This window comes from Klebsiella sp. JB_Kp004, assembly GCF_040065795.1.
In the GTDB taxonomy this organism is placed as follows: domain Bacteria; phylum Pseudomonadota; class Gammaproteobacteria; order Enterobacterales; family Enterobacteriaceae; genus Klebsiella; species Klebsiella quasipneumoniae.
The window spans coordinates 55774-111387 of record NZ_JBEAKW010000042.1 but is presented as its reverse complement, the minus strand read 5'-3'; the positions used below and the strand labels follow the sequence as shown (position 1 = coordinate 111387).

Below are 55614 nucleotides of genomic sequence, written 5' to 3'. Positions count from 1 at the left end.
GCTGCTGGTTGAGCTATGTACAGGGGCGCTGGCTGGGCAATACGCAAACGGTGAAAGGCTGGCTGGCGCACCTGCCGCATAAGTACCATCAGCGTGCCACCTGCATGTTTGACCGCCACGGTCTGCTGGCGCTGCTCGCGGGCCGCTTTCTGGCATTTGTCCGTACCCTGCTGCCAACCATGGCGGGGATTTCCGGTCTGCCGAACCGCCGCTTCCAGTTCTTCAACTGGCTGAGCGCCCTGCTGTGGGTCGGCGTGGTCACGGGCCTCGGCTATGCGCTGAGCATGATCCCGTTCGTGAAGCGTCATGAAGATCAGGTGATGACCTGCCTGATGATCCTGCCGATTGCCCTGCTGCTGGCTGGCCTGCTCGGCACGCTGTTCGTGGTGATCAAAAAGAAATACTGCAGCGCCTGACGTCGACTGCCGGGGGGCTGCGCCCGCCCGGCCTGCTCCCTCCCCGGTATTACATTCCCTGCATCGTACGAATACGCGCGGCGTCTTCCCCGGGCGTCATCCCGAAGTAGCGCTTAAACTCGCGACTGAACTGGGAAGGGCTTTCATAGCCCACCTGTATCGCCGCCGCGCTGGCCTTCATCCCGTCATGGATCATCAGCATGCGCGCCTTGTGCAGACGGTAGGTTTTCAGATACTGCAGCGGCGAAGTGCTGGTCACCGATTTAAAATTATGGTGAAACGCCGATACGCTCATATTCGCTTCCGCCGCCAGCCGATCGACGCTGAGGTTTTCGGTGTATTGACTCTCGATATGCTTGAGTACGCGGCTAATCAGGCTGAAGTGGGTCTGCCGGCTGACCAGCGCCAGCAGCGCGCCGCCGCAGGGTCCCGTCAGCACATAGTAGAGGATTTCGCGGACGATCTGCTTGCCAAGGATCCGCGCGTCCAGCGGCCGCTCCATTACGTCGAGCAGCCGTTCAGCAGCGCACAAGATATCCTCCGAGAGCACTGCGGAGTTTATCCCGCTGGAGGCGACGGCGGGCTGAAACAGCGGATCCTCGCCAATATCCATCAGCAGCTCCTGCAGTTGCAGGATATCGACGTTCAGGCGCATGCCGGCCAGGGGCACCTCCGGGGTGGCAAAGGTTTCGCATTCGAAAGGCAGCGGTACGGTCAGCAGCAGATATTCGTTTGTATCGTAGCGAAACGTCCGCTCATTGATATAACCAATTTTATGGCCAGAAAAGAGAAAAACGATCCCCGGCTGGTACATCACCGGCATCCGCGGTCCCGGCTGCGTCCCGTACAGCAGGCGGACGTCGGGTAGCAGCGAACTTAACATTTCGTGCTTATCTTTCAGCTGGTTAACCTTCTCTGTCAGTGTCTGACATATCTCTGCGTGTTGCATTACCACCGTCTCTCCCGATGTTTCTTCACCCGTACATTGTGCGCAGGCCGCCGCGAATTCTCCAGCCATATAGAGAAATAGGCAAGACATAGGCAGAAATGTGCATTGAGGGGCAACGGCGCCAGGACCACAATAACCGTCATCGGGCAGCGGTATCGTCCCTGTCGGCGGTTTTACTCTTTTGAGGACTCAAGCAATGAATAATTTTGACCTGCATACCCCAACCCGCATTCTGTTTGGCAAAGGCGCGATTGAAAAACTGCGTGAACAGATCCCGGCGGAAGCTCGCGTACTGATCACCTACGGCGGCGGCAGCGTGAAAAAAACGGGCGTCCTGGATCAGGTACTGACCGCCCTGAATGGCCTGGACGTCCTTGAATTTGGCGGCATCGAGCCGAACCCGTCTTACGAAACCCTGATGAACGCGGTGAAGCTCACCCGCGAAGAGAAGGTCACCTTCCTGCTGGCGGTCGGGGGCGGTTCGGTGCTGGATGGCACCAAATTTATCGCGGCAGCAGCCCACTATGACGCCAACATCGATCCGTGGGAAATTCTGGAAACCTATGGCAGTAAGATCGCCAGCGCCATTCCAATGGGCTCGGTTCTCACTCTGCCGGCGACCGGTTCTGAATCAAACAAAGGGGCGGTGATTTCGCGGAAAACCACCGGCGACAAACGCGCGTTTATGTCTTCCCATGTTCAGCCGCAGTTCGCGATCCTCGATCCGGTCTACACCTATACCCTGCCGCCGCGCCAGGTCGCCAACGGCGTGGTTGACGCCTTCGTCCATACCGTCGAACAGTACGTCACCTACCCGGTTGACGGCAAAATTCAGGACCGCTTCGCCGAAGGCATTCTCCTGACCCTGATCGAGGATGGCCCGAAAGCGCTGCAGGAGCCGGAAAACTATAACGTGCGCGCCAACATTATGTGGGCCGCGACGCAGGCGCTGAACGGCCTGATCGGCGCTGGCGTGCCGCAGGACTGGGCAACGCATATGCTTGGTCACGAACTGACGGCGATGCATGGTCTCGATCACGCCCAGACGCTGGCTATCGTTCTGCCGGCGCTGTGGAATGAGAAGCGCGATACCAAGCGCGAGAAGCTGCTGCAATATGCGGAGCGCGTGTGGCATATCACCGAGGGCTCAGACGACCAGCGCATCGATGCCGCCATCGCCGCGACGCGCCAGTTCTTCGAGCAGATGGGCGTGCCGACCCGCCTCTCCGATTACGGTCTCGACGGTAGCTCCATCCCGGCGCTGCTGGCGAAACTGGAAGAGCACGGCATGACCAAACTGGGCGAGCACCAGGATATCACCCTGGACGTCAGCCGTCGTATCTACGAGGCTGCCCGCTAAGTTACCCCGCCTGATTCACCTCCCCTTACGTTAAACAAACGTCGGGGAGAGGTGTTTTTACTACCGTTTTTAGCTATTTCGTCCAGACTTAATGCTACCCCTCGGCGGATCCTGCTTCGCCGAGTTCATTAACAGGAGGAAGGCATGACACATCCAACCGTTATAAAACTACACGACGGCAACCTGATGCCGCAGCTGGGTCTCGGCGTGTGGAAAGCTGGCAACGAGGAAGTCGTCTCCGCCATTCATAAGGCGCTGGAAGTCGGTTATCGCTCTTTTGACACCGCCGCCGCGTACCAAAATGAGGCTGGCGTCGGCAACGCCCTGCAAAGCGCTGGCGTCAATCGCGATGAGCTATTCATCACCACCAAGCTGTGGAACGACGATCAAAAACGGCCGCACGAGGCGCTGAAAGAGAGTCTCAGCAAGCTGAAGCTGGACTATGTGGATCTCTATTTAATCCACTGGCCGGTGCCGGCTATCGGCCATTACGTCGAGGCCTGGCAGGCGCTGATTGAGCTGCAGCAGCAGGGGCTGGCGAAGAGCATCGGCGTGTGTAATTTCCAGGTGCCACATCTGCAGAAGCTGATTGATGAAACCGGCGTCGCGCCGGTGATCAACCAGATAGAGCTGCATCCGCTGCTGCAGCAGCGGCAGCTGCACGCCTGGAACGCCACCCACAAGATCCAGACCGAATCCTGGAGCCCGCTGGCCCAGGGCGGTAAGGGCGTCTTCGATCAGAAAGTTATCCATCAGCTGGCTGATAAATATGGCAAAACGCCGGCGCAGATTGTCATCCGCTGGCATCTCGACAGCGGTCTGGTAGTGATCCCCAAATCCGTCACGCCGTCGCGCATCGCCGAAAACTTTAACGTCTGGGATTTCCGCCTGGATAAAGAAGAATTGGGGGAGATTGCCAAACTGGATCAGGGCAAGCGTCTGGGGCCCGACCCGGATCAGTTCGGCGGATAACAGGTAAAAAAGCCGGGCAGCGCTGACGCGTGTCCGGCTTAAGAAACCGCCCGGCCAGCGAAACGCTGCCGGGCGCAAAGTCAGGCTTAACGCCCGGCGACTTTACCCCGTTTAACGGGCTTTTTCGCCGTTGCGCCACCGTTAGAACGCTGATGCACAATCGGCGTGTGCTTGGTCAGCGCCGGGCGGGTATGACGGTTCTGGCGACGCGCTTCGCGCATCTCATCGAGAGTCGGCGCCGGCACCAGGCAGTCGCGACGTGAGCCAATCAGGTGTTTCTTGCCCATCGCCTCCAGCGCCTGACGGATCAGCGGCCAGTTGGCCGGATCGTGATAGCGCAGCAGCGCTTTGTGCAGACGGCGCTGTTTATCGCCCTTCGGCACCACCACCTCTTCACTCTTATAGCCGATCTTGCCCAGCGGGTTTTTGCCGGTGTAATACATGGTGGTCGAGTTCGCCAGCGGCGACGGATAGAAGTTCTGCACCTGGTCGAGACGGAAGCGGTGCTTCTTCAGCCACAGCGCCAGGTTCACCATGTCTTCATCACGGGTCCCCGGGTGGGCGGAGATAAAGTACGGGATCAGATACTGCTCTTTACCCGCCTGCTTCGAATAGGTGTCGAACAGCTCTTTAAAGCGGTCGTAGCTGCCCATTCCCGGCTTCATCATCTTCGACAGCGGGCCCTCTTCGGTGTGCTCCGGCGCGATCTTCAGATAGCCGCCGACGTGGTGGGTCGCCAGCTCTTTGATATAGCGCGGATCTTCGACCGCGATGTCATAGCGTACCCCGGAGGCGATAAGGATCTTTTTGATGCCCTTCAGCTCGCGGGCGCGACGGTAAAGGTTGATCGTCGGCTCATGGTTGGTATCCATGTGCGGGCAGATATCCGGGTAGACGCAGGAGAGTCGGCGGCAGGTCTGCTCGGCGCGTGGCGATTTGCAGCGCAGCATATACATGTTGGCGGTGGGTCCGCCGAGATCGGAGATCACGCCGGTAAAGCCCGGCACCGTGTCACGAATGGCTTCGATCTCATTGATGATCGAATCCTCTGAACGGCTCTGGATAATGCGTCCTTCGTGCTCGGTGATCGAGCAGAACGAACACCCGCCGAAGCAGCCGCGCATGATGTTAATCGAGAAACGGATCATCTCATACGCCGGGATGCGCGCATCGCCATAGGAAGGATGCGGCACGCGCTTGTAAGGCAGGGCGAAGACGCTGTCCATTTCTTCAGTGGAGAGCGGGATTGCCGGCGGGTTGATCCAGATGTAGCGCTCGCCGTGCTTTTGCATCAGCGCCCGGGCGCAGCCGGGGTTGGTTTCATGGTGCAGAATGCGCGAGGCGTGAGCGTACAGGACCTTATCGCCTTTCACCTTCTCGAAAGAAGGCAGCAGCACATAGGTTTTTTCCCACGGTTTTGGCCGCGGCGGCTGCACAGTGATGCTTTTCGCTTCCTGTTTCTTCGGCGCGACCGGTTTGTTATCGGCGCACGGCAGATCTTCACCATACGGGTGCGGGATGGGGTCGATTTTGCCCGGGGTATCCAGACGGGTGGAGTCTACACCGCTCCAGCCCGGGAGAGCCTCTTTCACCATGATGGCGGTATTACGCACATCGCGGATCTGGTCGATGGTTTCGCCCATCGCCAGGCGATGGGCCACTTCCACCAGTGGACGCTCGCCGTTGCCGAACATCAGCATATCGGCCTTGGAGTCCACCAGCACCGAGCGGCGCACGGTATCGGACCAATAATCATAATGCGCGGTACGGCGCAGGCTGGCCTCGATGCCGCCGAGGATCACGGGCACATCTTTCCACGCCTCTTTACAGCGCTGGGTATACACCAGGGTGGCGCGGTCCGGGCGCTTGCCCGCCACGTTGCCGGCGGTGTAAGCGTCGTCATGGCGCAGCTTACGGTCGGCGGTGTAGCGGTTGATCATCGAGTCCATGTTGCCGGCGGTCACCCCGAAGAACAGGTTCGGTTTGCCCAGACGCATGAAGTCGTCTTTGGTGTTCCAGTCCGGTTGGGAGATGATCCCCACGCGGAACCCCTGCGCTTCCAGCATGCGGCCGCAGATAGCCATCCCGAAGCTCGGGTGGTCGACGTAGGCGTCGCCGGTGACCAGAATAATGTCGCAGCTATCCCAGCCAAGTTGATCCATCTCTTCACGCGACATCGGTAAAAATGGCGCAGGGCCAAAACAGGCAGCCCAGTATTGCGGCCAGGAAAAAAGGTCACGATCCGGTTGGATCAGGGATATTGCGCTCATATTGCTTCCGGGGAAATGATAAAAAAATAACCAAAAGGGCGTGGATTATAAGCCGGAATGATAGTGGAAATGAAGGAGGATTTTCTCAAACCCTGACCGTATGCCGGCCAGGGTCGAAGAGTTTACGGTGCGGGATTCACCAGCATCTGGCCAATCGAACCGCGGTCGGCCAGCTCCAGCGTCTGGCTCAGATACTGGAACGGGAAGTGCGGCCACGACGGCTGGGCGTAGTAGACCAGCAGTTCGACCTGCCCGTCGACCCACACGGTGTCCTTCCAGCCGCGGTCTTCCGGGAAAGGGGTCGAGCCGTTGACGTTACGGATCTGGAACATCACCCCTTCAATATGGAACGACTGCGGGCGATCGGCGCGCACCGTCCAGCGCTCCCAGGTCCCCTGCTGCGCCGTGATATCGATACGCTGCGGATCCCACAGCTGGCCGTTAATCCCCGGATCGTCGCCGAGCGTGATATCCCGGCTGCGGATCGGCGTGCCGGAGAGCAGCTCAGTCGGCAGCAGACGCGCCGGCAGGCTGTCGGTGACCAGCGGCAGCAGCCCGGTCGGGCGCAGGGTCAGCACCAGCGTGGAGACCAGAATGCTGGACGGTTCAAAAAAGCCGCGGATACGGTCGACGATGCTCGCCGCTTCACCGCAGGTAATGGACACTTCATCGCCGTTGGTCATATCGACCAGAATTTCACGCCGTTCCCCCGGCGCCAGCGACAGCTGCTTGAGCGAAACCGGCGCCGGCAGGAACCCCTGGTCGCCGGAAATGACATGCAGCAGTCGGCCATCGCTCATCTGTAGCTGATAGCGCCGGGAGTTGGAAGCGTTCAGCAGGCGCAGACGCACCCAGCCGCGGGACACTTCGACATAGGGGCTCTGCACGCCATTGACCAGCAGCGTATCGCCGACGAAGCCGCCGCTGCCCGGTTCGCTATATTCCGGCGTGCCGAAGTTATCCAGCCGTTTGTCCTGAATTATCACCGGGAAGTCATCGACGCCATAGTGGTTAGGGATCGGCAGGTTCTTGCTCACCTCATCCTCCACCAGCCACATGCCGGCCAGACCGTTATAGACCTGCTTCGCCATCCGGTTCGGCGTATTGGCCTGGTACCACAGCGTCGCCGCACTCTGACGGATCGGCAGCACCGGCGCCCAGTCGGCGTTCGGCGACATCATGCGCGCCGCGCCGCCGATCAGCGGGCCAGGCACCTGCAGGCCGCGGATGGTCATCGCGACGTTCTCCGTCAGACGGTTGCTGTAGATAAGCTTGACGTCGTCCCCGCTCCAGACGCGGATCGTCGGCCCCATATAGCGGCCATTGATCCCCCAGACGGGGGCGCGGGTGCCTGGCGTAAACGACCAGTGCGAACGCTGCAGCGTCAGAAACAGCGGCTGACCGCGACGGGACTCCAGCAGCGGCGGAACCGGCAGCGCAGGCTGCTGGCCGGCGGCATGGGCCTTCAGCGGCGCGGCGCCAGCGCACAGCGCTACGCCGGAAGCCTTAATAAACTGACGCCGACTGAGTGACATATTAACTCCATGACATACTGACAAATGAAAAAGGGAATTCGTTTCCCGCCAGCAATACGCGCGCGTTGGCGGCGTTTCCTGTCTTATTGCTTACCGGCCGCTTCGCGCTCGGCCACTTCGTTGTCCAGCTCAGCGATTTTGGCGGCCATCAGCTCGCGGCAATGCGTCGCCAGCGCGCGCACGTTGTCTTTACCGAACTGGCTGGTATCCACCGGCGGCAGCATTTCCACTATCACCAGACCGTTGTTCCAGCGATTGAGCTTTATTTTATTCGATGTATTCGAGACACACACCGGAATAATCGGCACGCCGGCGGCAATAGCCGCGTGGAAGGCGCCGGTTTTAAACGGCAGCAGACCGCGACCGCGGCTGCGGGTCCCTTCCGGGAACATCCAGAACGAAATTTTACGCTTTTTAAAGGCGTTGACGACCTCGGCAATGGTGCCGTGCGCTTTGGTTCGGTTATTGCGGTCAATCAGCAGATTACCGGTCAGCCAGTACAGCTGGCCAAAGAACGGGATCCACAACAGGCTCTTTTTCCCCACGGTGACCGTCGGGGCCTGCACGATGTTAGATGCCGTCACCATATCATAGTTGTTTTGGTGGTTAGCGATGTAGATCGCGTTGCCATAGCTTTCCGCATCGGCAGGTTTGCGCAGCTCCACCTTCAGACCAAACACCGGGGATAAGCGGCCAAACAGATGGCCGAAAGTGGCAACGTGTTTTGGATTACGCGGGCTGAACAAGCAGTACAGACAGCCAAGTATGCACACTACGATGCAGTAAATGACCACGAAAATTACTCGAAAAATGAATAGCATAGCTACCTCTAAAACCCAAACCGCTTAGAATTATTCGCTGCTGGCAGAAGGCAGGCTCACAAGTTCTGCGCAGGCCGGGACCGTTCTTCCTGGGCCCCTGATGATGGACATTGTTAATCGCAACGCCTGAATAAACAACGATTTTGCGGCTTTTTTTCGCCTCCTCCCGTCAAAGACGGGAGGAGAAGCGCTTACTCTTCGCTATCGCCTGCCGCGGCGCGGCGCGGCGAGTCAATTTCAACACGGTCAATCTTCTGCAGACCGCGCATCAGCGAACCGCGGCGGCCGCGCTCGCCGGTGACTTTTTGCAGCTCTTCCGGACGCAGTTTGATCTTCCGTTTGCCGACATGAATGGTTAGCGTACTCTGCGGCGGCAGGACAAACAGATGTGCGAGACCGTCCTGGCCGGCGGCGGCTTCCGCCGCAGGAATGTTGATGATTTTGTTGCCCTTGCCTTTCGACAGCTGCGGCAGATCGCTGACCGGGAACATCAGCATCCGCCCGGCGGCGGTGATGGCCAGCAGCATATCGGACTCGTCCTCAATGACCAGCGGCGGCATCACATGCGCGTTGTCAGGCAGGGTGATCAACGCTTTTCCGGCGCGGTTGCGCGCCACCAGATCGTTGAAGGTGCAGACAAAACCGTAGCCGGCGTCGGAGGCCATCAACAGTTTCTGATCGTCGCCTTCCATCAGCATATGTTCCACGGTCGCGCCCGGCGGCAGCGTCAGCTTGCCGGTCAGCGGCTCACCCTGGCCACGCGCCGAGGGCAGGGTAATCGGATCGATGGCATAGCTGCGCCCGGTGGTATCGATAAATACCACCGGCTGGTTGCTCTTGCCCTTCGCCGAAGCTTTCCAGCTGTCGCCCGCTTTATAGCTCAGCCCCTGGGCGTCGATGTCGTGCCCTTTGGCGCTGCGCACCCAGCCCATCTGCGACAGAACGATGGTGACCGGCTCCGACGGCAGCATATCATGCTCGCTCATCGCTTTCGCTTCTTCACGCTCGTGAAGCGGCGAGCGGCGATCGTCGCCGAAAGCATCGGCATCGGCCTGCAGCTCTTTCTTCAGCAGGTTGTTCATCTTACGTTCAGAGGCCAGAATCGCCTGCAGCTGATCGCGCTCTTTTTCCAGCTCGTTCTGCTCGCCGCGGATCTTCATCTCTTCCAGTTTGGCGAGATGGCGCAGTTTCAGTTCCAGAATCGCTTCCGCCTGGGTTTCGCTGATGGCAAAGCGCGACATCAGGGCTGGCTTCGGCTCATCTTCCGTGCGGATGATCTCGATGACTTCATCAATATTAAGGAACGCCACCAGCAAACCTTCAAGGATATGCAGGCGCTTAAGGACCTTCTCTAACCGGTGGTTCAGACGGCGACGTACGGTATCGCGACGGAACACCAGCCATTCGCTGAGGATCTCCAGCAGGTTTTTTACCGCCGGGCGGCCGTCGAGACCGATCATATTGAGGTTGATGCGGTAGCTCTTCTCCAGATCGGTGGTGGCGAACAGGTGGTTCATCACCTGCTCCATATCCACCCGGTTGGAGCGCGGGACGATCACCAGGCGGGTCGGATTTTCGTGGTCCGATTCGTCGCGCAGGTCGTCCACCATCGGCAGCTTTTTATTGCGCATCTGCGCGGCAATCTGCTCCAGTACTTTGGCGCCGGAGACCTGGTGCGGCAGCGCGCTGATCACTACCGCGCCGTCCTCTTTGCTCCATACCGCGCGCATGCGCACTGAGCCGCGTCCGTTCTGGTAGATTTTGCGAATTTCCGCCCGCGAAGTGATGATCTCCGCCTCGGTCGGGAAATCCGGTCCCTGCACGATATCCAGCAGTTCGTCGAGGGTCGTTTTCGGCTGCTCAATCAGCATAATCGCCGCTTTCGCCACTTCACGCAGGTTGTGAGGCGGAATATCGGTCGCCATGCCCACCGCGATGCCGGTGGTGCCGTTGAGCAGGATGTTTGGCAGGCGCGCCGGCAGCATTTTCGGCTCCTGCAGCGTGCCGTCAAAGTTTGGCACCCAGTCGACCGTCCCCTGCCCCAGCTCGCTGAGCAGCAGCTCGGCATACTTCGACAGGCGGGATTCGGTGTAACGCATGGCGGCGAAGGATTTCGGATCGTCCGGCGCCCCCCAGTTCCCCTGGCCATCCACCAGCGGATAGCGATAGGAGAAGGGTTGCGCCATCAGCACCATCGCTTCATAGCAGGCGCTGTCGCCGTGTGGGTGATATTTACCCAGCACGTCGCCGACGGTGCGGGCGGACTTTTTGAATTTGGCGCTGGCGTTCAGCCCCAGTTCGGACATCGCATAGACGATGCGACGCTGGACCGGTTTTAAGCCATCGCCAATAAACGGCAATGCCCTGTCCATGATCACGTACATGGAGTAGTTCAGGTAAGCATTTTCCGTAAATTCATGCAGCGCAAGGCGCTCTGCCATATCGCTCATTAATCGTGGATCCTCAATCTGGGTACCGACCGTTCGGACGGCAAAACTACCCGCGATAATACCCGATCTCACGCCCTGAGTCACAGGCCGTGAGATCGGTTGAGGATTCCGTCACCTTAATCAGGCCAGCGGCAGATAAATATCGGTTTGCAGCTCATGCTCAGCCACCTGGTGGACAAAATTGTGGTAACGGAAGTAGACCGGAAAATCCCGTAACGTCTCGCCTGAAGCGGGTAACCAGTCGCGATAGAGATACCAAACGCTGTTCGCCAGGGTGTCCAGCGAGCCGTGATGGCGCACGACGGCGCAGCGTCCGCCGGGGATTTCGCCGTTAATCACGCCAAAGGCGTTTTCACCAACCGACCGTTCGACCGTACCGCAGAGATCAAAACGAAATGCCTCCTGCGGGGTGGTCTGCGGATCGTCCCAGGCGATCCCCCAGGTTTCGCTGGTGGCAACGGGCGATAATCCGCTCGTCTTACGCCAGGCGATAAAACGCGCGGCGGTGGCGTTGACAAGGTCCGGGCTGCCACGATGTTGCAGGACGGCTACCCGGGTGGTGGGGAACGAAATGATATTGACGTCCATCGACGTTTGCTCCTGTAGCGTATGTTTCGGTACGCGTCGATGCCACTCGGCCCAGTCCGGTTGCTGACGGAACTGGGTCGGGCTTTGGTCAAACGCGGTACGGAAGGCACGACTGAACGACTCCGCATTCTGAAATCCGGCATCAAGGGCAATGTCGATGATTTTATCGCGGGGGTTGAACGCCAGGCGCCAACAGGCGCGTCGCAGACGCAACCACTGAATATACCGGTACAAGGGAATGCCGGTATACGCGCTAAATTGCCGGTGAAAATGGTAAGGCGAACTGTGCGCTATCGCGCTCAGCGCCTCCAGCGACAGCGGCTCATCAAGATGGCGCGCAATGTATCTACAGACGCGCTGGAAGCGCCCGACATACGCCGGGCTGGCCTTAATATCGTTCATCGTCTCTTCCTCGCGACATACTCTGACAGAGCGAGGATAGCGATTCCTGACCGATCTTGCGCTTATCCGCCGGAGACTTATGGCGTGATTTTACGGATCTGTTTAACGTCGATCTCCACCGAGTTCCAGTCCTTATCGACTTCCCCCTGAATTTCTACCGTGTCCTGCGGGCCGACGGTGACGCCGTTCCAGCGTTTGTGGTCGATATCGACATTGATCACCCCGGTAGCATCCTGGAACTTATACAGATCGTCGGACACGCGCTCGGTAATTTTGCCCCGCAGGGTCACCCAGGTATCGTCCCGCAGCGATTTGACATTGGTGACGGTGGTGACCGCGCCGCTCGGGCCGGTAAATCCGCCGCCCTGGGTGGTCGAACTTGCCGGCGTGGTCGCAGAAGGACCGGTATACCCGCCCTGTCCGGCAGCCAGCACCGGCATGGAAACCAGGGCAACGATCGCGGTCATCGCAGCAATTTTCTTCATGATGTGTTCTCCCTTCGTGTTGATATGGCTCCTATTACGCCCGACAAAACTTAACGACTTCTTAAGGGGAAAAAAGAAATTTTAATGCTGTACAACCCCGGTCGCAACGCGGTTTACTGCGCAGAGCAGCCGGGTTGGCAGGAGGGAAAATGCGCATATTATTGGTGGAAGATGACAAGTTAATCGGCGATGGCATCAAGGCCGGGCTGAGCAAAATGGGCTTCAGCATCGACTGGTTTACCGCCGGGCTGGAGGGCAAAAACGCCTTATACAGCGCCCCCTACGACGCGGCAATTCTTGATCTCACCCTTCCCGGCATCGATGGCCTCGATATTCTGCGCGAGTGGCGCGACAAAGGCCGCCATGAGCCGGTGCTGATCCTCACCGCCCGCGACGCCCTCAGCCAGCGGGTGGAGGGGCTGCGCCTGGGCGCCGATGATTATCTGTGCAAACCTTTCGCCCTGATTGAGGTAGCGGCCCGCCTGGAAGCATTGATCCGCCGCGCCCACGGCCAAAGCAGCAGCGAGCTGCGCCACGGCAAGGTGAGCCTTGACCCGAACCGCTTAACCGCCAGCCTCGGCGGCGAAAGCCTGACGCTGAAGCCGAAGGAGTTCGCCCTGCTGGAACTGCTGCTGCGTAACGCCGGGCGCGTGCTGCCGCGTAAGCTTATTGAAGAAAAGCTCTACACCTGGGACGACGAGGTCTCCAGCAATGCCGTGGAAGTTCACGTCCATCATTTGCGCCGCAAACTCGGCAGTGAATTTATCCGCACCGTCCACGGCATCGGCTATACCCTGGGTGACGCATGAAACGACTTGCCCGCCTGAGCCTGCGCCTGCGTCTGACGCTGCTGTTTGCCGTGCTGACCGCCGCCGCCTGGGGGGTGGCCAGCGTGATCGCCTGGCAGCAGACCAGTAAAAAGCTGGATAAGCTGTTTGATACCCAGCAGCTGCTGTTCGCCCGCCGCCTGAGCGTCATGAATTTCGAAGAGCTCCGCGCCCCGCCGACATCGCTCGGGGAAAAGAAAAAGGTGCGCCACGGGCATATCGACGACGATGCGCTGGCGTTCGCCATCTTTACCCGCGACGGCAAAATGGTGCTTAACGACGGCGAAAACGGGGAGGATATTCAATGGCACTCGCAGCGCGAGGGCTTCAGCGATGGCTACCTGCGCGGCGATGATGACGAGTGGCGCTTCCTGTGGTTAACCACCGCCGATGGCCGCCACCGTATCGCCGTCGGCCAGGAGTGGGATTATCGCCGCGAAATGGCGATGGACATTGTTACCTCGCAGCTAACGCCGTGGATGATCGCCCTGCCGCTGATGTTCGTGCTGCTCATCGTGCTGTTAAGCCGCGAACTGGCGCCGTTGAAACATCTGGCGCGCACGCTGCGCCTGCGCGCGCCGGACTCGGCGGAATCGCTCAGCGTGGAGAAGATCCCCACTGAAGTCCGCCCGCTGGTCGAGTCGCTGAATCAGCTGTTCAAGCGCACCCACGACGTCATGCTGCGCGAGCGTCGGTTTACCTCTGATGCCGCCCACGAGCTGCGCAGCCCGCTGGCGGCGCTGAAGGTGCAGACTGAAGTCGCCCAGCTCTCTCTGGACGATCCACAAGGGCGTGAGAAAGCCCTGGCTCAGCTCCATCAGGGGATCGATCGCGCCACCCGTCTGGTGGATCAGCTGCTGACGCTGTCGCGGCTGGACTCGCTCGCTCAGCTGGACGACGTGCAGCCGGTCGCCATCGACGATCTGCTGCAGTCGGCGGTAATGGAGATGTACCACCCGGCGCAGCAGGCCGGGATTGAGCTGCGCCTGCATCTTAATGCCTCTGGCATCTCCCGCACCGGCCAGCCGCTGCTCCTCAGCCTGCTGGTGCGCAATCTGCTGGATAACGCGGTGCGCTACAGCCCGCGCGGCAGTCAGGTCGATATCACCCTCAACGCCCGCGAGTTTCGGGTACGCGATAACGGCCACGGCATCAGCCCGCAGGCGCTGGCGCGCATCGGCGAGCGTTTCTACCGCCCGCCGGGTCAGGATGCTACGGGCAGCGGCCTGGGCTTGTCGATCGTCCGGCGCATCGCCTCGCTGCACGGCATGCGCGTCGAGTTTGCCAATGCCCGCGACGGCGGCTTCGAAGCCCGCGTTGACTGGTAGCGATATTATTGCTCATTTAGCAAAAGACTTTGCACATTTTGCTCATTTTACTGCCCCGCTTCGCGGGGTAAGATCGTCGGCAAATTTTCAAGATTGAGGACAAATGATGAGCAACATCCTGATTATCAATGGCGCAAAAAAATTCGCGCACTCGAATGGCCAGCTGAACGACACCCTGACCGAGGTCGCGGAGAGTTATCTGCGCGACGCCGGACACGATGTTAAAAGCGTTCGCGCCGACAGCGAGTATGACGTAAAAGCCGAAGTGCAGAATTTCCTCTGGGCCGATGTGGTGATCTGGCAGATGCCGGGCTGGTGGATGGGCGCCCCGTGGACGGTGAAAAAATATATGGATGACGTCTTTACCGAAGGCCACGGCTCGCTGTACGCCAGCGACGGCCGTACCCGCTCCGACGCCAGCAAAAAATATGGCTCCGGCGGCCTGGTGCAAGGGAAAAAATATATGCTCTCCCTGACCTGGAACGCGCCGATGGAAGCCTTCACCGACGAAGAACAGTTCTTCCACGGCGTCGGCGTTGACGGCGTTTACCTGCCGTTCCATAAAGCCAACCAGTTCCTGGGTATGGAGGCGCTGCCAACCTTTATCGCCAACGACGTGATTAAAATGCCTGATGTCCCACGCTATATCGCAGAATATCGCAAGCATCTGGCGGAAATTTTTGGTTAACTAGGGGTCTATGCTCTACATATTTCGAGTTATTCGAACCTGGAGTATGACAAGATCCACACAGAAGGAGTTGAGTTAACCATGTTAACAGTGATTGCAGAAATCCGTACCCGCCCGGGCCAGCACCACCGCCAGGCGGTTCTCGATCAGTTCGCGAAAATTATTCCGACCGTTTTGCAGGAAGCCGGCTGCCACGGCTATGCGCCCATGGTGGATCATGCCGCTGGCGTCAGCTTCCAGACCACAGCTCCTGACTCTATCGTCATGGTGGAGCAGTGGGAAAGCGTCGCGCATCTTGAAGCGCACCTGCAGACCCCGCACATGAAAGCCTGGTCGGAAGCGGTCAAAGGCGATGTGCTGGAGACCAACATCCGTATCCTGCAGGCTGGTGTCTAAGCCCGCTGACGCAGAAACGAAATAAGAAAAGGGAGCCTGAGGCTCCCTTTTACGTCTGGCGCAGCGCGCGGTCTTACACTTCCAGGTCCGCCATATCGCCCTTCTCCTGCAGCCAGTTACGACGATCTTCGGAACGCTTCTTGGCCAGCAGCATATCCATCATCGCCGTGGTCTGCTGCTCATCCTCATCGCTGATCACCAGCTGCACCAGGCGGCGGGTATTCGGGTCGAGGGTGGTTTCCCGCAACTGCATCGGGTTCATCTCGCCGAGACCTTTAAAGCGCTGGACGTTTGGCTTGCCCTTCTTACGCTTCAGCTGCTCCAGCACACCGGTTTTTTCTTCTTCCGTCAGCGCGTAGTAGACCTCTTTGCCGAGGTCGATACGGTACAGCGGCGGCAGCGCCACGTAGACGTGCCCCTCTTTCACCAGGGTACGGAAATGTCTCACAAACAGCGCGCACAGCAGCGTGGCGATGTGCAGGCCATCGGAGTCCGCATCCGCCAGAATACAAATTTTGCCGTAGCGCAGCTGGCTTAAATCATCGCTATCCGGGTCAATCCCAATCGCCACCGAAATGTCGTGTACTTCTTGCGAAGCTAACACTTCATCGGAAGAGACTTCCCAGGTATTCAGGATCTTGCCTTTCAGCGGCATGATCGCCTGATATTCACGATCGCGCGCCTGCTTGGCTGAACCGCCCGCCGAATCCCCTTCGACGAGGAACAGCTCGGTACGGTTCAGATCCTGGGCGGTGCAGTCGGCCAGCTTACCCGGCAGCGCCGGACCGCTGGTCAGCTTTTTGCGCACCACTTTCTTGGCGGCGCGCAGACGGCGCTGGGCGCTGGAAATGGCCATCTCCGCCAGCAGCTCCGCGGCCTGCACGTTCTGGTTCAGCCACAGGCTGAAGGCGTCTTTCACCACGCCGGAGACGAACGCCGCGCACTGGCGCGACGACAGGCGCTCTTTGGTTTGCCCGGCGAACTGCGGATCCTGCATCTTCACCGACAGCACGTAGGCGCAGCGATCCCAGATATCTTCCGCCGACAGTTTCACCCCGCGCGGCAAGATATTACGGTACTCGCAGAACTCACGCATCGCGTCCAGCAGCCCCTGACGCAGGCCATTGACGTGCGTCCCGCCCTGCATGGTCGGGATCAGGTTGACGTAGCTCTCGGTCAGCAGCTCGCCGCCTTCCGGCAGCCACAGCAGCGCCCAGTCCACCGCTTCCGTCTCGCCGGAGAAGGTGCCGACGAAAGGTTTTTCCGGCAGCAGCGGCAGGCCGTTCACCGCTTCGCTCAGGTAGTCGTTAAGGCCATCGGCATAGCACCAGCTCTGCTCGCTGTTGTTGACCTGGTCGCGGAAAACAATTTCCACGCCCGGGCACAGCACCGCTTTCGCTTTTAACAAGTGGGTCAAACGCGAAACGGAGAAGCGCGGGCTATCGAAGAAGCTTTCGTCCGGCCAGAAATGGACGCTGGTCCCGGTGTTGCGTTTACCGCAGGTGCCGGTGACGTGCAGGTCCTCTACTTTCTCACCATTCTCAAAGGCGATGCTGTAGACCTGACCGTCGCGACGCACGTTGACCTCCACGCGTTTTGACAGGGCGTTGACCACCGAAATCCCCACCCCGTGCAGACCGCCGGAAAACTGGTAATTTTTGTTGGAAAACTTACCGCCCGCGTGCAGCCGGCAGAGGATCAGTTCAACCGCCGGCACCCCCTCTTCCGGGTGAATGTCGACCGGCATCCCGCGCCCGTCGTCAATCACCTCGAGGGACTGGTCGGCGTGCAGGATCACTTCCACGCGTTTGGCATGGCCTGCCAGCGCTTCGTCCACACTGTTATCAATCACTTCCTGACCAAGATGGTTAGGACGGGTGGTGTCGGTATACATGCCCGGACGGCGGCGCACCGGCTCTAACCCGGTGAGTACCTCAATGGCATCAGCGTTATATGAAGATTGCGTCATGGTGTGTATTCGTAGGTCGTTCAGGGCCGTTTAGCGCAGGCCGAGAAATTCGATAATCTGAGTGAAATGATCGTCAAAGCCGACAAATGCGTGATTACCGCCCTCCTCCACCGTCTGCCGGCAAGAGGCGTAGTAATGAACGGCCTGGCGGTAATCAAGCACTTCATCCCCGGTCTGCTGCAGCAGCCAGAGTAAATCCGGCGCTTCGAGCGGGTCGATTTGCATGACTTTGAGATCGTAAATATGGCGAGACTCTAGCACATATTGCTGCCCGGTGTACGGATTCTCATTGTGGCCGAGAAAATTGTTCAGCAGCTCAAACGGCCGCACCGCCGGGTTAACCACTACCGCTGGCAGCATAAAGCACTGCGACAGCCAGGTCGCGTAGTAGCCGCCCAGCGACGACCCTACGACCCCCAGCGGCTCGCCGCCGTGCTCCAGCACGATGGACTCCAGCAGCTCCGCCGTTTCCGCCGGGTAAGGCGGCAGCTCCGGCACCACCATGGCGATCTCAGGATAGTGCTGCGCCAGCCAGGTCTTTAACGCCGTCGCCTTCGCCGAGCGTGGAGAACTGTTAAAGCCGTGCAGATAAAGGAGCGTCGCCATCAGTAGCCTTCTGAAGCAATATCCGGATGAAACGCCGCGCCTTCCAGGCGGCACACTTCGGTGGTCAGCGTTCCGTCAGGGTGAAGCTCCAGCCAGCGCCAGCCCGGCGACACCGTATCGAGGGTGAAATTGGCGCAGTGCGGTTTGAACTGAACGCAGGTCGACGGCGTCGCCATCATACGTCGGCCATTCCAGTCGAGATCCAGCTCCTGATGAATATGGCCGCACAGCAGATGCTTCACCCGCGGCCAGGCGCTCAGCGCGCTGTCCAGCGCGCCGGCGTTGCGCAGACTGTGTTGATCCAGCCAGCTGCAGCCGGCCGGCAGCGGATGATGATGCAGCAGGAGTAAGGTATAACGCTCCGGCGCCTCCGCCAGCTTATGTTCGAGCCATTCCAGCTGGAAGTCGCTCAGCTCGCCATGGGGAACGCCAAACACCTGGCTGTCCAGCAGCAGGATCTGCCAGTGGTCGCCGAGAAACACGCGCTTGGCGGGGGAAATGCCCGACTCCTGCAGGGTGCTGTACATCGCCGGCTGGAAATCATGGTTGCCCGGTAGCCAGACGCAGGGTGCAGCGAAACTCGCGATGCCCTCAGCAAAATGCTGGTAGGCCGCGGAGGAGTGATCCTGCGCCAAATCGCCTGTTGCGACAATCAAATCGCATGGACGCTGTGAGGCATGAATGGCCGACAGTACGGCCTGATAGCTTTCCCAGGTATTGATGCCTAACAACGTTTCATGTTTTTCAGCAAACAGGTGAGTATCAGTAATTTGTAAGATCCTGACTCTGGCCTCACCAGCCAGAGGTAGGTTTAACAGGCTTTCCAAATGGTGTCCTTAGGTTTAACGACGCTAACAAACCGGAATCGCCATCGCTCCATGTGCTAAACAGTAACGCAGCCAGTCGGCCAGAAACTGGTTAATTTGATGCTTTTCGTCGCGTTGATGCAACTTTTTATTAGGATAATCATATCGCGCTTTGAAGCGAAAGATCTGCTGACTCGAACACACTTCGGCCACCATGGCGTCATGGTAGAGGCGAACGGTCATCGACGGCAGACTCCAGTAGCTCACCGCTGGCAGAGTCTGCTCTATCGCCACCAGTGTAGTGTAGCGGGTTGATTCCGTTATCGTTAACCGATATTGCGCGCTTCCCACCTGATAGCTCACCTTCTCACCCGCTGCATCCGTTCGCGGCAACAGGCGGCGCAACTGGGCGAAATTGGTCTCGCACAGGCGCATCATCTCAGGGAAGTCAGGTGTATAACGCTTCATTTTGTCCACTCGTTTCGTAAATTGTGATAATGCAATTGCAGCCATTGCAAGGCGATGACAGAGGCTGCGTTGTCGATTTTCCCCTCTTCTACCCACTGGTAAGCCTGCTCCCGGCTCACCACATGCACCCGAATATCCTCATTTTCCTCGGCCAGGCCGTGAATGCCTTTTGCCGTCGATGCATCAACTTCGCCCACCAGGATCGATAACCGTTCGCTGGTGCCGCCAGGACTGGCCAGATAGCTTAATATTGGTTTCGTCCGCCCAACTTCAAGGCCGGCCTCCTCCAGCGCTTCCCGACGGGCGACATCTTCTACCGTCTCACCCGCCTCGATCATGCCGGCGACCATTTCCAGCAGCCAAGGGCTCTCGCTGGTATCATAGGCGGCGATACGGATTTGTTCGACCAGCACCACTTCGTCCCGCACCGGGTCAAAGGGTAGCAAGACGGCGGCATGCCCGCGCTCAAAAATTTCACGGGTGACTTCGCCGCTCATGCCGCCGTTAAACAGACGGTGGCGAAAACGGTATAAATCGAGCGAAAAAAAACCACGATACAGCGTTTCGCGTGCAATAATTTCTACATCATTTTTGGAGAAGGTAATTCCCTGGTGAATGGGTTTGCTCATTGTCATGTCCTGCTAATCCGAAATGAGGGATTTCCAGACCGTTTGGCTACCGTTTTACGGTCCGTATGTTAGATTGGTGCAAATTACCGCCGGATGGCACGTAACGCCAACTTTTTACGGCGGCAGAATCGATACAATCAGCGGAATTTTTCTTAGAATTAGACCAGCGCTAAATGCTTCACAACAAGGAATGCAAATGAAGAAATTGCTCCCCATTCTTATCGGCCTGAGCCTGACCGGGTTCAGCGCCATGAGCCAGGCGGAAAACCTGCTTCAGGTTTACCAGCAGGCGCGCATCAGCAACCCCGATCTGCGTAAATCGGCAGCCGATCGTGACGCCGCGTTCGAAAAGATCAACGAAGCGCGCAGTCCATTACTGCCTCAGCTCGGGCTGGGAGCGGATTATACCTATACCAGCGGCTTCCGTGATTATAAAGACCAGAATTCTAACGTCACCAGCGGCTCGCTGCAGTTAACGCAGGTTCTGTTTGATATGTCGAAATGGCGCGCCCTGACGCTGCAGGAAAAAACGGCAGGCATTCAGGATGTCACGTATCAGACCGATCAGCAAACGCTGATTCTGAATACCGCGACGGCCTATTTCAAAGTGCTGGCCGCCATCGACACGCTCTCTTATACCGAAGCGCAGAAACAGGCTATTTACCGCCAGTTGGATCAAACCACCCAGCGCTTTAACGTCGGTCTGGTGGCGATCACCGACGTGCAGAACGCCCGTTCACAATACGACGCCGTGCTGGCGAACGAAGTGACCGCGCGTAACGATCTCGACAACGCCGTGGAAGAGCTGCGCCAGGTTACCGGCAACTACTACCCGGAGCTGGCCTCCCTGAACGTAGACGGCTTCAAAACCAGCAAACCGCAGGCGGTGAACGCCCTGCTGAAGGAAGCCGAGAACCGCAACCTGTCGCTGCTGCAGGCGCGTCTGAGCCAGGATCTGGCCCGCGAGCAGATTCGCCAGGCGCAGGACGGCCATTTGCCGACCCTGGATTTGAACGCCTCGTCGGGCGTTTCCAACAACCGCTACAGCGGCTCAAACAGCATCGCGCAAGATGCTGATATCGGTCAGAACAAAATCGGCCTGAGCTTCTCCATGCCGCTGTATCAGGGCGGGATGGTTAACTCGCAGGTTAAACAGGCGCAGTACAACTTCGTCGGCGCCAGCGAGCAGCTGGAAAGCGCTCACCGCAGCGTGGTCCAGACCGTGCGTTCTTCGTTTAACAACGTGAATGCCTCTATCAGCAGCATCAACGCCTACAAACAGGCGGTGGTCTCTGCGCAAAGCTCCCTGGATGCGATGGAAGCTGGCTACTCGGTGGGTACCCGTACTATCGTTGACGTCCTCGACGCCACCACCACGCTGTATAACGCCAAACAGCAGCTCTCGAATGCGCGCTACAACTACCTGATCAACGAGCTGAACATCAAGTCGGCGTTAGGTACGCTGAACGAGCAGGATCTGGTCGCCCTGAACAACACCTTGGGCAAACCGATCTCCACCTCCGCGGACAGCGTCGCGCCGGAAAATCCGCAGCAGGATGCCACTGCCGACGGTTACGGCAACACGACCGCGGCCGTGAAGCCGGCGTCTGCACGGACGACGACCCAAAGCAGCGGCAGCAATCCGTTCCGTCAGTAATTCTCATACTGTGACGCGCATCGCCTGTCCGCCGGACAGGCGATGCGTTAAACGTAAGGCAACGTAAAGATCCCCCGCTTAGCGCCCCTCTTCGCTTCATTTTCCACCACTCATCCTCTATCCTGAGCGTTAACACACGCCATACCACTGGGTCCTGGAAGACAAATATGAAACGGACAAAAAATATTAATCATTCGTCGTTCCGCAAAAGCTGGAGCGCACGCCACCTGACGCCGGTCGCCCTGGCCGTCACCGCGGTCTTTATGCTTGCCGGTTGTGAAAAAAGCGACGAAACGGTCTCGCTGTACCAGAACGCCGATGACTGCTCCGCCGCCAACCCGGGCAAAGCAGCCGAATGCACCACGGCCTACACCAACGCGGTAAAAGAGGCAGAGCGCACCGCGCCGAAATATGCCACCCGCGAAGACTGCGTCGCCGAGTTTGGCGAAGGCCAGTGCCAGCAAACGCCTGCCCAGGCGGGCGTCGCCCCGGAAAACCAGGCGCAGGCGCAAAGCAGCGGCAGCTTCTGGATGCCGCTGATGGCCGGCTACATGATGGGCCGCCTGATGGGCGGCGGCATGGCGCAACAGCAGCCGCTGTTCAGCTCCAAAAACCCGGCCAGCCCGGCCTACGGTCAGTACACTGACGCCAGCGGCAAGAGCTATGGCGCCGCCCAGCCGGGCCGCACCATGAACGTGCCGAAAACCGCGATGGCGCCGAAGCCAGCGACCACCACCACCGTCACCCGCGGGGGCTTCGGCGAGTCGGTGGCGAAGCAGTCGACCATGCAGCGTAGCGCCGCAGGCTCCACCTCCTCTTCTCGCTCAATGGGCGGCTAAGCAACATGGAAAGAGTCAGCATTACCGAGCGCCCGGACTGGCGCGAGAAAGCGACCGAATACGGCTTCAACTTCCACACCATGTACGGCGAGCCCTACTGGAGCGAAGAGGCTTATTACAAGCTGACCCTCGCCCAGGTGGAAAAGCTGGAGGAGGTCACCGCCGAGCTGCATCAGATGTGTCTTCAGGTGGTGGAAAAAGTGATCGCCAGCGATGAGCTGATGGCCAAATTCCGCATCCCTAAACACACCTGGGGCTTTGTGCGCCAGTCGTGGAAAACCAACCAGCCGTCACTCTACTCACGTCTCGACCTGGCCTGGGATGGCGTCGGCGAGCCGAAGCTGCTGGAGAACAATGCCGACACGCCAACCTCGCTGTATGAAGCAGCCTTCTTCCAGTGGATCTGGCTGGAAGACCAGCTCAACGCCGGCAAGCTGCCGGCGGGCAGCGATCAGTTCAACAGCCTGCAGGAAAAGCTAATCGATCGCTTCGGTGAGCTGCGCGAGCAGTTTGGCTTCCAGCTGCTGCATATGGCCTGCTGCCGCGATACCGTTGAAGATCGCGGCACCGTGCAATATCTGCAGGACTGCGCCGCCGAGGCGGGGCTGGCAACGGAATTCCTCTACATCGAAGATATTGGTCTGGGTGAAAAAGGCCAGTTTACCGATCTCCAGGATCAGGTGATTGGCAACCTGTTCAAGCTCTATCCGTGGGAGTTTATGCTGCGGGAGATGTTTTCCACCAAGCTGGAAGACGCCGGCGTCCGCTGGCTGGAGCCGGCGTGGAAGAGCATCATCTCCAACAAAGCGCTGCTGCCGATGCTGTGGGAAATGTTCCCTAATCATCCGAATCTGCTGGCGGCTTACTTCAGCGAAGATGCCCATCCGGAGATGGAGAAGTACGTCATTAAGCCAATCTTCTCCCGCGAAGGCGCCAACGTGTCGATCGTTGAGAATGGCAAAGTTTTGGAAGCCGTGGAAGGCCCGTACGGAGAAGAAGGCACAATCGTGCAGGAATTTTACCCGCTGCCGAAGTTTGGTGACAGCTACACGCTGATTGGCAGCTGGCTCATCAACGATCAGCCCGCCGGGATCGGCATTCGTGAAGACCGGGCGCTGATTACCCAGGATCTGTCGCGCTTCTATCCGCACATTTTCGTCGAATAATTTCGTCGAATAATGTCGCGCTCCGGCGACGATACCGCCGCCGGAGCACAATCTATCAGGCGCCAACCACCACCGACAGCATACTCAACGAGCCCATCTCGATGCCATCGACCGGGGTCGAAATCGCCTCAACGCCATCCCACGCCCCCAGGACGTATAACAGCGGCAGGAAATGCTCCGCCGTTGGGTTGGAGAGCGAACCCCCTTCATGTGCCAGGTAGTTAACCAGCGGGTGCTGATCGTCCGGGCCCTGCCACTGCAAATTCGCCTTCACGTAGTTGTTGAAGGACTCCGCCCACGGATACGGCGTGTTCTCGCCATGCCAGCGGGCGGTACGCAGGTTATGCACCACGTTGCCGCTGGCCACCAGCATAATGCCTTCATCACGCAGCGAGGCCAGCTTCCGCCCCATTTCGAGATGCCAGGCCGGCGGTTTGGTGCTGTCGATGCTCAGCTGAACCATCGGGATATCCGCCTGCGGATACATCTTAATCAGCACGCCCCATGAACCATGGTCAAATCCCCAGGCTTCTTTATCGAGGGTAACCGGCACCGGCGAGAGCAACTCCACCAGTCGTTGCGCCAGCGCCGGGGAACCCGGAGCCGGGTAATGGGTGTCATACAGCGCCTGCGGGAAGCCGCCGAAGTCGTGAATGGTCTTCGGGGCCTCCATCGCCGTCACGCCCGTACCGCGCGTGAACCAGTGCGCAGAGACCACCACGATCGCTTTCGGACGCGGCAGGGTTTCGCCCAGGTGAGCCCAGGCGCGGGTATAGCGATTGTCTTCCAGCACGTTCATTGGGCTGCCATGGCCGAGGAACAACGCGGGCATTCGGGTACGGGACATGATGATATCCTTAGGGTGTCAATGTGATGTGCTCACATTACGCGCTTTTGCGCCAGGATAAACTCAGATAACCATGATGATGATCGTCAGAAAATTTGAATGTAATTCGCGGTAAAGGGAGCTGTCCCGTACGCGCATCCTCAGGCAATATACTCGTATGCACTTATTTTCGCAGGGAGAGAAGCGATGTCATCACCCTTAATATTGACGCTGTTAGCCGGTAGCGCAACCTTTATTGGCGCCATATTCGGCGTGATTGGCCAGAAACCCTCTAACCGCCTGCTTGGCTTCTCCCTCGGCTTTGCCGCCGGGATCATGCTGTTGATTTCGTTGATGGAAATGCTGCCTGCCGCGCTGGCCGCCGAGGGCATGTCGCCGCTGCTCGGCTACGGAATGTTTGTTGTCGGCCTGCTGGGCTACTTTGGTCTCGATCGCCTGCTGCCGCACGCCCACCCGCAGGATCTGATGCCGCCCGCCGCGCCGCGGCCGCGCAATTTACGCCGCACCGCCATTTTGCTGACGCTGGGTATCAGCCTGCATAATTTTCCGGAAGGCATCGCCACCTATGTCACGGCCAGCAACAACCTCGAGCTTGGCATGGGAGTGGCGCTTGCCGTCGCCCTGCACAATATTCCTGAAGGTCTGGCGGTTGCCGGGCCGGTATATGCCGCTACCGGATCGCGCAGCAAGGCGGTGCTCTGGGCCGGTCTTTCCGGCATGGCGGAGATTTTAGGCGGCGTGCTGGCGTGGCTGATTCTGGGCAGTCTGGTCTCGCCGCTGGTCATGGGCGCGATCATGGCCGCCGTCGCCGGGATTATGGTGGCGCTGTCGGTCGATGAACTGATGCCGCTGGCAAAAGAGATCGATCCGCAAAGCAACCCGAGCTATGGCGTCCTGTGCGGGATGTCGGTGATGGGGCTGAGCCTGGTGGTGCTCCAGACGATGGGCATCGGTTAAGGCGCAGAAACAATACAGCCCACTAAAAAGTGGGCTGTTTTCACTGGCGTTGTCAGCCGCTGATTAGCTGGCTTTACGCTCATGTTCGCGACGATAGGCCACCAGATCTTCAATCGTGACCACTGCCATATTGTGCTGCTGAGCGAACTTGATGCACTCCGGCGCGCGGGCCATAGTGCCATCGTCATTGGTCAGCTCGCACAGCACGCCTGCCGGTTTGAAGCCGGCGAGGGTCACGAGGTCGATAGTGGCTTCGGTGTGGCCGCCGCGGGTCAGTACGCCGCCCGGCTGCGCCCGCAGCGGGAAAACGTGGCCAGGACGGTTGAGATCGGAAGGTTTCGCGCCGTCGGCAATCGCCGCGCGGACGGTGGTCACGCGGTCGGCAGCGGAAACGCCGGTGGTCACGCCTTCGGCCGCTTCGATGGTCACGGTAAAGCCGGTGCCGTAGGCGCTGGTGTTGTTCTCCACCATCATCGGCAGATCCAGCTGTTTACGGCGATCTTCGGTCAGGCACAGGCACACAATGCCGCTGCCGTGACGAATGGTCAGCGCCATCTGCTCTACGGTCATGGTTTCGGCGGCGAAAATCATATCGCCTTCGTTTTCACGGTCTTCATCGTCAAGCACCATCACGCCGCGGCCTTCGCGCAGGGCGTTTAAAGCGTGTTCCACACGTTCAAAAGCGGTACCAAAAGAAGAAAGGAGCGTCTGATTCATGGTAAAAAAACCTCATTAAAATTATGGTTACCAGAATCAGGGCAGTCTTAGGAGCGCCGGTTTAGCGGCAAAAGTCAACGCGAGCGGGCCTGGGCCCGACTGTGCCGTTACTCTCTCCCATCCGGACTTTAACCGTCGGCCCCGGAATTACACCGGATCTGCTGACCTTCCCGTAGTCACGGGAAGCGCTCGCGGGCTTTCAACGCCATGGTTGATTTACCGCCGGTGGGGAATTTCGCCCCGCCCTGAGAATAAGCGAGATAACTATAACGCTATTGACTATCCTCGGCAATGCATAAGCTTCAAACATTTCTGGTTTATAGGCGGCCTGGTTCGCACTACAATGATCAATCATCCGACCCGAGCAGGAAACCACCATGATTGACCCGAAAAAAATTGAACAAATCGCCCGCCAGGTCCATGAGTCGATGCCAAAAGGACTTCGCGATCTGGGTGAGGATGTTGAGAAGAAAATCCGCCAGGCGCTGCAGTCGCAGCTGACCCGCCTGGATCTGGTTAGCCGCGAAGAGTTTGATGTGCAGACTCAGGTTCTGCTGCGGACCCGCGAAAAACTGGCGCTGCTGGAACAGCGCCTGAATGACCTTGAAAACCGCCCGGCGACGACGCCTGGCAGCGAAGAGCAGCAGTAAAAAAACGGGCCCTCAGGGGCCCGTTTGCGTTGGCTTAGTGTGCGGCTTCCGCCGGGCTGTTCACCTGACGACAGTACAGTTCATAGCGCTGGCAAAACCATTCACGATGTTCTTCATCCATATTGCCGACGATGGCCTGAAGATCAACTGGCTGGCCCTGGGCGTGCATTCTGGCGAAACTCCGCGCCAAAAAATCAAAATTCTTCATTGAATACATATCGTTATGGTTCATGCGCATACTCCTTCAGCGGTGGATGTTCTGATCAGTCATATGCTTTTTACTCACTTCAGTATTTACGCTTACCTTAACGCCATTTGTACGAAAAATGCGCTCAATGTGATTATTTATTGCGCCAAATCATTTTCCACATCATTAAATAAAAACGGCCCGCGATATCGCTATCGCAGGCCGTGATGCCGCACCGTTCTGGTGGGTGAATAGCGAAACGGTTATTTTTCGCTATCTTTTTGTATTTTCTTAATAATGTTGGTGGTTGAGCACCCATCTTCAAAGTTGAGCACCAGCACTTCGCCACCGTTCGCCCAGACCTCTTCACTGCCGGCGATCTGTTCCGGTTTGTAGTCGCCACCTTTGACCAGCAGATCCGGCAGGATCCCGGCAATCAGGCGCTGCGGTGTATCTTCTTCGAAGGAGACCACCCAGTCGACCGCCTCCAGCGCCCCCAGCACGATCATCCGCTGCTCCAGCGGGTTAACCGGGCGGGTTTCGCCTTTCAGACGTTTGGTGGAGGCATCGCTGTTGACCGCCACGATCAGACGGTCGCCCAGTTTGCGCGCATTCGCCAGATAGGAGACATGGCCGGCGTGCAGAATGTCGAAGACGCCGTTGGTCATAACCACTTTCTCGCCGCGCTTGCGCGCTGCCGCAACCGCCTGTTTGAGTTCCTCTTCGCTCATCACGCCGAAGCCAGTCTCAGCCCGGCCGCGAACCGCATTTTCCAGCTCGACAGGAGAAACGGTGGAGGTCCCCAGCTTGCCAACCACCACGCCCGCCGCGGCGTTGGCGAAATAGCAGGCCTCTTCCAGGGTATTGCCGGAGGCCAGGGTCGCCGCCAGCACGCCAATCACCGTGTCGCCGGCGCCGGTGACATCGTACACTTCCTGGGCCTGGGTCGGCATATGCAGCGGCGGACGCCCCGGCTGCAGCAGCGTCATCCCCTGCTCAGAGCGCGTCACCAGCAGCGCTGACAGTTCGAATTCGGCGATGAGCTTCATGCCGCGCTCAACGATCTCCGCTTCATTCTGGCACTTGCCCACCACCGCTTCAAACTCAGAGAGGTTCGGCGTGAGCAGCGTTGCGCCGCGATAGCGTTCGAAATCGGTACCTTTCGGATCGATCAGCACCGGCACGCCTGCTTCACGGGCGAGCTTGATCATCGTCTGGACGCTGGTCAGCGCCCCTTTAGCGTAGTCCGAGAGAACCAGCGCGCCAATCGAGCCCAGCGCCTGCTGAATGCGCTCGTGCATCGGCTGCGGATCAACGCCGGAAAAGCCCTCTTCAAAGTCGAGGCGGATCAGCTGCTGGTTGCGCGACAGCACCCGCAGCTTGGTGATGGTCGGGTGTGTCGGGACGGAGACAAAGTCGCACTTCACATTGACGTTGGCCAGCGCCTGGCTCAGCGCGCGGGCGGCGTCATCAATCCCGGTCAATCCCACCAGGCGCGACGTCGCCCCCAGGGAGGCGATGTTCATCGCTACGTTTGCCGCGCCGCCAGGACGTTCTTCGATATTTTCCACCTTCACCACCGGCACCGGGGCTTCCGGGGAAATACGACTGGTGGGGCCGTACCAGTAGCGGTCCAGCATCACATCACCCACCACCAACACTCCTGCACGTTCAAACTCCGGCAGCGTTACTTTCATGACTCTCTCCTGCGAGACGCAAACTTTGCGCGCGATAATAGCACACCCGATTTTATAGTTAAGCCATCAGCCACTTCTGCCAGCTGGCGCTGACCTGCTCACGCTCCCGGCTGAATGCCTCTGGCACCACGTGTCCCGGCAGCTCCTGCAGGGCCAGGTGATGGAGCGCATCACGCAAGGTGGTGTACGCGTGCGTTAAGGCTCGCGCTTCCTCCTCGTCCATGATGTCGTTCTGCGCCAGCAGCTCGAGAATACGCACGTTATCAGACCAGCGGGTCAACTTCGGCTTGTCGCTGGCATAGCGTAGGACCAGATACTGGGTAATAAATTCAATATCCGTGATCCCACCGGCATCGGCTTTGATATCAAAACGATCGGCATGTTTATTGCCGAGGTGGGCGCGCATCTTCTCACGCATCTCGCGAACTTCGGTCTGCAGGGTCGCGCCATCCCGCGCGGTGGTCAGGATATCGCGACGAATGGCGTCAAATCGCGCCTGCAGCGCCGGGTCGCCATAGACCACGCGAGCGCGCACCAGCGCCTGATGCTCCCATGTCCAGGCTTCGTTCTGCTGATAGTCGGCAAACGCGTCGGCGGTGGTGACCAGCATCCCCGCCGCGCCGGAAGGGCGCAGCCGGGCGTCAACTTCGTAGAGAATACCGGACGAGGTGCGGGTGCTGAACAGATGCATGATCCGCTGAGCCAGCCGCAGGTAGAACTGACGGCCGTCGATCTCCCGCTCGCCGTCGGTCATCACCTCCGCCGGGCAGTCATGGAGGAACACCAGGTCGAGATCGGAACTGTAGCCCAGCTCCCAGCCGCCGAGCTTGCCGTAGCCGACGACGGCGAAGCCGCGCCCCTGGCGATCGTGCAGGTGGGTCGGCTGGCCGTAGCGGGCCACCATCTGTCCCCATGCCTGCTGCACCACCGCGTCGAGGATCGCTTCGGCAAGCCAGGTTAAGTGATCGCTGACCTTCATCACCGGCAGCGTGCCGGCGATATCCGCCGCGGCGATATGCAGCTGCTGCGCCTGCTTGAACTGGCGCAATGCCTCCAGCTGCTGCTCTTCATCCTCTTCCGGCACGCGCAGCAGATACTGGCGCAGCTCGTCGCGATAGGCATCGGTCGCCGTCGGCTGATAGAGGGTGTTGGGATCCAGCAGTTCATCAAGCAGCAGCGGGTGGCGCGCCAGCTGGCTGGCGACCATCGGCGACGCCGCGCAGAGCGTAATCAGGTGCTTCAGCGCGCCGGGGAATTCGCTCAATAGCTCAAGATAGGTGGTGCGAGTGACGATCCCGGTCAACAGCGGCGTGATCCGCGCCAGAGGCAGAGGCGCATCGGCGCGCGAGCAGATTTCGCTCAGCAGATGCGGCATCAGTTGATCCAGCACCTGGCGGCCTCGCGGGCCGATGGTGCGCCGATCCAGCTCTTTACGGAAATCAGCAATCAGCGCCAGCACGCTGCGGCGGTCGGCGTCGTTTAAATGCGCCAGCGCCGGGCTGGCGTCATCTTCTTCCAGCGCATCCTGCCACAGTTCGCGCCAGTACTCAGCCAGCTGCTCATCCGGCGACTGGGCCTCATCATCGCCGATCAGCTCATTAAACACCCGCCGCACGCTGGCCATATGGCTCGCCAGCTGCGCGCTCAGCGTCTCCCAGTCGTCGGTATGCATCCCCCACGCCAGCCTGGCGCGGTTCAGTTCATCCTGCGGCAGAGTCTGAGTCTGCTCATCGTTGATGCTCTGCAGCAGGTTTTCCAGCCGGCGCAGGAACAGATAGGCCGCGCGCAGCCGCGCCGCGTCGCCTTCCGGCAGCAGATGCAGCTCATCAATCGCCGCCAGCGTCGGCAGCAGCGCCCGCTGCTGCAGCGCAGGTTCGCGACCGCCGCGGATCAGCTGAAAGACCTGCACGATAAACTCAATTTCACGGATCCCGCCGGCGCCGAGCTTGATGTTGTCTTTCAGCCCGCGACGCCGCACTTCGCGAGCGATCATGCCTTTCATGTTACGCAGCGACTGGATCACGCTGAAGTCGATATAGCGGCGGAAGACGAAGGGGCGAAGCATCGCGCGCAGCTCGCTGGCGTAGGCGTCGTCGTTATCGCCCATGATCCGCGCTTTCACCATCGCGTAGCGTTCCCAGTCCCGGCCCTGCTCCTGGTAATAATCCTCCAGCGCCGCAAAGCTGAGCACCAGCGGCCCACTGTCGCCAAACGGCCGCAGACGCATGTCCACCCGATAAACAAAGCCGTCCTGCGTCGGCTGGTCGAGCGCCTTGATAAGCCGCTGCCCCAGGCGGGTAAAGAACTGGGCGTTATCCAGCTCGCGGCGGCCGCCGCGGGTGGCGCCATGCTCGGGCCAGGCAAAAATCAGATCGATATCGGAAGAGAAGTTCAGCTCGCCGCCGCCCAGCTTTCCCATCCCGAGGATCAGCAGCGGCTGCGGCTGGCCCTCGGCATTGCAGGGCGTTCCCCACTCTTTACAGCAGGCGGCGTACAGCCAGTCGCGGGCGGCGACAATCAGGGTCTCCGCCAGGACGCTCAACTGCTGCAGCGTCTCTTCTTCGCTTACCAGCGACAGCGCCTGCGCCCAGGCGATGCGGACCATCATATGACGGCGGAAAAGACGCAGCTCTCGCATCAACCCCGCTTCGTCAGCCACCGCCTGCAGGCGTTCCTGCAGCCAGGTCTCATAATGCCGCCACTCTTCCGCCTCCGGTGAAGACTGGGCAAGCTCGTTCAGCCAGCCTGGCTGGGCGATCACACTCTGTTCGACAAAATCACTGAACGCCATCACCGACCTGGCCTGCGGGCTCAGTTCGGCGACGGGGAAATCCGCTGGCAGGCGGTCAGCGACCGTCTGCCAGTGCTGCTGTAACTGCGAAGAAAGCGGCATCATAGGGGCTCCCTGGCCTGTAATTATCGTTTTCCACTATGCAGCCAGAACGGCTCGGCAGCCAGCGCCTGGCGACGGAAATATTCAAAGACGCTGCGGTCGTCATGCTCTATCGCACGCTGTAGTTCCTGCCAGTTCTCCAGCCACGGCGCGACGGCGTCGCCATAGGCGCCCGCCAGCAACTGGACGCTGTCGATGTCGCGCGCCAGCTTCGGCAGCTGGTCGGCGGCATCCTCCACCGCCAGGTGCTGCACGGCGCCGCGCAGCTCAGCCGCCGCCCGGGAAAGGTGAATATCGGCAAACCGTTTGAACGATCCGGCTATTTTTTTCTCTCCCGCCTCGTTGAGGAACGGACGCCAGCCGCGCTGGACCAGCCATTCGGTCAGCGCCAGTTTGGCGGCGACGACCTCGGTGCGGAATAACGCCTCATCGGCGGTGTCCGCGGCCAGCAGCGCCGCTTCGGCGTCGTTCAGCAACGCGCGGAGGTGGGTGGTCGCCTTCCGCGGTACGATGCCGCCGAACAGCACCAGCGCATGGCGCACGCGGGCTATCGCCAGCAGGATTTCCGCTTTGGCTTTCGCGTTGCCGCGCAGCCAGACCTCATCGTGATACAGCCAGTGCGCCAGGGCGCTCTCCAGCGCCGCCTCCAGCCCCTGCTCCACGCTGGCCTTCGCCGCCACCGGCAGCACCGCCAGCCGGGTTACCGGGCGCTCGTCGTTGCCTTGCGCCAGATGATACCCGCGCGCGGCTTTGCTCAGGCTCCCCTGACGCAGGACGCCGCTCTCCAGCAAACGCTGCGCGAGGCGCAGCAGATCGGCGGTCTCCCCGGCGAGCAGCTCCAGCTCCAGCTCGCAGATCGGCTCCTGATGCTCGCCCGCCTTCACTTCGCCGCGATCGAGGGCAATCTCAATTTCACTCTTTCCTTCCTGGATCACCCAGCGTTCACGGGCAAAGTCGGTGCTGAACAGCGGTTGCACATGCTCCGCCAGCGCGGCTGGAAGTTCCCCTTGCGGCCAGACCTCCGCCGGCAGGCGCTCAAGCGCCAGCTCCGGTTTATCCAGTGGAATATTGTATTCCGGGCGCTGGTGCAGGCCGCCCACCACCCGACCGGCGATTTTCAGCGTCATCTCATAACGCCCCTGGTCGCCGCGGATGCGCAGCCCCATGTCGTGACGACGCAGCCAGTTATCGGCGGTTTCATAGTAAATGTTCAGCAACTGGCCCGCGGGCGTATGTTTCGCCTCGAGCGCATTGAGCTGCTCGCGCAGCGTCTCTACCCCATCCTGAGCGACGATAAACTTAAGTTCGATTTCTTGAGCCATGACTGAATTCTTCCGCTTCTGTGCTGCGCCGACAAATTGCGGCGAACTTACGACGATATTTTTTGTCAGTAGATAGTATTTTGCGGCGAATCGCCATGCAACGCGCTTTTTGCCGGGCCACCTCCTGGATGATTCCGATTGTGGTGGAAAACTTTGCGTCGCTCTGGCGATGCCTCTACTATCGTTCCACTTTTTATGACCAAACGATGACCTGATGCCAAAATTACGCCTGATTACTTTTACTTTGCTCGCGCTTAGCGCCGCCACGGCGGTTCACGCAGAAGAAAAGCGCTACGTTTCCGATGAGCTGAACACCTGGGTTCGCAGCGGCCCGGGCGATAATTATCGTCTGGTCGGCACCATCAACGCCGGGGAAGAAGTGTCGGTGCTGCAAACCAACGACAGCACCAGTTACGCGCAGATCCGCGACGCGAATGGGCGTACCGCCTGGATCCCGCTGAAAGAGCTGAGCAACGAGCCCAGCCTGCGCACCCGCGTCCCGGATCTGGAAAACCAGGTCAAAACGCTGACCGATAAGCTGAATAATATCGACGCCACCTGGAACCAGCGCACGGCGGATATGCAGAAGAAAGTCGCCGGCAGCGACAGCGTGATCAACGCGTTGAAAGACGAGAACCAAAAGTTGAAAAACGAGCTGGTTGTCGCGCAGAAGAAGGTGAATGCGGCGAATCTGCAGCTTGATGATAAACAGCGCACCATTATCATGCAGTGGTTTATGTACGGCGGCGGCGTGCTGGGCGTCGGTTTGCTGCTGGGTCTGGTGCTGCCGCATCTGGTGCCAAGCCGCAAACGTAAAGACCGGTGGATGAACTAATTCGTCTTCTCTGCCAGACTTACGTATCATCTTGCGAAAAACAGATACGGGAGAATCAGGCGTGAAGAGTTATCTGGTCGGTGGTGCGGTGCGCGACGCGCTGTTAGGACTGCCGGTCAAAGACCGAGACTGGGTGGTGGTGGGCGCCACCCCGCAACAGATGCTTGACGCGGGCTATCAGCAGGTAGGCCGCGACTTTCCCGTGTTTCTTCATCCGCAAAGCCGGGAAGAGTATGCCCTGGCCCGCACCGAGCGCAAATCCGGCGCAGGCTATACCGGTTTTACCTGCTATGCCGCCCCGGACGTCACTCTTGAGGCGGATCTGCTACGCCGCGACCTGACGGTCAACGCCCTCGCCCAGGATGCCGACGGCACGATTATCGACCCCTACGGCGGACAAAACGATCTCCGCCAGCGCCTGCTGCGCCATGTCTCTCCCGCCTTTAGCGAAGACCCGCTGCGCGTGCTGCGCGTGGCGCGCTTTGCCGCCCGCTATGCCCATCTCGGTTTTCGCATCGCCGAAGAGACCCAGACCCTGATGGCCGCCATGGTTGAGGCTGGCGAACTGGCCCATTTAACGCCGGAGCGGGTGTGGAAAGAGACGGAAAGCGCGTTGACCACCCGCAACCCGCAGGTCTTTTTCCAGACGCTGCGCGACTGCCAGGCCCTCAAGGTGCTGTTCCCGGAGATTGACGCCCTGTACGGCGTGCCGGCCCCGGCCAAATGGCACCCGGAAATCGATACCGGCCTGCACACCCTGATGACCGTCACGATGGCCGCGATGCTATCGCCGGACGTCGAGGTGCGCTTCGCCACCCTGTGCCATGACCTCGGCAAAGGGCTGACGCCGAAAGCGCTCTGGCCGCGTCACCACGGCCATGGCCCGGCGGGAGTCAAGCTGGTGGAGCAGCTCTGCGCGCGTCTGCGGGTGCCGAACGATATCCGCGATCTCGCGAAACTGGTGGCGGAGTACCATGATCTGATCCACACCCTGCCGATCCTGCAGCCAAAAACCCTCGTCAAACTTTTCGACAGCATTGACGCCTGGCGTAAACCGCAGCGCGTGCAACAGATCGCCCTCACCAGCGAAGCCGACGTCCGCGGGCGCACCGGCTTTGAGGCCAGCGATTATCCGCAGGGGCGCCTGCTGCTGGAGGCCTGGGAAGTGGCGCAGTCGGTCTCCACCAAAGAGGTGGTAGCGGCAGGATTTAAAGGGGCGGAAATTCGCGAGGAGCTGACGCGGCGGAGAATTGCGGCGGTGGCGCAGTGGAAGGAACAGCGTTGCCCCCAGCCGCAAGGCTGAGGGCGCAGGCCTTAGAAAAAGACCACGTAAACCGCTGCCGCGACGATAAAGCGGTAGATAGCGAACGGAATGAACGAGATCCGTTTGATCAGCTGCAGGAAGGTTTTAATCGCAATCAGCGCCACGATAAACGCCATCACGAAGCCGACGGCAAACATCGGAACATCGCCCATGTTGAGGAAGCCGATGCTCTTGTAGACGTCCAGCACCGTGGCGCCCATCATCATCGGTACCGCCAGCAGGAATGAGAACTCTGACGCCGCGTAGCGGCTGACGCCCATCAGCATGCCGCCGGAGATGGTCGCCCCTGAGCGGGAGAAGCCCGGCCACAGCGCCAGGCACTGGAAGCAGCCGATAACGAATGCCTGACGATAGGTCATATCGTCAATCCCGACCGCGCGCGGCTGTTTCGGCTTCAGCACTTCCGCCGCAATTAACAGCACACCGCCGACAATCAGGGCGTACATCACGTTTACCGGGTTAAACAAGGACTTAATGGTGTCGTGGAAAATAAGCCCCATCACCACCGCAGGGATCATACCGAGAAGGATATGGATAAGCGATAAGCGACCGCTGCCCTTGCCTTCATGCGCCGGCGGCTTGCCGAAATGGATGCCGATCAGGCCGAACAGGCGACGCCAGAACATCACCACCACGGCGAGTATCGAGCCTAGCTGAATAACCACTTCAAAGGTATTTGCCGTATCACCTTCAAACCCCAGCAGGTGACCAACAATAATCATATGACCGGTACTGGAAACAGGTAAAAATTCTGTTAACCCCTCAACCACACCCAATATTGCCGCCACCAGCAGCGAGTGTATATCGCTCATCCAATTAAACCCTTTAAAAAAGTAAAATGAAAAAAACCAGGAACACGGTATCGTTCAACAGGCACAACCCGGCTGCCAGAGGGCGCGCAATCCGCAGCATACACGGCGTACACAAGGATTCACCTGCCGTTCTGGTAGGAGATCGCCAGTAAAATTGCCTGATGACCGGATGCTATGACCGGTATAAACGCAATTTGTTTAACAAGTATGACCTGAAAAGTTTTGTTTCAGATTAAGGCCACGTTCAATAATCACCCCGACGTTTGCCGCGCGAGCCACGGCGCCAGGTTTGCTGACTTTAATGCGCACCCATGGCGACTGGAATGTCTCCAGCAGCAGGTCGGCCACCTCTTCCGCCACCCGCTCCACTAACGCGAATTTTCCCCCCTCAACATGCGCGATGACGCGCTCGCTGATATCAGCATAGCTAAGGCAATCGCTGACATCATCGCTGGCGGCCGCCTTGCGGTTATCCCATGCAATTTCGATATCGAACACCAGCTTCTGTTCAATAGTTTGTTCCCAGTCATAAACACCAATGGTGGTGATTACCGAAAGTTGCTCTATAAATACAATATCCATCACGCCCTGCCTGCTTTTTAGCTAAACCGGATACCACTTCCGGCGAATTATGCGTATTATCCACAGATGCAGAGAATACAACGACATTTTCAAAACGGAACAGCGTTATGAGTGCAATCGCGCCTGGACTGGTACTCCTCGCCTACCTCTGCGGCTCCATTTCCAGCGCCATTCTGGTATGTCGCCTTGCTGGCCTGCCCGACCCACGCGACAGCGGCTCAGGCAACCCCGGGGCCACTAACGTACTACGAATTGGCGGAAAAGGGGCGGCCGTAGCGGTACTTATTTTTGATGTGCTGAAGGGCATGCTGCCGGTATGGGGCGCCTGGGCGCTGGGCCTGACGCCGTTCTGGCTGGGTTTAGTGGCGATTGCCGCCTGCGTGGGCCACATCTGGCCAGTCTTCTTTCATTTCCGCGGCGGTAAAGGCGTCGCCACGGCCTTCGGCGCTATCGCCCCCATCGGTCTCGACCTGACCGGCGTGATGGCCGGGACCTGGCTGCTGACCATCCTGCTCAGCGGTTACTCTTCCCTTGGCGCTATCGTCAGCGCGCTGATCGCTCCGTTCTACGTCTGGTGGTTCAAACCACAGTACACCTTCCCGGTGTCGATGCTCTCCTGCCTGATCCTGCTGCGCCATCACGACAACATTCAGCGTCTGTGGCGCCGCCAGGAGAGCAAAATCTGGACGCGGGTGAAGAAGAAAAAAACGCCACAAGAGAAGTAATCTCCCCTCCCGGCCACGCCAGCCGGAGGGATCCCCGGTTCTATTTAGCGGTCTCACCCGCTCTTTCGCCTTACGTCACCATGATTGGCGATCATCGCCACATCCCCCTTTTGTAACAATGTGTTAGCGGTGTCCCACTGCAAAAATCACGCTAGCGACCGGCGGCGCGGCGTGACCCGCGCTGACGCCTTTTCCGCCGCGGCCAGGCAACGGTTCAGGATATTGACGGCAATGATTATCCGGGTGAATAATCCGGAGCGGTTATGCCGCTTTCCCCTCGCGCCCGATGCGACGCTCCGGGTAACAGATGACATAAGCGTTTCGTATGACCGGGATAATCTCCCGCCGATCAATACTCATTGCTGCTGTTTTATCTTGATTTTGCAGGGGCGCAACATTGCACGGCACCGTGTTACCACCACTCAAAAAAGGCTGGCAGGCCACGCTGGATCTGCGCTTTCAGCAGGCCGGCGGCAAGACCGTTCTCGCCAGCGCCCAACACGTCGGCCCGCTGACCGTCCAGCGCCCGTTTTACCCGGAAGAAGAGACCTGTCATCTCTATCTGCTTCACCCCCCCGGCGGCATCGTCGGCGGTGATGAGCTGACGATTAGCGCCCACCTTGATCCCGGCTGCCATACCCTGATAACCATGCCTGGCGCCAGCAAGTTTTACCGCAGCAGCGGCGCGCAAGCGCTTTTGCGCCAGCAGTTGACCCTCGCCCCGCAGGCGACCCTGGAGTGGCTCCCGCAGGATGCCATCTTCTTTCCCGGGGCGAACGCCCGGCTGTCCACCACCTTTCACCTTTGTGCCTCCAGCACGCTGCTGGCCTGGGATCTGCTCTGCCTTGGCCGCCCGGTGATCGGCGAAACCTTCAGCCACGGCACCCTCAGCAACCGGCTGGAAGTATGGGTGGACGATGAGCCGCTGCTGGTCGAGCGCCTGCACCTGCAGGAGGGAGAGCTGTCCAGCGTCGCCGGACGCCCCTGGGTCGGCACGCTGCTGTGCTATCCGGCAACCGATGCCCTGCTCGACGGGGTGCGCGACGCGCTGGCGCCGCTCGGCCTCTACGCCGGCGCCAGCCTGACCGACCGCCTGCTGACGGTGCGCTTCCTCAGTGACGATAATCTGGTTTGCCAGCAGGTGATGCGCGACGTCTGGCAGTTTCTGCGCCCTCATCTCACCGGCAAATCCCCCGTACTTCCCCGAATCTGGCTGACTTAAGAGAACGTTATGGAACTGACCCCCCGAGAAAAAGACAAGCTGTTGCTGTTTACCGCCGCGCTGGTGGCGGAACGCCGCCTGGCCCGCGGCCTGAAGCTCAACTATCCGGAGTCCGTGGCCCTGATCAGCGCCTTTATTATGGAAGGCGCCCGCGACGGCAAAAGCGTGGCCTCGCTGATGGAGGAAGGCCGTCACGTCCTGACCCGCGAGCAGGTGATGGAGGGCGTCCCGGAAATGATCCCGGATATCCAGGTCGAAGCCACCTTCCCGGACGGCTCGAAGCTGGTCACCGTTCACAACCCGATTATCTGAGGTAGCGCCATGATCCCCGGTGAATATCACGTTAAGCCCGGCCAGATAGCCCTCAACACCGGCCGGGCGACCTGTCGCGTGGTCGTTGAAAACCACGGCGATCGGCCGATTCAGGTCGGTTCGCACTACCATTTCGCCGAGGTCAACCCGGCGCTGAAGTTCAACCGTCAGCAGGCCACCGGCTATCGCCTGAATATCCCGGCCGGCACGGCGGTACGCTTTGAACCTGGCCAGAAACGCGAGGTTGAGCTGGTGGCCTTCGCCGGTCACCGCGCCGTTTTCGGCTTCCGCGGCAAGGTCATGGGCCCTCTGGAGGCAAACGATGAGTAATATTTCACGCCAGGCCTATGCCGACATGTTCGGCCCCACCATCGGCGACAAGGTGCGCCTGGCCGATACCGAGCTGTGGATAGAGGTCGAGGACGATTTGACCACCTACGGGGAAGAGGTCAAATTCGGCGGCGGCAAAGTGATCCGCGACGGGATGGGTCAGGGACAGATGCTGGCCGCCGACTGTGTCGACCTGGTGCTCACCAATGCGCTGATCGTCGATCACTGGGGGATCGTTAAGGCCGATATCGGTGTGAAGGACGGTCGGATCTTCGCCATCGGCAAAGCCGGCAACCCCGACATCCAGCCCAACGTCACCATCCCCATCGGCGCCGCGACGGAAGTCATTGCCGCCGAAGGAAAAATCGTCACCGCCGGCGGGATCGATACCCATATTCACTGGATCTGTCCGCAGCAGGCGGAAGAGGCGCTGGTCTCCGGCGTGACCACCATGGTCGGCGGCGGCACCGGCCCGGCGGCGGGTACCCATGCCACCACCTGCACCCCGGGGCCATGGTATATCTCACGCATGCTGCAGGCGGCCGACAGCCTGCCGGTCAATATCGGCCTGCTGGGCAAGGGCAACGTTTCTCAGCCGGACGCTCTGCGCGAGCAGGTGGCGGCGGGCGTTATTGGCCTGAAGATCCATGAGGACTGGGGCGCCACCCCGGCGGCGATCGACTGCGCGTTAACCGTCGCCGATGAGATGGATATTCAGGTCGCGCTGCACAGCGACACGCTCAATGAGTCCGGTTTTGTGGAAGATACCCTCGCCGCCATCGGCGGGCGCACCATTCACACCTTCCATACCGAAGGGGCCGGCGGCGGCCATGCGCCGGATATCATCACCGCCTGCGCCCACCCGAACATTTTGCCGTCCTCCACCAACCCAACGCTGCCCTACACCCTTAACACCATCGATGAACATCTCGATATGCTGATGGTCTGCCACCATCTGGACCCGGACATCGCCGAGGACGTGGCCTTTGCCGAGTCGCGCATTCGCCGGGAAACCATCGCTGCGGAAGACGTGCTGCACGACCTTGGCGCCTTCTCACTCACCTCCTCGGATTCGCAGGCCATGGGCCGCGTCGGGGAAGTGGTTCTCCGCACCTGGCAGGTGGCGCACCGCATGAAGGTGCAGCGCGGAGCGCTGGCGGAGGAGACCGGGGATAACGACAACTTCCGCGTGAAGCGCTACATCGCCAAATACACCATCAACCCGGCGCTGACCCACGGCATCGCACACGAAGTCGGCTCCATTGAGGTGGGTAAGCTGGCGGACCTTGTGGTCTGGTCGCCTGCCTTCTTCGGCGTGAAACCGGCCACCGTGATCAAAGGCGGCATGATCGCCATCGCGCCGATGGGCGATATCAATGCCTCTATTCCAACCCCGCAGCCGGTGCACTACCGCCCGATGTTTGGCGCACTGGGCAGCGCCCGCCATCACTGCCGCCTCACCTTCCTGTCGCAGGCGGCGGCGGACAACGGCGTAGCCGAGCGGCTGAACCTGCGCAGCGCGATCGCCGTGGTGAAAGGCTGCCGTACGGTGCAGAAAGCCGACATGGTGCACAACAGCCTGCAGCCTAACATCACCGTCGACGCGCAGACTTATGAGGTGCGGGTGGATGGCGAACTCATCACCAGCGAGCCGGCAGAGGTTCTGCCGATGGCGCAACGTTATTTTCTGTTTTAAGGAGAGCGGATGCTTTATTTAACTCAACGTCTGGAGACCCCCGCCGCCGCGACCGCCAGCGTTACGCTGCCGATTGATGTTCGCGTCAAAAGCCGGGTAAAAGTCACCCTCAACGATGGCCGGGAAGCCGGCCTGCTGCTGCCCCGCGGGCTGCTGCTGCGCGGCGGCGATGTGCTCAGCAACGAAGACGGCACCGAATTTGTGCAGGTGATTGCCGCTGATGAAGGAGTGTCGGTGGTGCGCTGCGACGATCCGTTTATGCTGGCGAAGGCCTGCTACCACCTCGGCAATCGTCACGTACCGCTGCAGATCATGCCGGGCGAGCTGCGCTACCATCACGATCACGTGCTGGACGATATGCTGCGCCAGTTCGGCCTGACGGTGACCTTTGGCCAGCTGCCGTTCGAGCCGGAAGCCGGCGCTTACGCCAGCGAAAGCCACGGTCATCATCATGCTCATCATGACCACCACGCTCACAGCCACTAGCATGTCGACAGCGGAACAACGTCTGCGGCTGATGCAGCTGGCCAGCAGCAACCTGCCGGTAGGGGGTTACAGCTGGTCCCAGGGGCTGGAGTGGGCTGTGGAAGCCGGATGGGTGCCGGACGTCGCGGCCTTCGAGCGCTGGCAGCGACGGCAGATGACGGAAGGCTTTTTTACCGTCGACCTGCCGCTGTTCGCCCGCCTGTACCGCGCCTGCGAACAAGGCGATATCGCCGCGGCCCGGCGCTGGACGGCTTATCTGCTGGCCTGCCGGGAGACCCGTGAACTGCGGGAGGAAGAGCGCAACCGCGGCGCGGCGTTTGCCCGCCTGCTTGGCGACTGGCAGCCGGACTGTCCACCGCCGTGGCGCACGCTGTGCCAGCAAAGCCAGCTCGCCGGGATGGCCTGGCTCGGCGTGCGCTGGCGCATCGCGCTGCCCGAGATGGCCCTAAGCCTGGGCTACAGCTGGATTGAGAGCGCCGTGATGGCCGGCGTTAAGCTGGTGCCCTTCGGCCAGCAGGCCGCTCAACAGCTGATTTTACGTCTTTGCGACCACTACGCGGCGGCGATGCCCCGCGCGCTGGTCGCGCCGGACGGCGATATCGGTTCGGCCACGCCGCTCGCCGCCATCGCCTCTGCCCGGCATGAAACCCAATACTCCCGATTATTCCGTTCCTAGGAGAAGCCATGAATTCTTATAAACACCCGCTGCGCGTCGGCGTTGGCGGCCCGGTCGGCTCCGGTAAAACCGCCCTGCTGGAAGCGCTGTGCAAAGCGATGCGCGATACCTGGCAGCTGGCGGTGGTCACCAACGACATCTACACCAAAGAAGATCAGCGCATCCTCACTGAAGCGGGCGCGCTGGCGCCTGAACGCATTGTCGGGGTGGAAACCGGCGGCTGCCCGCACACGGCGATCCGTGAAGATGCCTCGATGAACCTCGCCGCGGTGGAAGCGCTGAGTGAAAAATTCGGTAACCTCGACCTTATCTTCGTGGAAAGCGGCGGCGATAACCTGAGCGCCACCTTCAGCCCGGAGCTGGCGGATCTGACCATCTATGTTATCGACGTGGCCGAAGGGGAGAAGATCCCGCGCAAAGGCGGGCCGGGGATCACCAAATCCGATTTTCTGGTGATCAATAAAACCGACCTTGCCCCCTATGTGGGCGCTTCACTGGAGGTGATGGCGAGCGATACCCAGCGTATGCGCGGCGATCGCCCATGGACCTTCACCAACCTGAAGCGTGGCGACGGCCTGAGCACCATTATTGCCTTCCTCGAAGACAAAGGCATGCTCGGCAAATAGGCCTTTTGCACCAGCCGGGCGCAAGCGCGTCCGGATGGTGCAGCTCCTGCCCTCTCTTCTGTCACTCTGCACCACCCTCCCCGCCACGCCTGCCCTGCAATATGGCATAAGGTTTGCTAATTCAAGTCATGCCTAACCATTAAGGAATGACTATGTCATCACTGGATCTCAACCCTGAATTACCCGCGACCGCGCGGACTTCCGGCTCCCGGGAAACCTTAGAAGATTACACCTTACGTTACGCCCCGCTGAGCTTCCGCCGCTGGGGACCGGGCGTCGTCGCGGTCACGGCGCTGGGCGGCATCGCCTATCTGGCGGACTTTTCCATCGGCGCCAGCATCGGTATGGCCTGGGGCACCAGCAACGCCATCTATTCGATCCTGGTGGCGGCGCTGGTGATCTTCCTCACCGGCATTCCGTTGGCGATCACCGCCGCGCGCTACAACATTGACCTTGACCTGATCACCCGCAGCGCCGGCTTCGGCTATTTCGGCTCGGTGATCACCAGCATTATTTTTGCCGGCTTCACCTTTATCTTCTTCGCCCTCGAAGGCTCGATCATGGCCCAGGGGCTGCTGGTGGGCCTCGGGATCCCGCTGTGGATGGGGTATCTGATCGCCACCCTGATGGTGCTCCCGCTGGTGGTCTATGGCATGAAAGCCCTGACCCGCCTGCAGGTGTGGACCACTCCGCTGTGGCTGGTGCTGATGGTGGTGCCGGTGGTGTGGCTGATTGTCAAAGATCCGCAGCTGGTGGACGGCTTCCTGCATTTCGCCGGTAAAAACAGCGCGTCGACGGTGGATATCACCGCCATCATGCTCGGAGCCGGGGTATGCCTGTCGCTGATCATGCAGATTGGCGAGCAAATTGATTACCTGCGCTTTATGCCGCCTAAAACCGCTGAGAACCGTAAAGCCTGGTGGCTGGCGGTCTTTTCCGCCGGCCCGGGCTGGGTGGTGCTAGGCGCGATCAAACAGATTATCGGCGCCTTCCTCGGCTTCTATCTGTTGACCCGTTTCCCGGCGGTACACAATACCGAACCGGTGCAGCAGTTCGTCAGCGTCTTCGATAACCTGGTGCCCGGCTGGCTGGCTCTGACGCTGGCGGTGGTGCTGGTGGTGATCTCGCAGATCAAAATTAACGTCACCAATGCCTATTCCGGCTCGCTGGCGTGGACCAGCGCCTGGACCCGCACCACCAAACGCTATCCGGGGCGGATTATTTTTGTGGTGGTCAACCTGGCGATTGCCCTGGCGCTGATGGAAGGCGATATGTTCAGCGCCCTGTCGTGGATCCTCGGCTTTTACTCCAACTTCGCCATCGCCTGGGTCGTGGTGGTGGCGACCGACATCACCTTTAATAAAGGCTTGCTCAAGCTGGCGCCGGCGCAGCCGGAGTATCGTCGCGGCATGATCTACAACGTTAACCCGGTGGGCGTGGTCTCCTTTGGCCTGGCCGCCGGGCTGTCGATCTGCGCCTTCTTCGGTCTGCTGGGGGCGACGCTGGCGCCGTTCTCGCCGCTGATTGCGCTGGTCGTTGCCTTTGTCATGACCCCGCTGATGGGGCTCCTCACCCGCGGGCGCTACTATATTAAGCAGGTGGATGACGGTATCGCCGAACCGCGCTATGACGCGGCGGGGAACGCCTCGACCACCGTATATCAATGCGTTAGCTGTGAGGAAGAGTACGAGCGCCCGGACGTGATGCACTCGCATAAGCATCAGGGCGCCATCTGCTCGCTGTGTAAAAGTATGGAGTAGTCAGGAAGGCAGGCCGACGTGACGTCGGCCTGTATCAGGACGCTTTAGGCGGCAGGCAGCTCGGCCAGCGGCCAGCGCGGGCGGACCGTCACGCCGAGCTCGGCTTTGGCGCCGGTTTGCAGACGCACCATGCCGGCGTAGGCGATCATCGCGCCGTTATCGGTACAGAACTCAGGGCGGGCGTAGAACACCTCGCCGCCGCGTTTTTGCATCATCTCCGCCAGCTTCGCCCGCAGGGTGCGGTTGGCGCTCACGCCTCCCGCCATCACCAGACGCTTAAAGCCGGTTTGCTCCAGCGCGCGGCGACATTTAATCATTAGCGTATCGACGACCGCATCCTCAAACGCGCGGGCGATGTCGGCGCGGGTTTGCTCATCGTCGCCATTGCTGCGAATAGTATTGGCGGCGAAGGTCTTCAGACCGGAGAAGCTGAAGTCCAGCCCCGGACGGTCGGTCATCGGACGCGGGAAGACGAAGCGGCCTTCAGTACCCTGGGACGCCATTTTCGACAGCATCGGCCCGCCGGGATAATCCAGCCCCAGCAGTTTCGCGGTTTTATCAAAGGCTTCGCCCGCCGCATCGTCAATCGACTCGCCCAGCAGCTCGTACTGGCCGATGCCGGTGACGCTGATCAGCTGAGTATGACCGCCGGAGACCAGCAGCGCGACGAACGGGAACGCTGGCGGGTTATCTTCCAGCATCGGCGCCAGCAGGTGCCCTTCCATATGGTGTACCGGAATCGCCGGCACGTTCCAGGCGAAGGCCAGCGACCGGCCCACGGTGGCGCCGACCAGCAGCGCCCCCACCAGGCCAGGACCCGCCGTATAGGCGACGGCATCGATATCTTTCGCCGTCAGACCGGCCTCTTTCAGCGCCGCCTGGATAAGCGGCACCGTTTTGCGCACGTGGTCGCGCGATGCCAGCTCCGGCACCACGCCGCCGTAGTCCGCATGCAGTTTCACCTGACTATACAGTTGGTTGGCTAACAGACCTTGCTGGTCGTCATAAATCGCGATGCCGGTTTCATCGCAGGATGTTTCAATGCCCAGTACACGCATGAGTTGTTTTACCTCGCTTCAATACCGCGCAGTGTAGGTCCAATGACCGGCGATGTAAAACTTTGCTCACCCCTGGTGCTCTCTTCGTGTATACTCCTCACCCTTATAAAAGTCCCTTTCAAAAAAGGCGCCGGTGCTTTACAAAGCAGCAGTAGTTGCAGTAAAATTCCGCACCATTTTGAAATAAGCTGGCATTGCGGCCAGCGGCAAACCGAATTAATCAAAGGTGAGAGGCACATGCCGGTAATTAAAGTACGTGAAAACGAGCCGTTCGACGTAGCTCTGCGTCGCTTCAAGCGTTCCTGCGAAAAAGCAGGTGTTCTGGCGGAAGTTCGTCGTCGTGAGTTCTATGAAAAACCGACTACCGAACGTAAGCGCGCTAAAGCTTCTGCAGTGAAACGTCACGCGAAGAAACTGGCTCGCGAAAACGCACGCCGTACTCGTCTGTACTAATCTGTTGAGAGCGACGCTCTCAATTCAGACCGAGTTGTAGTTGTAAGGCCGTGCTTCCGAAAGGAATGCGCGGCTTATTTTCGTTTATAGTCATCAGAAATAACGGGGCTTATGGCTGGACGAATTCCACGTGTATTTATTAGCGATCTGCTTGCCAGAACCGACATCGTCGATCTGATCGATGCGCGGGTAAAGCTGAAAAAGCAGGGCAAAAATTTTCACGCGTGCTGTCCGTTCCATAACGAAAAAACCCCCTCTTTCACCGTCAACGGTGAAAAACAGTTTTACCACTGCTTCGGCTGCGGGGCGCACGGCAATGCTATCGATTTCCTGATGAACTACGACAAGCTCGAGTTCGTGGAAACGGTCGAAGAGCTGGCCGCCATGCACAACCTCGAAGTGCCTTATGAAGCAGGCAACGGACCCAGCCAGATAGAGCGCCATCAACGGCAGAACCTCTACCAGTTACTGGATGGTCTGAATACGTTTTATCAACAGTCTCTGATGCAGCCCGCCGCCGACCCTGCGCGCCAGTACCTGGCAAAACGGGGGTTAAGCAGCGAGGTGATTACGCGCTTTGCCATCGGCTATGCTCCCCCAGGTTGGGATAACGTTTTAAAACGTTTTGGCGGCAATCAGGAAAACCGCCAGTCGCTTATTGATGCCGGCATGCTGGTTACCAACGATCAGGGACGCAGTTACGACCGCTTCCGCGAACGGGTAATGTTTCCCATCCGCGATAAGCGAGGCCGGGTGATTGGGTTTGGCGGACGGGTGCTGGGCGATGCCCTGCCGAAGTATCTCAACTCCCCGGAAACCGACATATTCCATAAAGGCCGTCAGCTGTATGGCCTGTATGAAGCGCAGCAGGACAACCCCGAACCACCGCGGTTGCTGGTTGTCGAAGGCTATATGGACGTCGTGGCGCTGGCGCAGTACGACATCAACTATGCTGTCGCCTCGCTGGGTACCTCGACCACAGCCGACCATATCCAGCTGCTGTTCCGGGTGACCAATAACGTCATCTGCTGCTACGACGGCGACCGGGCCGGCCGCGATGCCGCCTGGCGCGCGCTGGAGACGGCGCTGCCGTACATGACCGATGGTCGCCAGCTGCGCTTTATGTTTCTGCCTGACGGCGAAGACCCGGATACGCTGGTGCGTAAAGAGGGCAAAGCGGCGTTCGAGGCGCGGATGGAGCAGGCTCAGCCGCTCTCCACGTTCTTGTTTAACAGCCTGCTGCCGCAGGTCGACCTCAGCACGCCGGACGGGCGCGCGCAGCTGAGCACGCTGGCGCTGCCGCTGATAACCCAGGTGCCGGGCGAAACCCTGCGCATCTATTTGCGTCAGGAGCTGGGCAACAAGCTGGGCATTTTAGATGACGCCCAGCTTGAACGTTTAATGCCAAAACAGGCGGAAAATGGCGCGCCGCGCCCCGCACCACAGCTAAAACGCACGACCATGCGTATACTGATAGGACTGCTGGTGCAAAACCCGGATTTGGCGCCGTTAGTCCCACCGCTGGAGGGGCTGGACTCGCGCAAAATGCCGGGGCTGAGCCTGTTCGGCGAGCTGGTGAAAAGCTGTCTGGCGCAGCCTGGTCTGACAACCGGGCAACTTTTAGAGCAATATCGCGGCACAAAAGAGGCCGCAACCCTTGAAAAACTGTCGATGTGGGACGATATAGCAGATAAAGATATCGCTGAACAAACCTTCACCGACTCGCTCAACCATATGTTTGATTCACTGCTGGAACTGCGACAGGAAGAGTTGATAGCTCGCGATCGCACACACGGTTTAAGCAGTGAGGAACGCCGGGAGCTCTGGACCATCAGCCAGGAGCTGGCGAAAAAATAAATGACAGACTCAGTCATTCACGTTGCATTGATGCAGCAGCAGAACGCAGAGCAACGTGAAGGACACCGTATTTAACGGCTTAAGTGCCGAGTATCGATCGGGAAGCCCCCGACAGCCGCGCAGAGGCGCAGCGGCAATAATATAAGTACGCCCTCGCTTTAAATGTCGACAGCCCGCCTGCCGACACCAATCAAACGAATTAAGTGTGGATACCGTCTTATGGAGCAAAACCCGCAGTCACAGCTGAAGCTTCTTGTCCAACGTGGTAAGGAGCAAGGCTATCTGACCTATGCCGAGGTCAATGACCATCTGCCGGAAGATATCGTCGATTCCGATCAGATCGAAGACATCATCCAAATGATCAACGACATGGGCATTCAGGTGATGGAAGAAGCACCGGATGCCGATGATCTGATGCTTGCCGAAAACACCGCGGATGAAGATGCTGCCGAAGCCGCCGCGCAGGTGCTCTCCAGCGTGGAATCCGAAATCGGGCGCACGACCGACCCGGTGCGCATGTACATGCGTGAAATGGGTACCGTAGAGCTGCTGACCCGTGAAGGCGAAATCGACATCGCCAAACGCATCGAAGACGGCATCAACCAGGTGCAGTGCTCCGTTGCCGAATATCCGGAAGCGATCACCTACCTGCTTGAGCAGTACGACCGCGTTGAAGCGGAAGAAGCCCGTCTGTCCGATCTGATCACCGGTTTCGTCGATCCGAACGCCGAAGAAGATATGGCGCCGACCGCCACCCACGTTGGCTCCGAGCTGTCTCAGGAAGAGATGGATGACGACGAAGACGAAGACGAAGATGAAGACGCCGACGACAACAGCGATGACGACAACAGCATCGACCCTGAGCTGGCCCGTGAGAAGTTCGCCGAGCTGCGTACCCAGTACGAGCTGACGCGCGACACCATCAAAGCCAAAGGTCGTAGCCATGCCGCCGCCCAGGAAGAGATCCTGAAGCTGTCCGAAGTCTTCAAGCAGTTCCGCCTGGTGCCGAAGCAGTTCGATTACCTGGTCAACAGCATGCGCAGCATGATGGATCGCGTTCGTACTCAGGAACGTATCATCATGAAGCTGTGCGTTGAGCAGTGCAAAATGCCGAAGAAAAACTTCATCACCCTGTTCACCGGCAACGAAACCAGCGAAACCTGGTTCAACGCCGCGGTGGCGATGAACAAGCCGTGGTCCGAGAAGCTGCTGGAAGTGAAAGAAGACGTGCAGCGCGGCCTGCAGAAGCTGCAGCAGATCGAAGAAGAGACCGGCCTGACCATCGAGCAGGTGAAGGATATCAACCGTCGCATGTCCATCGGTGAAGCGAAAGCCCGCCGGGCGAAGAAAGAGATGGTGGAAGCGAACCTGCGTCTGGTTATCTCGATCGCCAAGAAATACACCAACCGCGGTCTGCAGTTCCTCGACCTGATTCAGGAAGGCAACATCGGTCTGATGAAAGCGGTTGATAAGTTCGAATACCGTCGCGGCTATAAGTTCTCGACCTACGCCACCTGGTGGATCCGTCAGGCTATCACCCGCTCTATCGCGGATCAGGCGCGCACCATCCGTATTCCGGTGCATATGATTGAGACCATCAACAAGCTCAACCGTATCTCCCGTCAGATGCTGCAGGAGATGGGCCGTGAACCGACCCCGGAAGAGCTGGCTGAGCGCATGCTGATGCCGGAAGACAAGATCCGTAAAGTGCTGAAGATCGCCAAAGAGCCTATCTCCATGGAAACGCCGATCGGCGACGATGAAGATTCGCATCTGGGGGATTTCATCGAGGATACCACCCTCGAGCTGCCGCTGGATTCCGCGACCACCGAGAGCCTGCGCGCGGCAACGCACGACGTGCTGGCCGGCCTCACCGCTCGTGAAGCGAAAGTCCTGCGTATGCGTTTCGGTATCGACATGAACACCGACCACACGCTGGAAGAAGTGGGTAAACAGTTCGACGTTACTCGCGAACGTATCCGTCAGATCGAAGCGAAGGCGCTGCGTAAACTGCGCCACCCGAGCCGTTCTGAAGTGCTGCGTAGCTTCCTCGACGATTAATCGTCGCCAGCTGATTAAAAAGCTCCCTGCGGGGAGCTTTTTTTATGGCGTTTCGCTGGTCGCTCGGGGAAAGTCGCCCCTCTCCGCTACTGGCCGCGAGTCGCCAGGGCATCATCCAGTTCACGATAGGCTGCCACCAGCTTATCGAGCGTCGCCCGATTTAAGCCGCTGGGATTGGGCAGCACCCACACCTTGGTCGTGCCGATGGTCATGGCCTGTTTCCCCCACTTCGCGCCGCGCTGGTTAAAGGCCAGCTCGAAGGCCTGCTTGCCGAGCACCGCCAGCGCCTGCGGCTGATACTCCTCAATCTTCCTCACCAGCTCACGGCCGCCACTGCGCAGCTCCTGCAGGGCGACCTCGCTGGCCTGCACCGTCGGACGCTCAACCAGCATGGTGATGCCGCAGCGCGTATCCAGCAGCTGCAGCTCCTCTTCCGGCCTGAGCTGTCGGTCGGTAAACCCGGCCTGATGGATGACCTTCCAGAAGCGATTGCCAGGATGGGCAAAATGAAAGCCGGTATGGGCGGAGGACTTCCCCGGGTTGATACCGCAAAAGACAACGCGCAGGCCAGGCGCAAGGATATCGCTAATCATGTTTTCTCCGGCTGTATGGCTAAAACATGATTATAAAGGATTGAAAATGCATTGTTTATAAAAACAGCAGCTGCGCGCTTTACGCTGGATTGCAACCGTCAGTTACTTTATAATCCCTCGCCACGGCCCCTTAGCTCAGTGGTTAGAGCAGGCGACTCATAATCGCTTGGTCGTTGGTTCAAACCCAACAGGGGCCACCAAATTTTAGCAGTAAATACATACAGTTAGGCCACTCGAAAGAGTGGCTTTTTTGTTTCTAAATTTTAGAATAGCGATAAAATGGCAACATAAGCCGTTGAGCAATGCGCGTGGTCAGCATTTTCTTGCCATTCCGCTAAGAGGATAAAAAATCCGTTATCGCGAAAAGGAAAATTTACGCTTACGCTAAAATAGACAGTGCTCTATCCTGGCAAAAGTTTGCGCAGGCCATCTGCGTTGCCCACCTCCCGAAGCCAGTCCATCATTGCCGCGTTCCTGTTTACTCTGTCTTACTACGCAAGGTCGGCATAAAACGCCTTTCATTCCCTCAACGCTGGAATTCATACTGCTCACGATAACTTTAACAATTCAGGCCAATTTCCGAAAAATACCCCTTCCCTGTACCAGCTGATCAAAATCAACGCCCCCCTCTCGCTCCTCTTATATATAACCCGTTGACTCACAAAAAGGATGAAATGATGAAAATACGGGATATATCAATCAGTACCTGTCTGGCACTGTTATTAATGGGTTGCGTAGCTAAACCGCCAATGGCGACGGAAAGTGAAATGAAAGAGGCCGCCGCCTTTGCTTTTAATGTCGATGCTTCACAGGTGACAATTTCCGATGCGAAGCAGCAGGATGTGAAAACCAACTTTGTGGCGACCATCGGCAACACCCGCCATCGCTGCTATGTGACTAAAGCCGCCGAGCCGAAACTTTATGGACTGATCCCGCTGGGCGGCAGTAGCACCGTCTCGGATGCCATCTGTGCTGGCAGCAACCCGACGCCAGCCAGCAAAACCTGCGACGCTCTCTCGAAAAAAGCGGGCCGCTGCTGAGCCTTTGCGCAGGAGAAGGCTGCTAACTGCACATTTAGTCACTTTTTCTGCCGCTTTATCGCGGTCGCTTAATTTAGCGACCGCACCTGCTGATAAGAATTGAGCCGTTCCCGCAGCGAAGTCAGCCAGGCATCTGGCTCCTGACGGCAGATTTCGGTGAGGATCGGCGTCAGCACCAGCTCGGCTTCATGGAAGTCGGTCCACTCCGGCGGCTGCAGGGAAAAAGGATCATTCATCAGCCAGATCACCATCGGCGTCCAGGTGCGCGGATCCAGCTGCAGATAATCCTGACAGCGCATCATATCGCGCGTCCGCGCCTCAGCGGGCGAGGCGTCCTTACCCACCGCGGCGCTACTCATTGCCACGAGTATTATTCCTGCCATTAGACGTTTCCAAACCCATTTTTGCCAAAGGGCGAGCTTCACTTTTGCCATTGTTATTATTTTACCTGCCAGTTGTCACCGGACGATATTCCCGACAACTCACCTTAAAAAGAGCAGATTAATCGTTTGCATTTTTTTTAATACCAGACAGCGCTGAAGTAAGCGAACGCCTGTTCCTACAGCTGTCATCCAGATATGCAAATATATTCAGCGAAGGGTTCGCCCAGAATATCTTCCCCGGGCGAAAACGATTTGTGTTACAATTGCGCCTTATTACGGCATCGATAAAAATAACCCCCGCCGCACCTGCACCAGACATCGCCCTTCTTTTTCATATCAGGATTTACGCCCCCATGAATGCGATAATCATTGACGATCATCCATTGGCACGTATCGCCATTCGCAACCTACTCGATACCAACGGTATTACCGTCGCGGCAGAGCTCGACAGCGGCGCTCATGCGGTGCAGGCCGCCGAAACGATGCAGCCTGACCTGCTGATCGTTGACGTCGATATTCCGGAGCTCAGCGGCATCGACGTTCTTGAGCAGCTGCGCAAACGCCGCTACCAGGGAAAAATTATCGTCATTTCCGCCAAAAATGAACGGTTCTACGGCAAACGCAGCGCCGACTGCGGGGCCAATGGTTTTGTGAGTAAAAAAGAGGGAATGAATAATATCCTCGCCGCGATCGAGGCGGCCAATAATGGCTACAGCTATTTCCCCTTTTCACTGGAGCGCTTCTGCACCCACGGCATCACCGATCAGGACCGGCTGGATACGCTGTCAACGCAGGAGATGAAAGTCTTCCGCTATATCCTCAGCGGCGTCGACTACACCACCATCGGCAGCAAAATGAATATCAGCAATAAGACGGTCAGCACCTATAAGGTCCGTCTGATGGATAAATTAGGCTGCAGCTCCCTGCTTGAGCTTTATGACTTTGCGCAACGCAATAAAATAGGGTGATGCCATGGTCGTTCGTCTTATTTTATCCCTGATTGTCGGACTGGCGCTAAGCCACTCCCCCGCCGCGTTTGCCATGAAGCAACTGGAGCTGAAAAGCCATGCCCACATTGCGGCAATCGACATTCCGCTTAACGATACGGAAAAGGTCTGGCTGGCCGCCCGGCCGACGCTGACCGTCGGCACCTGGCTGCCTGAGATGACGCCTATCGTCTACGACAGCGACGAGGAGAGCTATCAGGGAATTAACGCCGACTATCTGGCGCTAATGGCGCACAGCCTCGGGTTGAAGGTGGTTATCCGCCAATATGACACCGAGCAGCAGGCGCTGGCCGCCCTGGCCGACCGCCAGGTGGATACCCTGCTCACTCAGGTGGCGCACCGGGATGCGCTCGCCCCGGGACTGACGCACACCGCACCGCTGATCAAAACCTGGCCGACGCTGGTCACCTCGCTAAAATCCCCCCTGCCGCCGCTGACCACCGACCGCCGCGTCACGCTGGCCTGCACCCGCGATTGCGCCTTTTTCGATATCATTCAGCAGGCGTTTCCCAACGCCAAAATCACCCTTTACGATAGCGACTATCAGGCTCTCGCCTCGGTGGTCAGCGGCGAGAATCAGTATTTCATCGGCAACAACATCACCACCGGCCACTGCATCTCGAAATATTTCTCGCAATCGCTGGTCATCGCACACTATTTTCGTCAGCAGGAGCAGCACAACCGCTTTGTCACCCGCGAGGATCGACCGGCGCTGCACCAGCTCCTTGACCGTTTTATCCACGCTATCGACAGCGATACCGCGATGCGGATCATGCAAAACTGGCTCAACCGCGGCGATCTGTCATTTCTCAATACGCCGCTATCCTTTAGCGCCGAAGAGCAGCGCTGGCTACAGAAGCATCGTCGCGTCCGCCTGCTGGTCAACCCCTATTTTCCGCCTTTTACTCTGGTGGATGACGAGGACGAGCTGCGCGGCATTATGGCCGATATGCTGAATATTTTCTCGCTACAGACCGGGCTGCAGTTTGACCCCATCCTGGTGCGCAACCGTCAGGATCTGGCAAAGCGGATGGAAAAAGAGGACTGGGCGATCATGCCCGCCGCGACTCTGACCCCACAGCCGCAGGCCTACGTCACCCTCAGCGACCCGCTGATTAACGTGGCTTTTGTGCTGGTCGCCCGCGGCAGCGCCCCCGACCCACATCTGCTGGCCCGCCCGGCGCGGATCGCCCTGCCAGTGGGGCCAATCGCCGCCCACGACCTGAAAGCGCGCTTTCCGCAGGTTGACTGGGTGGAGACGGATAACGTTGGCGTCGCGATGAAGATGGTGGAGGAAGGCGAGGTGGATGCCGCGGTAGCGTCGGAGCTTTCCGCCCGCTATATGATCGACCACTATTATCCACAGGGTCTGCACTACGCCCGCATCGACGGACTCCCGGTCGCCGCCATTCGGCTGGCGATCCCGCGCGATGAGCCGGTGCTGGCCGCCATCCTCAGCAAAGCGCTGCAGGCCATTCCGCCGCGGGATATTCTGCAGATGACCGAGAAGTGGTCGAAAATTTCCAGCCAGCAAATAGAGAACTGGAGCCAGTATAGCCGCCAGTTTTACCAGCTGATCGCCTTCGCGCTGGTGCTGATCGCCATCAGCCTCGGGTGGGGACTCTCCCTGTGCCGGGAAGTGCGCAAACGCAAAGACTCTCAGCAGCGGCTGGAGGAGGAGCTGGCGCAGAAGGAGGCCCTCTCCTGCGCGCTGGAGCGGGAAAAAGACAAAGCAATTCAGGCGACAAAAGCCAAGAGTCGCTTTCTGGCCAGCATGAGTCACGAGCTGCGCACGCCGGTGAGCGCCATCGTCGGCTTTCTGGAACTGCTGGCGAAACCGGAGCTGAACGTCGGTCAGCGTAAAGAGGCGATCGAGCTGGCGGGGTCGACGGCGCAAACCCTGCTGGGGCTGATCGGTAATATTCTCGATATCGACAAGATTGAGTCGGGAAAATACCAGATCACCCCGCAGTGGAGCGATGTCGCACAGGTCGTGTCGCAGCAGTGTCACACCTTCGGCGCGCTGGCGCAGCAAAAGGGGATCGCGCTCCACGACCATAACGCGCTACAGGAGGGGACCATGCTGTGGATCGACCCGCAGGCGCTACGGCAAATCCTCAATAATCTCATCGGCAATGCGCTGAAGTTTACTACCGAGGGCGCGATTCAGGTCGACTGCCGGCTGACGCAAGCGGATGAGACGCAGGGGGAGCTGACCCTCATCATTAGCGACAGCGGCTGCGGGATCGGCGAAGAAGAGCAGACCACTCTCTTTCACCGTTATGCGCAGGCGCGCCAGGGGCGCAAACAGACCGGTTCCGGCCTGGGTCTGGTCATTTGCCAGGAGCTGGTCGCACTCATGCAGGGCCGACTGGAGATGGTTAGCCATCCTGGCGTGGGGACCACCTTCACCATCACCCTGCCAGTCAAGGTGAGTCGCTGCGCCGTTCGCGCGCCGAAGGCGTTGCCGGCCAGGCAGCAGGCCTTGCCCGGGCTGTCGATATTGATAGCCGACGACCATCCCACCAACCGGCTGCTGCTCAAGCGCCAGCTCAGCACTATCGGCTATAGCGTCGATGAAGCCTGCGACGGTGAAGAGGCGGAGAATAAGCTCGCTGGCAAACATTACGATCTGCTGATCACGGACCTCAATATGCCGAAGAAAGATGGCCTGGCGCTGGCGGCGTCGCTACGTCGGCGCTACCCGGACCTGATGATTTGGGGGGTGACCGCCAGCGCGCTGCCGCAGTCGCGGGAGGCCTGTCTGGCCAGCGGCATGAATATGTGTCTGTTTAAGCCAGTGTCGGTTCAGACGCTGAGCCACGAGCTCAGCCGTTTAGCGGTGGGCCACGCATCGCCAAACGTCGCCCGGCACCTGC

The 55614-nt window shown here is 59.2% G+C and carries 52 protein-coding genes, 1 tRNA gene, 3 pseudogenes and 1 riboswitch (2 of these 57 cut by a window edge); of the genes and pseudogenes, 32 read left to right on the top strand and 24 right to left on the bottom strand.

The window, feature by feature from the left end; all coding sequences use genetic code 11:
- On the top strand, window positions 1–416 hold the 3' portion of the coding sequence (gene yghB, locus ABLX76_RS18320; protein ID WP_004205217.1) for a DedA family general envelope maintenance protein YghB. 244 nt of this gene lie to the left of the window's left edge; 416 of the gene's 660 nt are visible here — the last part of the coding sequence; the start codon falls outside the window, past its left edge; the stop codon is at window positions 414–416.
- Between the two features lie 49 nt (window positions 417–465).
- On the opposite strand, the gene ABLX76_RS18315 is transcribed toward yghB, so the two are convergent.
- Window positions 466–1365, bottom strand: coding sequence for an AraC family transcriptional regulator (locus tag ABLX76_RS18315; RefSeq protein WP_032454066.1), 900 nt, complete (start codon window positions 1363–1365; stop codon window positions 466–468).
- A gap of 196 nt (window positions 1366–1561) precedes the next feature.
- On the opposite strand from ABLX76_RS18315, the gene yqhD reads away from it, so the two are divergent.
- Both yqhD and dkgA read left to right on the top strand, forming a co-directional pair.
- Window positions 1562–2725, top strand: coding sequence for an alcohol dehydrogenase (gene yqhD / locus ABLX76_RS18310; protein ID WP_348875027.1), 1164 nt, complete (start codon window positions 1562–1564; stop codon window positions 2723–2725).
- Between the two features lie 144 nt (window positions 2726–2869).
- Window positions 2870–3697 carry a 2,5-didehydrogluconate reductase DkgA gene (gene dkgA / locus ABLX76_RS18305; RefSeq protein WP_004205220.1) on the top strand — a complete coding sequence of 276 codons (828 nt, stop codon included), beginning with the start codon at window positions 2870–2872 and terminating at the stop codon, window positions 3695–3697.
- A gap of 146 nt (window positions 3698–3843) precedes the next feature.
- Here the strand turns inward: dkgA and ABLX76_RS18300 are convergent.
- From ABLX76_RS18300 to ABLX76_RS18275, 6 genes and pseudogenes are all read right to left on the bottom strand, one after another.
- Window positions 3844–6056, bottom strand: a pseudogene (locus ABLX76_RS18300) (YgiQ family radical SAM protein); the annotation flags it as partial.
- A 33-nt stretch (window positions 6057–6089) separates the two neighbouring features.
- Window positions 6090–7502 (bottom strand): cell division protein FtsP, encoded by a 1413-nt coding sequence (gene ftsP / locus ABLX76_RS18295; RefSeq protein ID WP_023291023.1) that lies wholly within the window; start codon window positions 7500–7502, stop codon window positions 6090–6092.
- A gap of 83 nt (window positions 7503–7585) precedes the next feature.
- Window positions 7586–8323, bottom strand: a complete 738-nt coding sequence (plsC, locus tag ABLX76_RS18290) for a 1-acylglycerol-3-phosphate O-acyltransferase (protein ID WP_004205223.1) — start codon at window positions 8321–8323, stop codon at window positions 7586–7588.
- A 191-nt stretch (window positions 8324–8514) separates the two neighbouring features.
- Window positions 8515–10773 carry a DNA topoisomerase IV subunit A gene (parC, locus tag ABLX76_RS18285; RefSeq protein WP_101977687.1) on the bottom strand — a complete coding sequence of 753 codons (2259 nt, stop codon included), beginning with the start codon at window positions 10771–10773 and terminating at the stop codon, window positions 8515–8517.
- 120 nt (window positions 10774–10893) lie between these two features.
- The gene (locus ABLX76_RS18280) at window positions 10894–11763 is read right to left on the bottom strand and encodes an AraC family transcriptional regulator (protein ID WP_348875025.1); all 870 of its coding nucleotides are present in this window, start codon (window positions 11761–11763) and stop codon (window positions 10894–10896) included.
- Between the two features lie 77 nt (window positions 11764–11840).
- Window positions 11841–12248, bottom strand: a complete 408-nt coding sequence (locus ABLX76_RS18275; protein ID WP_023291025.1) for a YgiW/YdeI family stress tolerance OB fold protein — start codon at window positions 12246–12248, stop codon at window positions 11841–11843.
- A gap of 149 nt (window positions 12249–12397) precedes the next feature.
- On the opposite strand from ABLX76_RS18275, the gene qseB reads away from it, so the two are divergent.
- From qseB to ABLX76_RS18255, 4 genes are all read left to right on the top strand, one after another.
- Window positions 12398–13057, top strand: a complete 660-nt coding sequence (qseB, locus tag ABLX76_RS18270) for a quorum sensing response regulator transcription factor QseB (protein WP_065882655.1) — start codon at window positions 12398–12400, stop codon at window positions 13055–13057.
- Entirely contained in the window at window positions 13054–14403 is a 1350-nt protein-coding gene (gene qseC, locus ABLX76_RS18265; protein ID WP_348875021.1) for a quorum sensing histidine kinase QseC, read from the top strand. The genes qseB and qseC overlap by 4 nt, the downstream gene beginning before the upstream one ends.
- 106 nt (window positions 14404–14509) lie before the next feature.
- A complete protein-coding gene (locus ABLX76_RS18260) occupies window positions 14510–15091 on the top strand; it encodes an NAD(P)H-dependent oxidoreductase (protein WP_023291028.1) in 582 nt (193 codons plus the stop codon).
- Between the two features lie 81 nt (window positions 15092–15172).
- Window positions 15173–15487, top strand: a complete 315-nt coding sequence (locus ABLX76_RS18255) for a putative quinol monooxygenase (RefSeq protein WP_023291029.1) — start codon at window positions 15173–15175, stop codon at window positions 15485–15487.
- A 73-nt stretch (window positions 15488–15560) separates the two neighbouring features.
- Here ABLX76_RS18255 and parE read toward each other — a convergent pair whose 3' ends face one another.
- From parE to nudF, 5 genes are read right to left on the bottom strand one after another with little or no spacing between them, the layout of a single operon-like run.
- Window positions 15561–17456: a DNA topoisomerase IV subunit B gene (gene parE, locus ABLX76_RS18250; protein WP_004205235.1), complete on the bottom strand. Its 1896-nt coding sequence runs from the start codon at window positions 17454–17456 to the stop codon at window positions 15561–15563.
- Window positions 17457–17486: 30 nt separating this feature from the next.
- Window positions 17487–18062, bottom strand: a complete 576-nt coding sequence (gene yqiA / locus ABLX76_RS18245) for an esterase YqiA (RefSeq protein WP_004205236.1) — start codon at window positions 18060–18062, stop codon at window positions 17487–17489.
- Window positions 18062–18889 (bottom strand): 3',5'-cyclic-AMP phosphodiesterase, encoded by an 828-nt coding sequence (gene cpdA, locus ABLX76_RS18240; protein ID WP_004205237.1) that lies wholly within the window; start codon window positions 18887–18889, stop codon window positions 18062–18064. The genes yqiA and cpdA overlap by 1 nt, the downstream gene beginning before the upstream one ends.
- A gap of 24 nt (window positions 18890–18913) precedes the next feature.
- Window positions 18914–19336 carry a DUF1249 family protein gene (locus tag ABLX76_RS18235; protein WP_004205239.1) on the bottom strand — a complete coding sequence of 141 codons (423 nt, stop codon included), beginning with the start codon at window positions 19334–19336 and terminating at the stop codon, window positions 18914–18916.
- The gene (gene nudF, locus ABLX76_RS18230) at window positions 19333–19965 is read right to left on the bottom strand and encodes an ADP-ribose diphosphatase (RefSeq protein ID WP_004205241.1); all 633 of its coding nucleotides are present in this window, start codon (window positions 19963–19965) and stop codon (window positions 19333–19335) included. Before nudF ends, ABLX76_RS18235 begins: the two co-directional genes overlap by 4 nt.
- A gap of 196 nt (window positions 19966–20161) precedes the next feature.
- Between nudF and tolC the strand changes: the two genes are divergently transcribed.
- From tolC to ABLX76_RS18215, 3 genes are all read left to right on the top strand, one after another.
- Complete coding sequence (tolC, locus tag ABLX76_RS18225; RefSeq protein WP_032454074.1) at window positions 20162–21622, top strand: outer membrane channel protein TolC; 1461 nt, start codon at window positions 20162–20164, stop codon at window positions 21620–21622.
- Between the two features lie 167 nt (window positions 21623–21789).
- Window positions 21790–22461 (top strand): DUF1190 family protein, encoded by a 672-nt coding sequence (locus ABLX76_RS18220; RefSeq protein ID WP_002916849.1) that lies wholly within the window; start codon window positions 21790–21792, stop codon window positions 22459–22461.
- 5 nt (window positions 22462–22466) lie between these two features.
- Window positions 22467–23627, top strand: coding sequence for a glutathionylspermidine synthase family protein (locus tag ABLX76_RS18215; protein ID WP_023291031.1), 1161 nt, complete (start codon window positions 22467–22469; stop codon window positions 23625–23627).
- 55 nt (window positions 23628–23682) lie between these two features.
- Here ABLX76_RS18215 and ygiD read toward each other — a convergent pair whose 3' ends face one another.
- Complete coding sequence (gene ygiD, locus ABLX76_RS18210; RefSeq protein WP_004205244.1) at window positions 23683–24474, bottom strand: 4,5-DOPA dioxygenase extradiol; 792 nt, start codon at window positions 24472–24474, stop codon at window positions 23683–23685.
- A 186-nt stretch (window positions 24475–24660) separates the two neighbouring features.
- Here ygiD and zupT point away from each other — a divergent pair, with 186 nt between their 5' ends.
- Window positions 24661–25431, top strand: a complete 771-nt coding sequence (gene zupT, locus ABLX76_RS18205) for a zinc transporter ZupT (RefSeq protein WP_064155330.1) — start codon at window positions 24661–24663, stop codon at window positions 25429–25431.
- 63 nt (window positions 25432–25494) lie between these two features.
- On the opposite strand, the gene ribB is transcribed toward zupT, so the two are convergent.
- Window positions 25495–26148, bottom strand: coding sequence for a 3,4-dihydroxy-2-butanone-4-phosphate synthase (ribB, locus tag ABLX76_RS18200; RefSeq protein WP_023159075.1), 654 nt, complete (start codon window positions 26146–26148; stop codon window positions 25495–25497).
- Window positions 26149–26253: 105 nt separating this feature from the next.
- A riboswitch (FMN riboswitch) is annotated at window positions 26254–26405 on the bottom strand.
- A 120-nt stretch (window positions 26406–26525) separates the two neighbouring features.
- Here ribB and ABLX76_RS18195 point away from each other — a divergent pair.
- On the top strand, window positions 26526–26798 hold the full coding sequence (locus tag ABLX76_RS18195) for an accessory factor UbiK family protein (protein WP_004174355.1): 273 nt from the start codon (window positions 26526–26528) through the stop codon (window positions 26796–26798).
- A 34-nt stretch (window positions 26799–26832) separates the two neighbouring features.
- On the opposite strand, the gene glgS is transcribed toward ABLX76_RS18195, so the two are convergent.
- Window positions 26833–27030 carry a cell surface composition regulator GlgS gene (gene glgS / locus ABLX76_RS18190; RefSeq protein ID WP_004205248.1) on the bottom strand — a complete coding sequence of 66 codons (198 nt, stop codon included), beginning with the start codon at window positions 27028–27030 and terminating at the stop codon, window positions 26833–26835.
- Here glgS and ABLX76_RS18185 point away from each other — a divergent pair.
- Window positions 27022–27168, top strand: a pseudogene (locus tag ABLX76_RS18185) (hypothetical protein); the annotation flags it as partial. The gene glgS and the pseudogene ABLX76_RS18185 overlap by 9 nt on opposite strands.
- 80 nt (window positions 27169–27248) lie before the next feature.
- On the opposite strand, the gene hldE reads toward ABLX76_RS18185, so the two are convergent.
- Genes hldE through ABLX76_RS18170 form a run of 3 tightly spaced genes read right to left on the bottom strand, consistent with a single transcriptional unit; the run spans window position 27249 to window position 32897 of the window.
- Entirely contained in the window at window positions 27249–28682 is a 1434-nt protein-coding gene (gene hldE / locus ABLX76_RS18180; RefSeq protein WP_023291033.1) for a bifunctional D-glycero-beta-D-manno-heptose-7-phosphate kinase/D-glycero-beta-D-manno-heptose 1-phosphate adenylyltransferase HldE, read from the bottom strand.
- Window positions 28683–28740: 58 nt separating this feature from the next.
- Window positions 28741–31578, bottom strand: coding sequence for a bifunctional [glutamate--ammonia ligase]-adenylyl-L-tyrosine phosphorylase/[glutamate--ammonia-ligase] adenylyltransferase (glnE, locus tag ABLX76_RS18175; protein ID WP_348875019.1), 2838 nt, complete (start codon window positions 31576–31578; stop codon window positions 28741–28743).
- A 20-nt stretch (window positions 31579–31598) separates the two neighbouring features.
- The gene (locus ABLX76_RS18170) at window positions 31599–32897 is read right to left on the bottom strand and encodes an inorganic triphosphatase (RefSeq protein WP_023291035.1); all 1299 of its coding nucleotides are present in this window, start codon (window positions 32895–32897) and stop codon (window positions 31599–31601) included.
- Window positions 32898–33111: 214 nt separating this feature from the next.
- On the opposite strand from ABLX76_RS18170, the gene ABLX76_RS18165 reads away from it, so the two are divergent.
- Window positions 33112–33732, top strand: coding sequence for a TIGR04211 family SH3 domain-containing protein (locus ABLX76_RS18165; RefSeq protein WP_023291036.1), 621 nt, complete (start codon window positions 33112–33114; stop codon window positions 33730–33732).
- Window positions 33733–33793: 61 nt separating this feature from the next.
- Entirely contained in the window at window positions 33794–35035 is a 1242-nt protein-coding gene (locus ABLX76_RS18160) for a multifunctional CCA addition/repair protein (RefSeq protein WP_023291037.1), read from the top strand.
- An 11-nt stretch (window positions 35036–35046) separates the two neighbouring features.
- Here ABLX76_RS18160 and bacA read toward each other — a convergent pair whose 3' ends face one another.
- The gene (gene bacA / locus ABLX76_RS18155) at window positions 35047–35868 is read right to left on the bottom strand and encodes an undecaprenyl-diphosphate phosphatase (RefSeq protein ID WP_023291038.1); all 822 of its coding nucleotides are present in this window, start codon (window positions 35866–35868) and stop codon (window positions 35047–35049) included.
- A 198-nt stretch (window positions 35869–36066) separates the two neighbouring features.
- The gene (gene folB, locus ABLX76_RS18150) at window positions 36067–36450 is read right to left on the bottom strand and encodes a bifunctional dihydroneopterin aldolase/7,8-dihydroneopterin epimerase (RefSeq protein ID WP_004150923.1); all 384 of its coding nucleotides are present in this window, start codon (window positions 36448–36450) and stop codon (window positions 36067–36069) included.
- A 107-nt stretch (window positions 36451–36557) separates the two neighbouring features.
- Here folB and plsY point away from each other — a divergent pair, with 107 nt between their 5' ends.
- Entirely contained in the window at window positions 36558–37175 is a 618-nt protein-coding gene (plsY, locus tag ABLX76_RS18145) for a glycerol-3-phosphate 1-O-acyltransferase PlsY (protein WP_065882648.1), read from the top strand.
- 137 nt (window positions 37176–37312) lie between these two features.
- A pseudogene (locus ABLX76_RS18140) lies at window positions 37313–37426 on the top strand (hypothetical protein).
- A 10-nt stretch (window positions 37427–37436) separates the two neighbouring features.
- Here ABLX76_RS18140 and ABLX76_RS18135 read toward each other — a convergent pair.
- On the bottom strand, window positions 37437–37583 hold the full coding sequence (locus ABLX76_RS18135) for a hypothetical protein (RefSeq protein WP_032428993.1): 147 nt from the start codon (window positions 37581–37583) through the stop codon (window positions 37437–37439).
- Here ABLX76_RS18135 and ABLX76_RS18130 point away from each other — a divergent pair.
- From ABLX76_RS18130 to ABLX76_RS18095, 8 genes are all read left to right on the top strand, one after another.
- The gene (locus ABLX76_RS18130) at window positions 37573–38397 is read left to right on the top strand and encodes an urease accessory protein UreD (protein WP_032454085.1); all 825 of its coding nucleotides are present in this window, start codon (window positions 37573–37575) and stop codon (window positions 38395–38397) included. The genes ABLX76_RS18135 and ABLX76_RS18130 overlap by 11 nt on opposite strands.
- 9 nt (window positions 38398–38406) lie before the next feature.
- Window positions 38407–38709: an urease subunit gamma gene (locus ABLX76_RS18125; protein WP_002916871.1), complete on the top strand. Its 303-nt coding sequence runs from the start codon at window positions 38407–38409 to the stop codon at window positions 38707–38709.
- Between the two features lie 9 nt (window positions 38710–38718).
- On the top strand, window positions 38719–39039 hold the full coding sequence (locus ABLX76_RS18120) for an urease subunit beta (protein WP_065882646.1): 321 nt from the start codon (window positions 38719–38721) through the stop codon (window positions 39037–39039).
- Window positions 39032–40735, top strand: a complete 1704-nt coding sequence (gene ureC / locus ABLX76_RS18115) for an urease subunit alpha (protein ID WP_023291041.1) — start codon at window positions 39032–39034, stop codon at window positions 40733–40735. Before ABLX76_RS18120 ends, ureC begins: the two co-directional genes overlap by 8 nt.
- Before the next feature lie 9 nt (window positions 40736–40744).
- Window positions 40745–41221, top strand: a complete 477-nt coding sequence (gene ureE / locus ABLX76_RS18110; RefSeq protein WP_017899736.1) for an urease accessory protein UreE — start codon at window positions 40745–40747, stop codon at window positions 41219–41221.
- A gap of 1 nt (window position 41222) precedes the next feature.
- On the top strand, window positions 41223–41897 hold the full coding sequence (locus ABLX76_RS18105) for an urease accessory protein UreF (RefSeq protein WP_065882644.1): 675 nt from the start codon (window positions 41223–41225) through the stop codon (window positions 41895–41897).
- 8 nt (window positions 41898–41905) lie between these two features.
- Window positions 41906–42523, top strand: coding sequence for an urease accessory protein UreG (gene ureG, locus ABLX76_RS18100; protein WP_023291043.1), 618 nt, complete (start codon window positions 41906–41908; stop codon window positions 42521–42523).
- Between the two features lie 152 nt (window positions 42524–42675).
- Window positions 42676–44283, top strand: a complete 1608-nt coding sequence (locus ABLX76_RS18095; protein WP_101977682.1) for a cytosine permease — start codon at window positions 42676–42678, stop codon at window positions 44281–44283.
- A 44-nt stretch (window positions 44284–44327) separates the two neighbouring features.
- On the opposite strand, the gene tsaD is transcribed toward ABLX76_RS18095, so the two are convergent.
- A complete protein-coding gene (gene tsaD, locus ABLX76_RS18090; RefSeq protein ID WP_002916879.1) occupies window positions 44328–45341 on the bottom strand; it encodes a tRNA (adenosine(37)-N6)-threonylcarbamoyltransferase complex transferase subunit TsaD in 1014 nt (337 codons plus the stop codon).
- A gap of 237 nt (window positions 45342–45578) precedes the next feature.
- Between tsaD and rpsU the strand changes: the two genes are divergently transcribed.
- The 3 genes from rpsU (at window position 45579) to rpoD (ending at window position 49712) form a co-directional block, all read left to right on the top strand.
- A complete protein-coding gene (gene rpsU, locus ABLX76_RS18085) occupies window positions 45579–45794 on the top strand; it encodes a 30S ribosomal protein S21 (RefSeq protein WP_001144069.1) in 216 nt (71 codons plus the stop codon).
- A 111-nt stretch (window positions 45795–45905) separates the two neighbouring features.
- A complete protein-coding gene (dnaG, locus tag ABLX76_RS18080; RefSeq protein ID WP_017899733.1) occupies window positions 45906–47651 on the top strand; it encodes a DNA primase in 1746 nt (581 codons plus the stop codon).
- Between the two features lie 219 nt (window positions 47652–47870).
- Window positions 47871–49712: an RNA polymerase sigma factor RpoD gene (rpoD, locus tag ABLX76_RS18075; protein WP_004174339.1), complete on the top strand. Its 1842-nt coding sequence runs from the start codon at window positions 47871–47873 to the stop codon at window positions 49710–49712.
- A gap of 86 nt (window positions 49713–49798) precedes the next feature.
- Here rpoD and mug read toward each other — a convergent pair whose 3' ends face one another.
- Window positions 49799–50305 carry a G/U mismatch-specific DNA glycosylase gene (gene mug, locus ABLX76_RS18070; protein WP_348875016.1) on the bottom strand — a complete coding sequence of 169 codons (507 nt, stop codon included), beginning with the start codon at window positions 50303–50305 and terminating at the stop codon, window positions 49799–49801.
- Window positions 50306–50429: 124 nt separating this feature from the next.
- Between mug and ABLX76_RS18065 the strand changes: the two genes are divergently transcribed.
- Window positions 50430–50505: transfer RNA gene (locus tag ABLX76_RS18065), tRNA-Ile, on the top strand.
- 567 nt (window positions 50506–51072) lie between these two features.
- A complete protein-coding gene (locus tag ABLX76_RS18060) occupies window positions 51073–51345 on the top strand; it encodes a hypothetical protein (protein ID WP_348875014.1) in 273 nt (90 codons plus the stop codon).
- A gap of 68 nt (window positions 51346–51413) precedes the next feature.
- Here ABLX76_RS18060 and ABLX76_RS18055 read toward each other — a convergent pair whose 3' ends face one another.
- Window positions 51414–51779: an HdeA/HdeB family chaperone gene (locus ABLX76_RS18055; protein ID WP_072096603.1), complete on the bottom strand. Its 366-nt coding sequence runs from the start codon at window positions 51777–51779 to the stop codon at window positions 51414–51416.
- Between the two features lie 302 nt (window positions 51780–52081).
- Between ABLX76_RS18055 and evgA the strand changes: the two genes are divergently transcribed.
- Together evgA and ABLX76_RS18045 are read left to right on the top strand one after the other, a co-directional pair.
- Window positions 52082–52696, top strand: coding sequence for an acid-sensing system DNA-binding response regulator EvgA (gene evgA / locus ABLX76_RS18050; RefSeq protein WP_023291050.1), 615 nt, complete (start codon window positions 52082–52084; stop codon window positions 52694–52696).
- Between the two features lie 4 nt (window positions 52697–52700).
- Window positions 52701–55614 carry the 5' portion of a transporter substrate-binding domain-containing protein gene (locus ABLX76_RS18045; RefSeq protein ID WP_282279497.1) on the top strand. 329 nt of this gene lie beyond the right edge of the window, so only the first 2914 of its 3243 coding nucleotides appear in the window; its start codon is at window positions 52701–52703; its stop codon lies off the right edge, out of view.

What these genes read in the sequence shown, in the direction of transcription:
- ABLX76_RS18315 (WP_032454066.1), bottom strand. Translation starts at nt 1,365, where the DNA reads ATGCAACACGCAGAGATATGTCAGACACTGACAGAGAAGGTTAACCAG.
- yqhD (WP_348875027.1), top strand. Translation starts at nt 1,562, where the DNA reads ATGAATAATTTTGACCTGCATACCCCAACCCGCATTCTGTTTGGCAAA.
- dkgA (WP_004205220.1), top strand. Translation starts at nt 2,870, where the DNA reads ATGACACATCCAACCGTTATAAAACTACACGACGGCAACCTGATGCCG.
- ftsP (WP_023291023.1), bottom strand. Translation starts at nt 7,502, where the DNA reads ATGTCACTCAGTCGGCGTCAGTTTATTAAGGCTTCCGGCGTAGCGCTG.
- plsC (WP_004205223.1), bottom strand. Translation starts at nt 8,323, where the DNA reads ATGCTATTCATTTTTCGAGTAATTTTCGTGGTCATTTACTGCATCGTA.
- parC (WP_101977687.1), bottom strand. Translation starts at nt 10,773, where the DNA reads ATGAGCGATATGGCAGAGCGCCTTGCGCTGCATGAATTTACGGAAAAT.
- ABLX76_RS18280 (WP_348875025.1), bottom strand. Translation starts at nt 11,763, where the DNA reads ATGAACGATATTAAGGCCAGCCCGGCGTATGTCGGGCGCTTCCAGCGC.
- ABLX76_RS18275 (WP_023291025.1), bottom strand. Translation starts at nt 12,248, where the DNA reads ATGAAGAAAATTGCTGCGATGACCGCGATCGTTGCCCTGGTTTCCATG.
- qseB (WP_065882655.1), top strand. Translation starts at nt 12,398, where the DNA reads ATGCGCATATTATTGGTGGAAGATGACAAGTTAATCGGCGATGGCATC.
- qseC (WP_348875021.1), top strand. Translation starts at nt 13,054, where the DNA reads ATGAAACGACTTGCCCGCCTGAGCCTGCGCCTGCGTCTGACGCTGCTG.
- ABLX76_RS18260 (WP_023291028.1), top strand. Translation starts at nt 14,510, where the DNA reads ATGAGCAACATCCTGATTATCAATGGCGCAAAAAAATTCGCGCACTCG.
- ABLX76_RS18255 (WP_023291029.1), top strand. Translation starts at nt 15,173, where the DNA reads ATGTTAACAGTGATTGCAGAAATCCGTACCCGCCCGGGCCAGCACCAC.
- parE (WP_004205235.1), bottom strand. Translation starts at nt 17,456, where the DNA reads ATGACGCAATCTTCATATAACGCTGATGCCATTGAGGTACTCACCGGG.
- yqiA (WP_004205236.1), bottom strand. Translation starts at nt 18,062, where the DNA reads ATGGCGACGCTCCTTTATCTGCACGGCTTTAACAGTTCTCCACGCTCG.
- ABLX76_RS18235 (WP_004205239.1), bottom strand. Translation starts at nt 19,336, where the DNA reads ATGAAGCGTTATACACCTGACTTCCCTGAGATGATGCGCCTGTGCGAG.
- nudF (WP_004205241.1), bottom strand. Translation starts at nt 19,965, where the DNA reads ATGAGCAAACCCATTCACCAGGGAATTACCTTCTCCAAAAATGATGTA.
- tolC (WP_032454074.1), top strand. Translation starts at nt 20,162, where the DNA reads ATGAAGAAATTGCTCCCCATTCTTATCGGCCTGAGCCTGACCGGGTTC.
- ABLX76_RS18220 (WP_002916849.1), top strand. Translation starts at nt 21,790, where the DNA reads ATGAAACGGACAAAAAATATTAATCATTCGTCGTTCCGCAAAAGCTGG.
- ABLX76_RS18215 (WP_023291031.1), top strand. Translation starts at nt 22,467, where the DNA reads ATGGAAAGAGTCAGCATTACCGAGCGCCCGGACTGGCGCGAGAAAGCG.
- ygiD (WP_004205244.1), bottom strand. Translation starts at nt 24,474, where the DNA reads ATGTCCCGTACCCGAATGCCCGCGTTGTTCCTCGGCCATGGCAGCCCA.
- zupT (WP_064155330.1), top strand. Translation starts at nt 24,661, where the DNA reads ATGTCATCACCCTTAATATTGACGCTGTTAGCCGGTAGCGCAACCTTT.
- ribB (WP_023159075.1), bottom strand. Translation starts at nt 26,148, where the DNA reads ATGAATCAGACGCTCCTTTCTTCTTTTGGTACCGCTTTTGAACGTGTG.
- ABLX76_RS18195 (WP_004174355.1), top strand. Translation starts at nt 26,526, where the DNA reads ATGATTGACCCGAAAAAAATTGAACAAATCGCCCGCCAGGTCCATGAG.
- glgS (WP_004205248.1), bottom strand. Translation starts at nt 27,030, where the DNA reads ATGAACCATAACGATATGTATTCAATGAAGAATTTTGATTTTTTGGCG.
- hldE (WP_023291033.1), bottom strand. Translation starts at nt 28,682, where the DNA reads ATGAAAGTAACGCTGCCGGAGTTTGAACGTGCAGGAGTGTTGGTGGTG.
- glnE (WP_348875019.1), bottom strand. Translation starts at nt 31,578, where the DNA reads ATGATGCCGCTTTCTTCGCAGTTACAGCAGCACTGGCAGACGGTCGCT.
- ABLX76_RS18170 (WP_023291035.1), bottom strand. Translation starts at nt 32,897, where the DNA reads ATGGCTCAAGAAATCGAACTTAAGTTTATCGTCGCTCAGGATGGGGTA.
- ABLX76_RS18165 (WP_023291036.1), top strand. Translation starts at nt 33,112, where the DNA reads ATGCCAAAATTACGCCTGATTACTTTTACTTTGCTCGCGCTTAGCGCC.
- bacA (WP_023291038.1), bottom strand. Translation starts at nt 35,868, where the DNA reads ATGAGCGATATACACTCGCTGCTGGTGGCGGCAATATTGGGTGTGGTT.
- folB (WP_004150923.1), bottom strand. Translation starts at nt 36,450, where the DNA reads ATGGATATTGTATTTATAGAGCAACTTTCGGTAATCACCACCATTGGT.
- plsY (WP_065882648.1), top strand. Translation starts at nt 36,558, where the DNA reads ATGAGTGCAATCGCGCCTGGACTGGTACTCCTCGCCTACCTCTGCGGC.
- ABLX76_RS18125 (WP_002916871.1), top strand. Translation starts at nt 38,407, where the DNA reads ATGGAACTGACCCCCCGAGAAAAAGACAAGCTGTTGCTGTTTACCGCC.
- ABLX76_RS18120 (WP_065882646.1), top strand. Translation starts at nt 38,719, where the DNA reads ATGATCCCCGGTGAATATCACGTTAAGCCCGGCCAGATAGCCCTCAAC.
- ureC (WP_023291041.1), top strand. Translation starts at nt 39,032, where the DNA reads ATGAGTAATATTTCACGCCAGGCCTATGCCGACATGTTCGGCCCCACC.
- ureE (WP_017899736.1), top strand. Translation starts at nt 40,745, where the DNA reads ATGCTTTATTTAACTCAACGTCTGGAGACCCCCGCCGCCGCGACCGCC.
- ABLX76_RS18105 (WP_065882644.1), top strand. Translation starts at nt 41,223, where the DNA reads ATGTCGACAGCGGAACAACGTCTGCGGCTGATGCAGCTGGCCAGCAGC.
- ureG (WP_023291043.1), top strand. Translation starts at nt 41,906, where the DNA reads ATGAATTCTTATAAACACCCGCTGCGCGTCGGCGTTGGCGGCCCGGTC.
- ABLX76_RS18095 (WP_101977682.1), top strand. Translation starts at nt 42,676, where the DNA reads ATGTCATCACTGGATCTCAACCCTGAATTACCCGCGACCGCGCGGACT.
- tsaD (WP_002916879.1), bottom strand. Translation starts at nt 45,341, where the DNA reads ATGCGTGTACTGGGCATTGAAACATCCTGCGATGAAACCGGCATCGCG.
- rpsU (WP_001144069.1), top strand. Translation starts at nt 45,579, where the DNA reads ATGCCGGTAATTAAAGTACGTGAAAACGAGCCGTTCGACGTAGCTCTG.
- dnaG (WP_017899733.1), top strand. Translation starts at nt 45,906, where the DNA reads ATGGCTGGACGAATTCCACGTGTATTTATTAGCGATCTGCTTGCCAGA.
- rpoD (WP_004174339.1), top strand. Translation starts at nt 47,871, where the DNA reads ATGGAGCAAAACCCGCAGTCACAGCTGAAGCTTCTTGTCCAACGTGGT.
- mug (WP_348875016.1), bottom strand. Translation starts at nt 50,305, where the DNA reads ATGATTAGCGATATCCTTGCGCCTGGCCTGCGCGTTGTCTTTTGCGGT.
- ABLX76_RS18060 (WP_348875014.1), top strand. Translation starts at nt 51,073, where the DNA reads ATGAAAGAGGCCGCCGCCTTTGCTTTTAATGTCGATGCTTCACAGGTG.
- ABLX76_RS18055 (WP_072096603.1), bottom strand. Translation starts at nt 51,779, where the DNA reads ATGGCAAAAGTGAAGCTCGCCCTTTGGCAAAAATGGGTTTGGAAACGT.
- evgA (WP_023291050.1), top strand. Translation starts at nt 52,082, where the DNA reads ATGAATGCGATAATCATTGACGATCATCCATTGGCACGTATCGCCATT.